The sequence below is a fragment of the Pleionea sp. WD8-19 genome (genome assembly GCF_055326765.1).
The window spans coordinates 1-57,671 of the sequence record NZ_JBUZOU010000017.1 but is presented as its reverse complement, the minus strand read 5'-3'; the positions used below and the strand labels follow the sequence as shown (position 1 = coordinate 57,671).

Genomic DNA, 57,671 nt, shown 5'->3' with positions numbered 1-57,671 from the left:
GTCAATGGGGAGATTGTGGCGTTCCTCCGAAGCAAAGCAGTTTTTTGATTCATTGCTTAATTGCAAGGCACTATTTAAATGGCGGTTATTATCCCATCGGAGGTGCTTCGAAAATTGCAGAAACCATCATACCCCAAATTCAATCAACCGGGGGCGAAGTATTTACCTATGCAGAAGTTATAAAAATTCTTATCGAAAATGATCAAGCGGTAGGCGCTCTAATGGCCGACGGTACAGAAATTCGTTCGCCAATTGTGATCAGTAGTGCCGGAGTAATGAACACGTTCACAAAACTCATTCCAGAAGAAACGGTTCAACAATACGGGTATCACCATGATATTGAATCCGTTAAACCGTCTTATGCCAATATAGGCCTCTTTATTGGTTTGAAAAAAGATGCGAAAACATTAAACTTGCCAAAAACGAATTACTGGATTTATTTAGATCAAGAACACGATAAAAATATCGAAACGTTTTTAAACGATCCAACTTCACCGCTACCCGTCGTTTATATTTCTTTTCCTTCAGCAAAAGATCCAACATTTAACGAACGTTATCCTGGGCGAGCTACCGTAGAAATAGTCGCACCCGCCAATTACAACGCATTCCAACCCTGGAAGAACACAACATGGGGCAAGCGTGGAGAAGATTACGAGAAGCTCAGTGATGATTTCGCCAATAAAATGCTTGAGGTCCTTTTTAATAAGTTACCTCATTTACGTGATGAAATTGACTACTACGAAGTTTCAACACCCTTATCAACTGAGTTTTTTTGCTTTTACAACCACGGTGAAATATACGGCATTGAACATGATACCAAACGCTTTGAACAAAACTGGTTAACGCCTAAAACGCGAATTCCAGGGTTATGGCTGACAGGACAAGATATTATTTCATGCGGCGTTGCGGGCGCCATGATCGCCGGTTTCATTACGTCTATCCAAATCTTAGGAATTAAAAATGGTTTCAAATTGGGAAGAAAAGCCTTCGGAAAAAAAGCCGTACCAACCTACCGCAGTACGGAATTATCCTGATTCGACTTGCTAACCCTAAGCACCGGACAAACGTAGGTTTCCTTTAACTGTTTGAGTGATTAGGGGCAATTTTAGCGTTTTTTATACGTTTATTCGTGAAACCCAAGAGAAAACTGGTCCAAACACTTAAAATAGCACTGACGCGATATTTTTTATAGTTCTTACATTTCAATAGGTTACAAAAATAGAGAGCCACTAAGCTAATTATAATTGAAAAAAATCGGAAAATTGATAACTCCTACCAATTTTCCGGCCCTCATTCCAGTTAAGATTGATATCGAATCGTTCATATTAATGCATTCTGAAATCTGCCCGATTTGCAGTACGGGAACCTTATGATGAATCAATTGATTACTCTGTATCCACTAATGAGTATATTAACAGCGGCATTACTCAGTTCATTATTGACTGGCTTAATGCTCTATTGGCTGCTTATTAAACCACGTAACCGACGACTTTTAGATTTCGAAAAAGAAGCGTTTACGTTAAGAAAAAAGCTCTTAAAGTTGGCCAGAAAATACCGGCAGCAACAAGAAGAGCTGAAAGAAATAGAAAGTTCAACGCAAACACCTACCGTCGAATTTGAGCCGATCGAAGCATTTGATTCTTATGAACAGCCGCTAAACGAATTGGATGTCGATCAGATCATATTGGACGATTTGCAGCTGCTTTTGGACTTATGGAATAACAAAGAACTAACAGAGCTTCAAAAAAAGCAAGTAGAGGAAAATCATATTAATCAAAAAGTGACTTGGGAAGTCAAAGTCATTTCCATTGGCGACATACAAGATGGAAAAATTTACGTGAGCATCGCTCCTCTTGAGTCGAACCTGCAAATTGATACGGCTATTGCCTATTTTCACGAAAAACAATTAAGTACTTTAATGAATATCAAAAAAAATGAGCGTGTTGTTATAACCGGTAAAATTGATCGATTTTTCTTAGCGCCCATTCTTAAAAACTGCAGAATTAAAGAACAAGAAAAGCACCGATCACTTACACTAGATGCTGTTGCCAGCATATAACGTGACATAACGAAAATCTTATAGAGAATATTCGTCACTCGTCAGCCTTTGGTAAAACGCCCTAACGCTTGGCGTTAATAGCCCATATTCACCAAAGATTCAGGATACGGACATAATTCATTTTCTAAATCTAGTGCTACTTGTACACTTTCCACAACAATTATGCTCGGAAAACTAATTTCCGAATAACCAGAAGGCTTTGCGTAGTCTAACTTGCCCTTTAGTTCGTAGTATATTGGCTTTGTCTCACCATGTGTTAATGCTGAATATTTCTCCATTAATTTTTGTTTGGATAAACTATTCGCAATGCTATAAGCCCCTGACCAACTTACCGAATCATCACATACATAAAAGTGGCTATTTTCTTTACTCGATAAATAATCCCCCTTTATCAATTCATACTTTTCAAAATGTGTAGTAGTACCAAGATACATATAGCCTATTGTAAAAAGTATCAAAGCAGTTATTGCCAAACTTAAAATTGATGCAGAATGATTCATCGCTTTATTCAGCTGACGCGTTAGCAGTCGACTGAGTTGACTTGGTGGGTAGCTGAGCTTGGCTCTTAAGCAGAACAGGCAATATATGATTCCTACTTAATGCATGATGTGTCGCAGCTTCATACTTGCTACCATAAGCATTTAGCAACAGAACAATTCCAAGATCATGATTGCAGAAAGTCTATTAGCGTAACCATAAGCACTTTTATAAAAAGCGGTCTCGCCTTTTGAAATAAGTACCAATCCATTAAAAGTTCCACGATGGTGTTCTCGTTGCAGTTCATCAGTTAATTCGACACTGACTTGGCTTTCAACGGGCTCAATCAGTGATGAAACGACACGCTTCTCAGGGATACTATTACAACCTGAAAGAATCAAAATAAGTAAAAGCGAACTAATTTTATGCACAATAACTCCTGGTTATTTAATGTTCTATACGCGGTTGCATGGTTGTTAGCGAGTTCCCGAGTGAACTATCTCGAAGCCTCCGCTTGTTAAGTAGGGTCACTTACATTCAAATCCATCAGAAGTAACCTTCTTAACGTTTTCTTTGCCACCACACTTATCAATAGCTATTCCTTCAACTTTATTGGCAAAATAGTCATCAATTTCAAGTTTTACAAAGTATGCCGATACTAAAAGCACAGCGATTACCGTTAATACTCCGCTAAATAGCTTATTTTTAAACAAATCTATTTCCATCAAAACATCTCCCATATTATTTTTTAGGCATAAAACTTAATCTAGCGAGTGATTAGCAGCAACATTCTCCTTATGCATAATGCTTTACTAATTTTCACTGACAAGCGTCAATCTGATTGATATGTTTGTCATTTTGACGCTACTTCTTTTCCAACTCAACTTTTTTAAGAAGGCCAGTAAGACCCGTATTAAAACCTGACAAATAAGCTCGTAAGCAAACCGCTGCGATTGAGACACATAGTATTAGTAACGTCCATTCATTCTGCTTATTTTATTTCTCGGTATAACCATCTAACATTTTATAGAAGTTTTCTGAGTACTTATAAAACTCTGAATCTAGTTCATCGAGCTTATCCATTTTTGAGTCTTCATCTACTTCTAAAAGGGCTTGCCGCTCCAAACGAGTTTTGGGAAGCCTTCCATCGAAACAAACGTCTATAGCTCGTTGAAGTATTGATGCAGTTTTGATTGCGCCTATATCTTTTAGCGATTTAAGTGCTATAGCTGCATCATCGCCTGCGGAATTGTAAAAGTACTGGTGAAAACCACCGTTATTCACTTCTGCTTCCAGCCACCAGATGGAGTATATTGCTTTTTCTTTTTCAGTTAAGCTTTCAAAACCAACAGTCTGAAGCCTATCTGATACTTTTTCAAAGGAATCTGGATATTCCGTAGCCATTACTACTCCTGTATAAAATATAAATAAGAAAATAAGGTTTTTCATAGTTCCTCAAAAAACATAACACTCAAAGCTGCGGCTTAAAACAGACGGTTCTAATTTCGCTGACTTTCATTGTTATGTAAATTTTAGTTGTATATTTGATATGAGTGCTTCGCCGTTTGAAAGCATGAAATGGACGCTAAGTCTGACCTTGTCATTAAATAGCACTGCATCCATTAACAGGGTACAAACATTATACCTTCATAATCTTCGGTTACAGTATCTGTATCAAATTTGACGAATTTCATAATCTTTACATTTGCCTCAAGGCTTATGCCCTCAAACAAATCAGATTTTGAACTCAACCATAATTCATTAGCTTTATTTACTTTATCTGAAGTTACTAACTTATGGTACTCATTAAAACGATCCAAAGATTTAATTCTTTAGAACATGCTGAGAGTTTAAATCTCCAAAAAACTTTAGCAGTTAAACATTTCATCTCTTTCGTTATTAAATAACATTAATGAAGTGCTGCCCTAAGAACCACAGGATCCACTATCTCAATTACGTAATTCTCCCATTTTTTTAAATAAAAACATACCATTAAGATTACCGCGTTTGCATTATAAAATTGGAAAATGCTACCGAGGTTCGGAACAACGCCCCTGAACATTATTAAAACATCCATTTATTAATGAAAAACAACAGGTTACAAACAGTAAAGAGTCTAGATCGGAAAAGTACGGACCAAGTTGAAACTTGCTGAACGCAATCAATAAGGCGAGCAAAGGGGTTGGTGGGCATATCAGGAGTTAAAGGCCACAGCGTACTAATGCCCTGCTTCCAATTTTGAAACTCAGTTCTGCAAAAACTGACTCACTAAACGACTTTTGCCCACACATTCTTTACATTAATATTCTTGAAATTGGATGGCTCAATCCGGAGCTAACACACTGGATCGTGCTTCAATTTGAGCATTGATCAACAATCCGAGCTGGCGCCCTATGCAGTAAGCCAGCGCGTACTGATGTGTTTTTTTCCAGTTATCTCGAGCGGCCCACTCAAGGTGAATGTCCGTAAGGGTCATTGCTCTTGCATCCACCATCACTCGCCCAACAATACGGCCTTTATCATCAAATACATAAGGTTCGGATTTTATCGCATGGTCTTTCAAGTCTTGGATATTGAGTCGGAAATGTCCTATTGCTTTTGAAGGTGTCGAAAGCTTACCTTGCACATTGATCATTTCACTGGCAGTCAACCGTCCTAAATCAACCATATGATCCAAATTTACTTTCCAAGTTGGCATTTGCTCAGGCGTTACAGAAATCTCTTTTGGGTTTTCGCTTAAAGACGTTTGCAATGTCACCGTTAAGGTTTCATCGACTGCACTCTGAGGGCCCATAAGTTCAATATCGTATAAGCCGAAACATAAGCGATCACCATTTCGATGAGTGCCATCGCTAATACGCCAACCGTTGTTAAGCTGTGCTTGTATCCATCGTCCGTAATGACGTACCAAATAATACTCAAGGGCCGAAGCGTGTGCATCCCACTCACCGTTATGCTGATAAAAGTCGGGTTTAGGTATGTTTAATTTATTCAATGGCTTTCCACCTAAATACGGTCGAACGGCTTTTCGTGCACGTTGCTCAACTTCTTGAACATCAATATGTTGAAGTACGCGCTCCAACTCTACTTGAGGATCACCAAAATGCAATCGACTTGCGTGTACAATACTTTCCATGGCAGTTACTATCGCAAATGTAATCGCACGATTGTAGGTTGGATCAACCGTTTCCGACTCTACAGCCAAAAACGTATCGGGCCCTCCGACATAATAGCAAGGCCGATCACGTTCCCAGTTTTCCAAAAGAATATCGAAAACAAATTCATCAGCCGTATGCTCGTTACCGGGCTCTTGGTTAATTTCGTTAACGCTCATAGCCGCAGGTTCGCCTTGATGGATTGCTGATATATTCATTGAAACGTCGAGTTTACCCACGCCTTTATGCGTAAGCGTTGGAAAACCATCGATGAGTGTCCATGGCTCAAACGCTAGGTACTCAACGCTGTCGCTTTCCGCTTTACGAAATGGATGTGCCGCTGTAGAGCGGAGCTTCAATCCATTAATGGAATACAAGTCGCGATCCATTCGACGTGGTTTTTCGACCAACACAACTTTCCTTGGACCAAGTTGAGTTAACACCTCATCACCGATGTTGACGGTTTCAATGGGCTTTGTGGTTCTGTCCGCCATTAAAACACCGGTTCCTGCGCCAAAGCAGCTGCTGCTTTTCGGTTTGTATCGGCTCAAAGATCCCCAAGAACAAAAACTGAGGCTGTAACCATTCTTAGTTTTTTCGTGAGTAGTCGATGGGTAAGTGCTGCCGGTATAGGTAGTTATCACTGTTTCCGGCATGGTGTCGGTAATTGTTGGCTTTGCCATCGACAACACATCGGTTCCGCTTAAAGGACTGTACCAACTTGAATACCCCCCATTCCACCAATTGTTTTCTGCCACTTCAACGGGTACGTTTAAACCGCTTTTTTTGTAACGTGTTATCGCACTGTTAACGTCAGAAAAATTTAAAGCTTTTAGTGAAATCCAGAGGTTAAATAAAAACCAAGTTGCTGCATTACTGCTGTCGCCTCCCATCGCAATAGACTGATTAATATTTGCAGTAAACTCACCTTGCGCAATAGAGCTATCTAATATTTCTGCAGCCTGCCCCGAAAGTTGCGCACCGGTAATGGCTTGTAAGGCATTAGCGGTGGGAGCAAAGCCACTTTCAAATACAGCTAAATAACTTGCACTTAAAGCATTACGAAAACTGTCATTATAAGCACTTAAATCATGTGTGAGCTTTGAGCTGTCGATACCGACCGATATCGTTTGTCGAATCGCATCGGTAAGCACTGCAACACTGTAATTAGCCCACCAATCGCCATTCAAACTTGAGTTAGCTGAGCTAACGAGTTGAGACACTTTATTACCCGCAGCGTTACTGCCTACACCATGATAAAAAGCATCTTTGTAGCCGGAGTACGACCCATTGTAACTGTACGATGATAGATAATAAGCGTACCAAGGTCCGCTTTCATTAGGGTGAGGTGCAATTTTATTGTTTGGCAAGTGTGTTGCTAATACGTTACTTAACGCGCCTTTGTGCGCACTGTGCCAAGCGTTGTCCCCAAAATAAGGAAGCGCATCAATTAGCGCATCAACTTTTGCTTTCGTCGTGCCGTCATCGGCACTCAGTGACTTTTTAGTATTATTCGTAGACTGATATTGTTGCAACGTACTGCTTACTGCACTTTTCAGATCTTGAGCAAACTTTTCTGCAAGTTCAGCATAAGTGGCCATGATTACTCCTTAAAGTATTATTCGAGTAAAGACACTATTCGTGACATGGTTCAATCACGAATAGTGTGTTAATGGAATTAAGCGAGTAAAAAGCAGTCAGGCGGTAACAACCTTAATCGTAAATTCTGCCTTTGCTTCACCTAATACACTTTTTGCTGTTATCGAATGATTCTCAGTAATCTGTTGATCGGCTTCTTTACCATTTGGATTAAAGACACCGGTTTTGTCATCAAAGTCTAAGAAATCCGGCAAACCTTGTGTCACACTGTATGAAAGTGGTGTGCTTGGCATGGTACCAAAACTGGGCCCAAACGTTTGAAACTGAGACGGTGTGGAGTTTAACAAGAACTGTAAATCAACCATACTCATAAAGTTTGGTGCAATACCCGACATTGTGAGCTTAAACGTTGTTCCTGCACTGGCATTATACGTAACGCTGTTATTGGATTTCGATAACCAGCCTTTTGCTTGTGACGGTGAGTAATTGCCATTTTCATCGGGAAAAACAGGTTGAAACGCTAAGTCTATTGAAGACAATGCCGTATTATTGTTCGTTGTTGTTGCGTGACTTTTAGGTTTACTGTACCACGTTTGAGTTACAACGGTAGGCTCATTACTTTCCTCCGGTTGCGACTCTGTACTCGACATTTTAGGTTTAAAAGCAATGCTGTTATCACTCATTAAACTCAGTAGTAAACCAACCGGCCCTTTGTCGGGATTAGGCTGTGCTATTGTTACAATTTGACTCTGTCCCAACCCATCGGTTTGTACTTGCCATACTGTATCAGGCAACGATGTGCTGTTACCCAAAACAATAGAACCATCGGCTTTACACGTCAGCGTTTGTCCATTATCAGTCAAAGTAAAGCCAAGCATTAATAGGTCATCTTTATCGTTTGCTGCGTAAGGAACAACGTAATCGATACTGCTGCATTTTGATTCAACATAAAATCCAGCAGGCTTAACATAATCGTTAACAAACTCTTTGATTGGGTTCGGTGGCTTTTTGAACATTTCGTAAAGCATTAAACCAATCCCGACCATTGCAGCAACAATGGCTAACGGACCAGCAACTGCAATTATGGACGCCATCACACCCTCCGCAGCAATGATTCCACCTTCGATTAACCACCCTCCTACTAAAGAGAAAAGCGTGAGAGCACCACCAACGATATTAATAATATCGGAAGCCAGTGCAACACCGGTTTCTCCCGTCGAAATAAAATAAATGCTCAACCCAATACCTGCCAATATAAACAACGGGCCAACTCGGGTAGCTATAAATTCGTCGAGATTTTTACCAAATATTCTTGCTGTCCATGCGACTTCCTCGACATCGTTTTCACCGATATTCATCAGCGCTGCGATTTCTTCTCTTGTTTCAATAGAACCAGCCGTATCACCTAACCAACGTGCTGTACTATTGGAAACATCAACCAATCCCTGATTCAACTTTTCCGCTTCGCCTTCAACAAGAATACGACTCACTGCACCAATTCTTTGGGCGGTTGACATTCCGTCAACATTAAAAATTGCGTATATACGGACACCTCGCTTGACTACCGCAGAAGCCACCTGTAAACCCAATTGCACAGTACTGAGAATCACTTCTGTTTTTTCACCAGCATTCAATTGGTCCCAACTTTTATACGCTAAGAATAAATTGAATACGGCCAGTCCTGTTACACCAGCAATTAACACGCTTCCAAACAAGTTACCCGCTGCAGACCATTTCGGGTATTTTGCGGAAAACCAGCTCAACCATTCGTTCGCAACATAGGGCAAGGCCATCGTGTCTTGGATAGTCTCTGAAAAAGAACGTAACGCCTCTATCGAAGCTTTTAGCATTTCTTCGGAATCTTGATCATTCAGAATGTTTTGAATTTGCGCGGCGGCATCGGCAATTTGTTGATCTTCATTGTGAATATTTTGATCAACAAACGTTTGTAAGTACTCTTGAATGAGATCAAAACTATCAGCATCACCCGTAAAACCGTACATACTGGGTAAGATATTTGTGGCTAAAAACGTATTGATTGTTTTGTTGTATTGTTGTGCAAAATAGCCGGAAGGGTCGAGTGCCGTAAGTACGGTAATATTTTGTTGAAATAAGCGAGATAAACTGGTGCCATCGGTCGAGCCTGTGCTGATTCCCATTTGTATGGCAATGTTGGCAAGAATGGCAGGAGCCGTGTTATAGGTATAGTAGGCGAAAGCCCAAAACAGTTTGTTCGTTTTAGCGTATTGTCCGACTGAAGTCACTTCGGACTTTAAGTCTTCTTTAAGGTTGGGTGGTGATGATGAATCAACCACAATGTTTTCATCAATATCTTTCTTCGCACTTTCGACTTGGCTATCGATCGTACTTTCATAACTCGCAGCATTATTGATTTGATCCGAAATATATTCCGCCGTTTGAGGAAAGCGATTGCCCCATTCGTACTGAAACAATAACTGCGCGTGTGCGTGATACACTTTTGAGTTGACCACTTCATCTTTCAACCATGCACCTGCTCGTGGACCATTCATATTTTGGGTATTTGGATCCGAACCATTGGACATTCCCTGCGTCATTACAGCCGTTCCTAACGAGGTATACCACGCTTTTGGATCGTCAACGCCTTTAACCGGACTGTTGGCAACTTCTGCCAATTTTCCCGATAACGTGGGTTGTTTAACGGTAGGGAAGAGCAGCTTCCAGATGTCGGGCGATACAAATGAGTTCATAATTTCCGACATATCTTCTCTCACGGCTTCTTGAACAACATCACCCCAAGCGCCTTCGCTGTTTTGACCAAACGGAGACATCGCCAATAACCCAGAAATAGTAAGTCCACCATCAGCCAACGCAGACGATTGTAATTTCGAAAGTTGATGTAAGTCAGGGTGAACATCTTTATGGTCTGTTAAATTGGTTAACGATGCGTTGGTGCTCAATCGTTTTGCAGACAATGGCTTATTAAGTAACGTTGCCATACTTCCATTGCGAGTAAATCTCAAGCTTCCACTTTCTGGCAACCCGGTTCGTTCTTGATGTTCGCTGGCTAAGTTTGACCAATGTAGGGTATCGGGCGTCATTCTTGATTCCGCTACCGGCTTGCCATTAATATGCAACTTACCGTTGAAAATACCAAACGCAGACTTATTTTTGTCTGTTTGATAATAGCCCGTAGCCGTTGGCATAACTCTTTGTCCTTGAATGCCAACTAATGTGCCCTTCGGTGAGATGTCATCAATTTCCATTACGCCGTTAATCGACGACGCGGCACTGTCCTCTATCGCTTGTAACCAAAACGGATAAACACTGTCAGGTCCCGTACTGGGCTTTGGCCCCAGATCTTTACTGGGAGGAACACTGGACTTGAACACCAAGTCCCAAACCATTTGCTCGTCTTGCTCTCCCAATTGCAAGCTCGCATTAAAACTACCGGTTGTCGGTTGCCAAGGAATAGCACCCGTTTCGTGATCTTCAAAATTAAAGGTAAACGTGGGTGGCTCGATTGAACTGCCCTGTTTTACGGTATAGGTGAGTAACATCCTTTCCTGAACCCAATTCGCATTGCGCCATTTATCCGAATTGGTATCCCAAACAAAACCAACCACCGATGAACCTAATGTTTCGTACGTTGCTCCAGTATCAAGCGCCACTGCACAAGAAAACTGAGCTTCTGCACCAGCACTCACCGACACTGCTTCCGTGGCATTGCCTATCATTCCAAGCGCACCTCTTCCACGATGATCGATATGCAACTGACCTCCGCCGTACAACCCAGTCCACCGCAATACTTTGTCATGACTGTCATAGCTCCAGGCATCACGAGGAACAGGTACATGATCGATAAACAACTGATCTTCATGACCGCCTACCGGGTTTGGACGCACTAACGTAACGTATTTTGGTATATCGTTATTGGGGTTTCCGACTGCTTCGATTCGTTTAATGGCCAGGCAGTGGTATTCTGGCTGGCTCAAAGCACGAGCACTTTTTTTGGGTGTTTTCATTTTGAGATTGGAACGAACCGCAGATGCAATAGCTGAAGCTTTCATTTGAATAATCCTCTTTCGAAATGCTAAAAAATCTTCTTGAATGAACTGCAATATTTTCGAACTAAGTAGCTATAGTTGAGATGCTACAAAATGTAAATCACGAATTGGAGCTTATAAAATTAAATTCCATACCTTGGGCGACTTAAAATTAAATCCTAAAAAAAAAACTCAAATATCCCATATGAATTTATTTTCTCGATCACTGTATTCGGTTATCCACCACGTGACATTACATTTGATCCATCAACCCGCTAATCTTCCATTTCAATTATCAATATTATTAGAATCAAACGCGATAAACCTAGGCGACCATAAAAGGTTCTGCCGTCAGTCCACTTTCTGCACGAACTTTCATTGCGTCAAAAAATCCGCTTCTCAAATTAAGCGCCATTAACATACCATTGCGCATCGGTTGTCGATGCCGTTCATACCGTGCGTATTCTGCCGCAATTTCGTTGAGTACTTCGCCATGTTCGTCATCCAGCAAGGCATGCAAATCAAAAAACACCCGTTGCTGAGGTGTCACTGGTGCAAACTTTTTTATCGCTTGCAAAATTGGTTCGTAAACATATTTAACAATGTTTTCGGTACCCATTCCCATTGCGCCGAGTGCCTGAGCGGCACCTCCTCCGCTACAGGTGTTTAAAAACAAGCGGCTCCATATTTTCGCTTCGTCACAATAATCGTGCTGTCGCCGATACAACTCGTCGTACCCAATAGCATTAAGAAACCGTAAATACAACTCCGGATGAGGTATCCCTTGTACCCAGTTAATATTCACGCCGATCGCATTTAATGCCGTTGCATCTTTTTCGTCCACGCGCCCACTTTCTTCCATTAAATTAGCCACTAACGCTTCGCGATGCTTACGATCGGTCAGTTTAGAAATCGTTACTGTGAGATATCGCAAAAAGTCGACACTGTACGCCAAGTATTGAAACGTGAAATCCTTGATTGCTGTTTTGGGATCCGGAAAGTCACCTAAGGCAAGCAGTTTTAAATAAGGATGATTTACGGCTCTATGAGCTTTTGCTTCAAGATTTAATTGAGCGACAAACTCTCTCGCGCTAGATTCCGAATAGGTCGGCTTGGAGAAATAGGAATTCATAATAATACTCTCTTAAACGATACTGCTTTAAAGACTGCACAAAAATCAAGCAGCCCATTAACAGATTAGCCGCTGATCATTTATTACTCGAATCGGCTTTACAAAACTGTGATTCGATTCACCAAGCAACGCCTTGCTATTTCAATAGTCGGATAGTTTTCTTTTTGCTAACCAATTGACATCGACACTAACAAATTTATGTTCTAACACTTATAAAACGCAATCCGTATTTTAGGTGTACTACCATGAGTTACAGCTCCAAAGATTTCGCAAAAACCACCCAAAACTTACAAGTTCAACTGCCGGAAAAACTCATCCACAAAAACGTGTGTACCAATGGTGAAAACTCGAAATTCAGTGAACAACGAAAACACCCCGTTTTTATTGTTGATGTGGATTCAAAAACCATGAGCATGACCATTGGCGGATTAGCACCGAATCAAAAAACGAATAAACACCGCCATACTTATGAATCCATTATCTATATACAACAAGGAAAAGGTGTCACAGTCATTGAAGATAAAGAAGTCACTTGGGAAAAGGGCGATGCCATTTATATTCCCGTTTGGGCCTGGCATTCACATCACAACCTGAGTGAAGAAGACTGTATTTATATTGCCTGTGAAAACACTCCCTTACTTCAACATTTAGGCGTAGCGATAAGAGAGGAAAGCGAAGAATAACACTGACATCGCTATTTCATTTTTGAGTAAAATTACGATTTGCTATTAACCTGCATTTAAGTCAATAAAATTCTGAAATGACAGGTTAACTTAACTGTGACATATTTCTGAATAATGAATTAAGTACTCTAACTAACCTCCGTATCAACGCCTTTTTAACCAAACTTGCATCGTTACTTCACTCTTGTTATCCAATGGCTTATTCTCTACGCGAAGAGACCATTTACTATTGTTTTTAATGGAATACCAACTAAGCGACTCGTTGTGATCCGACTGCCATTCACTCAATTCCTTAAACTGTCGCATTAACTCCGCTCTTAAAGATTCAGAGGTTGGCGTTTTACTATCACTCGAAACCACCCGATAAACTTCATACCAAGAATTCTCATCGCCATAAGCATATTCACGGTTAAACGTCATCGTATCCGGTAAAGGTAATTTAAACCTGGGCATCATGCGATCCGCCATTTTTCCACGAACAAATCCATTATCGGGTTGCCAGTCGTACTCAATATGCATCGCGATTGTTCGTGCCGCTTCAACGCCACGGTACTTAGCCACCAAGTGTAAAGCGGCATCAATTCCTGAAGATAATCCTGCAGAAGTAATAATTTTTCCATTATCCACAAAACGTTGGTCACGAATCACTTGGGTATTCGGGTATTTGGCTTCGAAAGCGTTTAGAGCTTTAAAAAAAGTGGTTGCTTTTTGATCGTTTAACAGCCCGGCTTCAGCCAATATGAATGAGCCGGTACAAACCGATAATAACGACTTGGCCGACTTGTTTTGTAAAGCGATCCAATTCAATGTTTTCTTGTCGTAAGCATTGCTTTGATGACCGCCTGGCACTAAAAGCACATCAAACGGAGGAGAGTTATCGTACGAAAAATCGGGCGTTACCCTCATGTTCATCGCCGTCTTGATCGCCTGCCCCTTTGCCGATACGGTTTTTACATTAAATCTCGCTTGCCCAAACACTTCCCAAGGCCCGGTAAAGTCGATGATTTGTACACCGTCATAAAGCAAAATACCCACTTTGACTTCTTGCTCGGGTTTACCGGTTGCATGCAGCGCAATACTGATAATCACCGAAAAAGCTAATGCAAAAGATTGTAAGTACCTCATAAATTATTTCCTTGTATTGTTGAATACCAATGTAACGTATAAATCAGCTTGAAACGTTACGATCATTGAAAGCGATGGCGATATTCCTGTGGTGCTACGCCAAATCGTTTTTTAAATACTCGTCGAAAAATATCAGATTGACTAAAACCCAATTGCTCCGAAATTTGCTCGACTTGCATTTTGGTGCTATCGAGTAAATCTCGTGCGCGTTCCAGCTTAAGTTGCTCAAGGTAAACTTTGGGTGACAATTTAAACTGCTGTTGAAAGACACGTCGAAAATGCCGCTCACTCATAGCAACGTGTTCAGCCATTTCCACTACAGTGATTGGAAGATGTAAATTATCAAGCAACCACTCTTGCAACATTGCAAACCGTTTATCGGACGATTGAACCGTAAGTGGTGTTGCGTATTGCGACTGATCACCACTGCGTCTGAGATAAACCACCAAATCACGCGCAACCGCTTGTGCTGCCAACGTGCCCAGCTCCTGCTCAATTAACCAAAGCGACAAGTCAATGCCTGCCGTTAATCCACCGGAGCTGCAAAACTTGCCTTCAGAGACAAAGAGAGGGTTCGCGTCAAAAAGAACGTTTGGAAAGCGTTGTTTTAAATCATCGATAAATCGCCAATGTGAGCAACAACGCCTCCCATCAATTAAGCCCGTCGCAGCAAGCAGATAGGCTCCGGTACAAATCGAGATCACACGCTCAACATTGGCGATTGCTTCGCTGAGTTGCTTAAGAAAAGCCGGTCGCTCAATCAGCATACGTGAACCGGCTCCTCCAGGAATCACTAACCAATCCAAATGTTCGACTTCTTTTAAGGTTGAATCGGCAATCCAACGCATGCCAGACTCTGTCTGAAGCGACTTTTTGGCTGCGGATAGAGTGATCAATTCAAATGCCGGTTCACGCCCTTGCAACTTTAACCATTGATTCGAGGTGTCAAAGGCATCCATGGGTCCGGCAATGTCCAACGCTTGAACCTGTTCAAAAAGCAAAAATCCGATGCGTTTCATGACGTCTCCAACAAAATTTGATACAGAATAAAGGAATAAACCAATGTCCGATATGACATCAATACGACCTTTTCGGCCCTCGCTAAAAGAATACCCTAAAATTCAGTTGTAGGAAGGATTTTTCGAGTTGCCTTTAACCAGCAATACTTCGCTGTCATTTGAACGGACTCTTAAAAGTGGTAAGACATGTCGTTTTTAGGACAACAGGAGGACTATACAAGATTCACGATATCAATCGAACTCAATGCTAACTCGATTCTTTAACGACGAAACTTGGCCGTCTAGATTGGAAATTAATGCGTTAAACCGAAACCAGCAGCTAACAACTGTTACAAATGCAAATCTAGACAGGCATTTTGAGATGTCGTTTTTTGATGAAAACTTGATGCGCAGCAAAAACAAAATTTATTGATCAATTGTTAATCAAAGACCACGCTCATAAAGTCCTCGTATTGAGCGGTTGCGAAGATGTCGAAAATACATCAACAATGAGGAATGATCTCAATGAAAAAAATACTAACGCTTCTCTATCTAATTGGCTTTTCTCTACTCAGCTTTGCCAAAGTTAACGATGGATTCGAAGTCAAACTCAGTGTCGACAAATCTCAATCCACAAACGCGGAAGACATTTTTGTCAAAGTCGTTGTACATAACCGCAGTAACGAAGCTCAAAAAATATTGAAATGGTATTTACCCGATGCCAATGGCAATATTGAGGAAGGTATTTTCACCATTAACCGTGATGGTGAGCCCGTGCATTACCTCGGCGCTCATTACAAACGTCCGGCAGCAACCGATACCGACTATATTACTTTCCGGAAAAATGAACGCAGAGCGTATCGTGTTGAACTTACCCGCGTTTATGATTTTTCAGAAGCCGGAAATTACCAAATTGATTTTAACGCCGAAAACTTCGAGCTATTCGGAATATCATCGGCTCCAGGACAATCAAAAGGGGGTAAGGGTAAACCACACTTTACCGAGCTAAAAAGCCCATCGTCTGTCTTTATTTATTTAAAGTCCAGTCGAAAAGGAAAACCTTGTAACCCACGCAAAGAAGATTGCAGTGGCGGTGGTGGAGATGAAGACGTCAGTTTTACTGGCGGATGCTCTAACTCAGAGCAAAACTCCGTGATGTCGGCGCTGAGTGCGGCAAAAAATATGGCTAATGATTCCGTAAGCTATTTGAACGGCTCAGCCGGTGAGCGTTATACCACTTGGTTTGGTAGCTATTCTTCCAGCCGTTGGAATACTGTCGCTAATAACTTTGATGCAATAAAAGATGCGCTCGACAATAAGCCAAAAGTTTTCGACTGCAGCTGCAATCAAAACTATTACGCTTACGTGTATCCATCACAGCCCTATAAAATTTACTTATGCCGCGTTTTCTGGCAAACCAGTACGACAGGAACTGACTCAAAAGCGGGAACGATTATTCATGAAATGAGTCATTTTAATGTTGTCGCAGGTACCGACGACTATGTTTACGGTCAAACGGGTGCTAAAAATCTGGCGCTTTCGGACCCAGGTAAAGCCATTAGAAATGCCGATAATCATGAGTATTTTGCTGAGAACACACCCAGTTTAGACTGACAAATTGACAGACTTTTTAGCCGATGGTAAATAATCCATCGGCTATCCGTTTAGAACATGAAAATTTAGAGAACAAAATAATCCTGCCGAGCATCAAGTTCAATCTATCGGTTTTCATATAAATATTCGGCCGCAGCCCGGCCCATTTTCCGATAATCATGTCCAATGCCTTTTACAACTTCCATTCGCCAATTAAGTGGAACACCTAATTGCTTCGCTGTTGCTTCTGCAGCACGATAAAAATATTGACCACGAGCAATTCGACTCATCCCTTGTTTATTAATGGTTGAGTTTTTAACTAGATGCCCTCGTGTTTCAAACTCGTTGTCCAGTTCACCTAAAAACAATATTAGATTTGAAGACAAACTGTCTTTAATTGCAGGCCTGGTAAGCTCTATATTCTTTAGGCCGTAAGGAAAAGGTTCATCAAAGTCAGGTACGGTATACCATCCGGCATTAGCCGCCAGTATTCGATCTGCTTTATTATTAGGGGAAAATAACGCAAACCGATGTAGAATCTGTCCACCAGCTGAATGGCCGAATAGATCATACTTTTTAGCCGAGATTCCAAATGAACGTACCACTGTATCAAAAAGTCGATCAAAATCACTAAAAATCCATTCATTGGGATCCTTTACTATTGTAAAGCTTTCTATAGCGGATTTTTCGGCGTTGATTTTTACATGACTTATCATTCGTGCGAGATTGTAATTCCAAAACCGCGGATATGTTTTTTCAGAATAGCTAGGAGATAAAATTAATACATTGTAAGTTTCGGCTGCGGTTATCCAGGAATCTCGATAATTCCAAGCATTGCGTCCAGCGCCGGGAATAACGATAAGTACACGAGTATCCTTTGTGATACGCTCTGGTTTGTAAAAGTAGACTTCAATTTCAGATCGTTGATTTCCACCTTCAAACACAAAACTTCCAACTTCACCGCCGCTCGATAAATCTCGCGCTACAGTGGCAAACGACATCAAAATAAACACTAAAATTACGGTAAACTTCACTTTAATTCCTAAGCCATCAACTTATTGAGTTCTTTCAATATACTGGAAACGCGCTTAGTCCGGTATGACATACACACCTCTTTTTCGGACCAAAACAGTGTCAGACTCCATCGACGCACAAAGCACTTGTAAAACAAAGTCAGTTATTTCAAAAAGTGAGTAATTGAGAGCTCTACGTCTAAACAGCGCTCAACGATAATCATTCAAACTTATTACATTGGTATTCGCATCGGCATGTTTAGCCGAGGCTACATCGAGTAATCCTATCATGGCTTTAATTGGCCAAATACAATCCTTTTGCCCTTTTATGGTACACGAGCGTTTTGAAAGCCAGGCGGAAGTGCTGTAGCTTCCCAGCTCGGAGACTTTTGTATAGTCGTACTGCAACATGCATTCTAGATCACGCTTCATTTGATTCATGGTGCCTTGCACGGATCGGTCGCATTGACTGTCAAACTGTAACGGTTGCAGGTGTCTCACTGCTGTATCAAGCTCAGTTTGATTAGCCTCGACTTTAAGCAGCGTATTGATTAACGCATCCTGAAAGTAAAAATTTAATCGGGCTAATTCGGGTTGCGTTAAACAAGGAAGAAACAGTGCAAAACGCGTTTTATCGTGAACAAAAATTAAACATTGGCGACGTTGAATCGTCCAGATATTGGCATGCCAATGATCAAGCAAGCTCGACTCGCCTTCCTCCAGAGGTTCCACCAACGCGCCGGGGGTCTTTTCTCTTGGTAATAACCCGTCATTATCGACGGGCAGTTTGGCTAACAGTTTTTGAGTTGCATGTACTAAAATCACACAAATCCTGCTTTTGAATGGTGTATGATTTATTAAATCTATCTTATCCAATGAGATCACACAAGCCAGTCGAAATAAAAAGGGAAGCCGAATGAAACTTCTTATTTACCTCGTCGCGACAATTTTCATCGCATCGGGCACCGCTAAATTGTTCGGCATGAATTTTGAGGTACAAGCTTTTGAACGTTGGGGTTATTCTCTAACCTTTATGTATTTTACGGGTATTGTCGAAGTATTGGGAGGCTTGGCAATCGCAATAAATTTTTTGAGAAAGTATGCAGCTGTTGGTGTTTCATTACTCATGGTGGGGGCCATAGCTACCCACGCTCGCTTTGGCGAGTGGCCGATGTTGATTGTTGCAACCATCATATTCTTATTATGTGTTACTGCAACGATTTACTTATGGCGAACCGAAACTAAAAGCCAATAGCACGCGTAGGAAAGGTTGTACCCCATTTTTTGAAAGCAACCAAAGATGGGGTGCGCACAACTTCACCCATCCGACACAATTTAATCTCGCTTACTCACAATAAATGCTCGAAACGAAACTCGAATTCGTACGCTCGAATGAATCCAATTTCATTGCTCTGCAAATTTAAACCAACAAATAGTTTTGGCTTCGATTATTCTTACGCACAATCAACTGCGCCACCATTAATGGTTTATCACCCCCAATAATATCGGCAATGATCCTGAGAAACGCCAGAGTACGCCAGGTTAACGACTCATCAAATAATCCCGCTATCGGCCCTTTTACCGATACCATGGAATCTATATGATCGTTTAAGTCATCACACAAACTTTCCAGTTGAGTAATTAATGGATTATTGTCTAACGAATCCAGCGAAGCTTGTTTTAAGGTGAGCGCTAATTGCCCAATCTGACTCAATTCGTGCGCTAATTGCCTGAAAGCATCAGCGCATCGGTACACATTGAGAGTCAACTTCATGACGCGGGCCACATCAGAAGAGGCAATCATACTGCTGTTGCTTACCGGAATCACAATGTTTTGATTATTGTGATTACTGAACTCCAGTAAAGCATCTTTTAATCGTCGCTCCTTACCCATTAATTCTATAAATTGAACCTTATCATTTGTTTTGGTATAGGCATTCACCATGCCTAAAAACAGTTGTCGTTGCGCCGATCGATAAAAAGCGGTATCGAAAAAACTGTCGCATGCCAAGGCAAAAGCTTGCGGTTGTGTCAACGTTGATAATGTCGTATAAAAACTGGACGGAATTATAAGGTTGGCCTGTAATACAGCAGAACCACTGCCACCGCTTTTCTCGCTGTACAAAGCCAGCGCCCGCTCCGTTGTTCCCGCAGCAAGTAAACGCCCGTTTCCACCTTGTTCCAAGCTGAGTAAAAACTCTTTGAGTTCTTCCTTTTTTAGGTTGTTATCGTCCAAAGAAATTGCCGCACCGCCATGAGTTGGCAAACCGCCTTGAACGGTGGCTTTTAAAATATTGGCCGAATTGAAAATACTGATTTTGCGAACTTCACCTAAAGCACCGGTTTCCTCTTCTTGCGTTGCTGTCATTTTTGCAAATGTAAGTCGACCGCTGTCGTCCATAGAGACATCCACTTCCGCAATGCTGCGATTGATACGGTAAAGTTCAAACTTCGGTAAACTGATCCCCAGCTTAAATTGAGTCACTTGCTTACTCCAGCGTTCAAACTCTCCCTCTAATGAAACCAAAACAGGAGAAGATTGTTCTCTCAATTCTTTAGCTAACGCAAAGGCTTGACCTACTTGCCCCAACATTATGCATTGATAGATTTTTGCCGCTTGGGCATTGTTTTCGTCTGCGTTAAGTCGAACCGTAAGCAAAGAGGACTGCTTTTGATTACGTTGCTTACTGTAGCTGAACTGCATCGCCAACTGAAACTCCGCAGCCTGCTCTGCACCTTTAATCAATTTTTGACGCAACGACTGGTACTCGGACAATAACTCTTCGACCTTATCAACGATCACTTGTTGCTTTTGATTGATATTATTCACCAGCTCGTCGACTTTGGCGCCAACAAAAGCTAAGGGTTGCAGCCATTGCGAAATCGCTTCCTCGGTTCGACTACTCAGTGCACTCACTTTGGCTTCAATCGTCTGCGTTAAAGATTGGCGTTTACTCTCAACAAGCTCATTGGCAGCGCGTTTCAACCTGGGTAACAAAAAGCTTTCTATTGCAGGAGGCAAGGAAAGTTGCGTTAATGTTTCTTCTAACGCTTGGTCCACATCTGTTGCACTGTCGTCAACCCAGGCAATCGCTTTGCTTTGCCACTCAGTGAATGACTGCTCGATTTTACCGGTCATTAATTGCGTAAAATCTTCCGCACTTTCATTGCCCACGGTAACTTGAATGAGTTGCTTCCAGGCGTCATTGTCATCGTTAAATTCATTGAGTGCTTCCATGAGTTTTTCTCGCAAATCACTGCCAATATCACTCCATTGACTCAAATCATCCAACCAGGATTGCTCAAAGGGTAAGTAATGTTCAACAAGACTTTTACCAATGGCATCTAAACCTTTCACTTTAACGGTAGCACCAAGAGCTAGCGCCTTAAGCTGCTGTTGGTCGGAGGCTGACTGAACACCGATTTCAATCACTTGCTCGCTTTTTCTTTCAACATAAGCCGTAAAATTGCCATTCGAGAGCAGTTGATACTCTGCTGATGCGCCTAACGATACATTCGCATTAACGCTAAAGTTTTGATCGCTGACATTCACATTGGTGATCGATGAAACATCAGTTCCCGTTCCCAACTTACCGGAAAATATCACGCCATTTTGGCGGTGCGAAACCACTCGGCGTAATCCAGCGTAGTCATTATTGCTGTTACTTAAAGGTGAGGCTAAAGTCGAAAGCGTGTGTGACCAGCTGTAAAACTGACACTGATTGTCGCGTAAATTTTTCAAGCTCTGAGCGGTCGCAGACAACATGGAATAACTGCCGTCATACTGAAATATATAATTCACTTCAGTTTGAATTGATCGAGATGCGCTCACATCGACGGTCAATGCTGAAACCGCTCCGCTGACATTACCGCCTATGTTGGTGTCCACTTCAAACCCATACGCCAGGCTATAGTCCATTTCTGGCATGGTGGTTTTAAACGCCATTAAAGTGTCAGCGCTGTTTTGAACATTGACGGTGAGCTCTGCCGACGCACCAGCATTCAAGTGAACGGGTAATCCTTCAATAACGTACGAACGATTGATTGACTTATCCAACGACCAACTGCGTTTTTGCAAATGTGTGCTGGCGTATCGCTTTAAATCCGGCACACTAAATTGCCCGTTTTGATACCCAATTCCCCAGGATTCCAATCGTTTCAATTGAGTTTGGAATTTCCGTTTTATTGCAGAATCGATCAACATGGTCGAAAGTTCCTGAAAGAGCTCCGTGTACCCATCAATTTCGCTGCGATCACCGCGAATCACCGGCGCTATTAAAGACAACACTTTACTGGGTTCCAAATCGTACTTTTTACACTGCTCGTTAATAAAATCTAACAAGTGGAATTCGGGTAAAAGACTGAAGTTATTGAGTGACATAAAAAAGGCTCCATTTAAAAAACATTTGAAAGCACGTAACGCTACTCTCGACCTAGAAAAACGAAAAACATTCGAGTAAAACGCTTATGATTACGACAACCATAAAGCTAACCTTTCTGTAACAACGAAAGGTTATTTGCGTTTTACATAGGGTTTAACTGTATTTGCGCTCTTGTTAACTTAAGTTCATGGTGAGCACACTCCTTCTGACTCGGCGGCCAAAACTCGGTAAGTAATACCTGTTTACCGCCAGCGCTAAGAAACAACCGGTGACTGTTTTTCAACACCAGCTCATTCGGCAAAAAGTGAGCTTTACCATCAACAGGAATTTTACCTTGTTCAATGGTCTGCTGATTCGTTCCTTGTAATATCAATTGCGCATAGGGTTCATCGGCCACCCAAAAAACAAACGTTGGCTGTTTTTGTACATATTCGCAAGCCGACACTTTTTCGGTGTTAACCGGTTGCATTTGACCTGGCAGTATTTTTAAGTTTTTGATTAATTCAATATTGGTTTGTGCCAGTCTGCTTGAGTACTTTTCACTGGCTTCTCGTAATACAGGCAACGCTTTCTCATAGTTGCCACTCGCCATGTAGAGAGAGCCTAGATTATTGAGAACCTTAATATAGCTGCTGTTTGGAAGTTGCTCTTTATGTGATAGAGCCAGTACAAAATTTTGTTCTGCTTCCTTATAGTTGCCATTTTTTAATTGCACGTATCCTAAAGCATTAAACAAAGTCGCATCGTTTATAGAGCCATCTTGCTCACGAATTTTAGCCGCCTGCTCTAATTCTTTAATGGCTTCGGGGTATTTCTGTTGTTGATAATACGCCAACCCTTTCTGATAATAAGCCCGATAATAATCCGGTCGCTGTTGCGTTATGTTATTCAGTTCTTCAATTGCCGTATTAAAGTCGCTGGACTGCTTCATGTCCTTCTTTACATCTTCTAGCTTTGTGCTCAATTCTTCCGGAATATCTTTCTGAAATTTATCCGTTGCGCAGACGGAGTTCACACTCATTAATAAAAGCAGAATACAAAGTGGATACAGGTTATACATCGTCAATACCTCCTTCATTGGGTGCGGTTTCCTTTTCTATAACAGTTTGCATACCCAAAATCATTTGTTGCTGCGCAACGATTTCTTTTACTAATGGTGAAACAATGAGTCGAAACGCTTCCGGGTGTTTGGCTGTCGTCGAAACTTCTCCCCTGTCATCAAATGCCAGTTCCGCTTTTTCCGTTAAGCTTTTACGAATTGTCGGACGCTCAATACCATCCGGCATAATGCTAGGATCCAATAAAAAAGTGACTTGGTGCGGGTGTTCTTCATGAGAACTTTGCATGGACAAACGCACAATTTCCAAGCTTCCTCCCACCAATAGAAAACCAATCGCCATGTATACAAACTTTTCAGCAGACTGCAATTTCAGCTTCAAAGCATTAAACATGACTTCGGTAAAGTGTTCATCCACCTGTGTTTCAACCAAAGGTTTGCGCAGTTTGTAACCCATATAGAGAAATGCAGCGGCAACGCCATGAAAGCCAAGTTGAATAAGGCGGATAAAGAGTTCGTCCATTGTTGTTCCATCTAACATATTAAACCTCCAATGATTTTTCCGTACTGGTATTGCAAGATGTTTATCGCTTGTCTTTTTATCTTGAAAACACCTGGTTAACGATCACAAATATTGCTCTTTACTCACTTAAAACGCACAAACACTAATGCAATTGCAACTCGAGATTATTGTGAATAATAGAGCAACAAATCCCCTACTTGTATTCAAGCAAGCATTTGATCAAAGTCAATAAGTAAAATGCCTTTTCTGTTTTAAGCCATTCGACTTATCATTGCAAATGTACTCATTTGAGATATCGGCTAATCAAGTCAGTGAAATACTCGCCTAATAGGAGTTCGATTATCCCCAGTTTCCGTGAGTAAGCTTGTGGATAAAAGGATCAAGGCCGTTAATGAAGCCGCGTTGAGAAAATCGGTGAAAAACTGTCTAGACAATTTTTATTCATTCAATCGCTATTGACGTTAAGTGTTGACCAAATGGTTTTCCAACGAGCGACTTTGTCTTCTCCAGACAATAATTTTGGTGACACAATTTCAGCATCTGAAAATTTGGCATAGTCCGATAATAAAGTCGCGTTAACCGCTCCAATTGTTTCATTGTTAAGCGCGACGGATACAGCGACCACTTGTTTACACTGAGAGCAAGTCAGAAACTCCGCCTGATTTGATCCCTGCCGTTGCTTTTGCAACGGTGTAGCACTTGTGATTTTAATGACTCCATCGGGATGAGAAAGGTATTGAATGTTTCGTGAGGTACAAAAGTCGCAGTCGCAAGCTCTGGGTACGCAGAACTTGGGCGACAGTGGCAGACTTATTTGGAGTTGTACTTTTCCGCAAAAGCAACTCCCCGTATAAACCCAATGTTTGGAAGAAGAGCTGCTCATGTTTCCCACTCATCCGACTGGTTTTGTCGCAATTAAATTGATTAACGTTTCTTCGCGATCTTCGGGTGGTTTAATTCCGAACCAATTTTCCATGATGCCCAAATCTTCCCGGCTCCACCATAAAAAAGGGTAAGAAACCTGTTCATCGGGTACGTGAAAGCCCGCGTTTCGAATCAGTGCTAAATACTCTTCTGCTGTTTTTTGCACTTTCATGGGGTGGCGAAAAAACAGGCGAATGATCCACGAGTGAATGTATCGTTTTGTCGACTCTGCAAAAAGTAGAACGCCTCCCGGCTTAAGCACACGAAAGTACTCTTGAATGGCTTCTTCCTGATAAATAAGGTGATGAAACGTTTGATGGCAAAATAGCATGTCGACCGACTCATCCGGCAAGGTTAAGCTCGAATTTGAACAACGAATAAACTCCACATGATTGAATCCTTCTCGCTTAGCTTCTTGAGCACTGTGATCAAGCATTTCCTGCTCAATATCGATAGCGATCAGTTTAGTGGGTGTAAACCGGTCATTCAGCTTTTTAAGCGAACGACCGAAACCACACCCTACGTCAGCAACCACGGGGTAATGCTTGGAATCCTCGGGCAATAACCGGCTTAAATCATTCAACGCCACCTCGAGCACAAAATGAGTCCAGGTTTTGCTGCGTAAAAACCACTTTCCAATTAAGGTTTCCGGTACATGCGCTTCTGTTAATGCCGAACTCATCGCCTGCTTCGGTTTTCCATTGCTGTTCATAAACGAGGGGGGTCCTCAATGACCGTATGAGAGTTTAGGTAGTCCGTGATTTTAACGCCTACTTCGGTACCAGCAAAGTAAGTAATGCTCAGTTTTCATTGTCTCTGGGTGGTTGTCGATAAACGATATGAAGAAAGGCACAAATGGATAAAAGCAGGCCCGGTATTCACCGGGCCAATAGGGAAGGTTTCAAGTACACTAATCGGCGAGGTTGTTCCAGTCTGCAATCCGCGCCAATACCAATTTCATCAGTCAGTCCCACAAACAAAATCGGCAAGTGATTGTTATTATTTTCCTGCCCGGTAGCCTATCAAAAACCGGACGCCAAAACTTTATCCCTGTTGAGTATTTGTGAATAGTATAAATGCGACGTCCTTTCTTCAGAAACCGACAATTTCAACCTTCTAAAAGCGACTGAGCGAAACTGGCGATTTTTACATCAAGAACTTTCCCCAGATTCCCTGAATAATCCTGTGGATAAATGGCGCAACCGCAATGGACAGTAGGGTTCTCGGAATGAGTTATTTTTTAGCTAGCTAAATTTTGCGCTGCGCGATTACCGTCCAACACCTTCCGTTGCTTTGGGTATTTTTCAGTATGCTAAAATGCCGAACTCATCAATCATCAGTTAGGAATTGTAATGTCGCCGTTAGCGTCTATTCGAATCGTATTATTACAAACCTACCATCCCGGAAATATTGGAGCCGTTGCACGCGCAATGAAAACCATGGGACTCAATGAACTCTATTTGGTAAACCCAAGACAATTCCCCGACGACGAAGCCACCAGCCGAGCCGCTGGAGCCGTTGATGTGCTGGATCACGCGAAAGTAGTGAGCTCGATGGAACAAGCCATTGCAGACTGCACACAAGTCTTTGCAACCACGGCGCGCCAGCAACGCGCCTATGGTCGTCCTAAAAACACCTGCGAACAGGCTGCAAGTTGGATTAAAAATCACCCCAATGAAAAAGTCGCGCTGGTGTTCGGTAGGGAGCGCATGGGTATGACAACCGAAGATATCAACCTCTGCCAGCAGATCCTTTATATACCCGGCAACCCGGAATACGATGTGCTCAATATGGCCTCTGCGGTACAAATTGTGTGCTATGAGCTGTTTAAGCAAATGGGTTCGCATCGACTTGAGTCATCATCCATGGATGAAAGTGAGTTTGCCTCACAGGAAGATATTAACCGCTTTTACAAACATTTGCAGTCGTCACTCGAAGCCTCAGGCTTTATTCAAACCCAATACCCAAGCGAAACTATGCTGCGATTAAGGCACTTATTCAGTCGCGCGAAGCCTACTGCCAAAGAAATCAGCATGTTGCGTGGGGTGTTAAACTCCTTGACGAAACATAAAAACAAAAACGCCTGATAACTGGCGTTTCATCAACCGAAGCGCATCCACCGACTCACCCGACGGAGGTTGCGACAACGCTTGCCAAAATACCAAATAAAAATATGACACCTAACAAAATCATATAGATCAACGTCACTATGCCAACAAACCGCCAAAAAGACTTTTGATAGCGCAAAGCCTCTGCAATATCGACGCTTTGGCGCGACTTGTTCGCACGAGCAATAGCGCTAGCGTATTTGTGTAAAAACAAGCTCGGAAAAAACATAAGCAACGCAATCAGCAAATACGCGACTCCCATTCCCACCGCAAAACCAGCTCCATAAGCGGAATCTGGTATGCCCGCTAAGGCCAACATCGATGAAAAGCCGATTATCATGGCAATGGCAAACAACGCAGTGAAGCCGGTCATTATAAATCCCATAATAGAGCAAATACGAACCCAGAGTTTACTCGCGACCAGAGGCTCCAAGAGTGCGCTTATATCGGATTCCGATGGATCAAGATTTGAGTTAGGTGGTGAGTAGTGCTCCTCAGACATAGGTAACTCCTGTTTAGTGATTCATTGCTTCAATCAAGCAATGAGCCTTTAAGAATAATGTTTGGCCACTGCTGGTACTTGCATAATCCGCTGACAATGTTCGTTCAGCTTAGGAGCAATTTCAGCCACCAGGTTGGTAGGAATATGATCGAGCACTCCGGAGTTTAACCCCATAACCCACACAAATACTTTTAAATCAGCAATGGTCAATCGGTTTTCAACAAAAAATTCGCCGCCCTGTTTTTCCAGTTTCGATTGAGCCCACTGCAAATTATGGGTGATGTAATCGTGTATCAGTTTTTCTCGAGCGGTCTTTAACTCTTCACCTTCTAAACCAAAGGTTGACACCAACCGAAATGTTAAATCTTCAACCGCTTCTAAAATTTCATCACACAATAAAGCGTGATAGTTATCGGTTGGATACAGCCCTGCCAGCTTTGCAACGTATCGGTTAATCGCATTGCATTGGGTGATTTGCTGTCCATCTATTTCCAAAACAGGCACTTGCTTTAATGGCGTTCGCTTACGAACTTCTGCAAATTGGTTTAAAGGAAATCGATCATCTTCGTACTCAATTCCGGCGATTTCCAATGCCAATCGAGCCGGTTCGGCTCGACCACCTTTAAAATCGAAATAAGTGAGTTTCAGCTTTGCCATGATTGTTCCTTGTTAGTACTGAACTCCCTAAAAAGTAGAACAATGTACAATCTAATACAATAATTAAAACTCTCCATTCATCAAGTTATCATTTGTATACTTTAGTTTTTTATGCTGAAAATTTAAGCTTATTTTAATTAAGCAGCCTAATCACTGCTCTTCATTAGTATTTATTTTGTTAGATAACATCATGCCACTGAGCTGCCAGGTCGAATCATTTTACTCAATATGAAACATGGCCAACATTCAAAATTCAAACCTTACATGGTATTCTTGCTCCATCATCTCAAACCGGACATTTGCCATGAAACAACGCTGCACAGGGTGTAAACGAGACATTTCTTGGGGAGAAAAAGATTGTCCATTCTGCGGCTCTTCGCAGAGTATTGTTCGCCGCTACTTGTCAACAGTATTTTCCATGTTATTGCTCACGGGAGTAGCAGCTTGGGGCGCTCACTTCTACTCAAACAATGCCATTGAGCAAGCACAACAAGCCTTCACTGAACAAAATCAGGAACAAATAAACCAAGCCAATCAACGTATTGCAGTATTATCGTCACAATTGCAAGAGCTTCAGCAACAACTAAAAACAGCAGAAAATCAAATCCAACAAGCGGAGCAGCAAAGCTCTTCAGCCTCTTCGAAAGCCGAATCCCAAGTCCTCGAACTCAAACAAAAATTATCGGCAGCGGAAGCAGAAGCTCAAAAACAAGAAGGCCGAGCAAGCTGGTTGGGGCGAGAAAATGTTCGGCTTAAAAACGAACTCAATACACTTCAGCAAAAAGTCACTCAACTCGAAACCATCCAAACGCCCACAACGCCTACCGAAGAGACCGTTGTTACTCCACCCGCCGATACGGCTCAATCGGAAACAGACGGCAACCAGGACGATTGATACCGCATTTCCCTGAACATCAAAGGCTGATAAAATAGCGCACTGCAATTCATTGATCCCTTGATCGAAGGACTTAGACTGTGAAAAAGAAACTTTTACTATTAACCGTTATTACCAGCGCTCTGCTTACGGGATGCAGCACTCACCAAACACAAGCAACCCAGACCAAACTGGAGTACCTAACGTACGTAAAAGCCGGGCAAGTGATGCCACTGACACAGGTGACAACCATAGAAGGTAACGAGCTGGACCTGACGGTACCGAGCAAACGCAAACTGGTGATTTTATTTGCTACCTGGTGTTCGGATTCACAACGTGCTATGGACGCCCTCCATGCTTCCGATATTATCAACGAAGACGATCTTGAAATTGTGGGTATCGCTCGCGAAGAAGACATCGAAACCGTCGAGAAGTTCAAGCAAGAACGTGACATTAAAATTAAGTTGGTTGCTGACAGCGATCGCAGTATTTACAAACAATTCGCCAATGCCGGCATTCCACGCTTTATTATGGTCGGAAAAGACAACAAAATCATCAACGCGGTTATAGCCGAAGGTGAAAACCAATTGGATCTGATTCACTGGCAATAAACGTTTAACTTATCTTACAATTTAATCGCTCTTCAACCTCGCCGTACTTTTCTTCATGTATAGCGCGAGCTGATCACTGGGGAGCGATGACTCCAGCCTGAATACCCATTGATAGATTTACAAAGTTGCCAACCATTCCGACGTTGAATATAAAGTAGCTTCCGCGACAAAAGCATCGTCTTGCGTTGCTTTCTTGTAACCATTAACCAATTCTCGAGCTTGCATTTTATTTTCGGCGCTTCCAACAACCACTGAATAATGCGTCAAACGATTGTTATCAACCTTAGGCATAATGGTATATACAAACTGGTTGTCTTTGGATCGAGTCCATGTTGCAGCTCTATCGAAAGTACTGAATGATGCGACTTGAACCCAAAATCGTTTATCGCCTTTACCATGATTTGTGAGTACAACCTCACTGTGTTTTGAATCACTTTCAGCGTTAGAGTGTTGCACAGTGAAGTCCGTTGTAGAGTTATCGGTAACTTCTGAAGTGATACTCGCTTGCGGATCAAGATCCGTCATATCATCCAACGGTTTTGTTTTTTGTCGTTCATTTATTTTTCGCGCACTTTTCAGCTGTGCTACTTGACGATTTTCTACCTTACATTTTTCAGAATGGATATTATCATTTCGCTTGTCAGTCAAAAAAGCTTCTGATGATGGATTAGTGGAACTCACTTGCGTGATCTTTGATATTCTTTCGAGAGAAGAAACCAGTGTCATGTGCTGTTCCATTTGAGATTGACCAATAAAATAACCAATCAAAAGACACAAGCCCGAAAGAACTAACCCAGTGAGAATCAGTGTATAAAGTTCTTTTTTGGTTAAAAAGAGCGGAGTATTCTGAGAATGTTTTCCTTTCTCAAAATACGATCGTTGATATTGGTTGATATGCCTGGCCATGACGGTCTCCTGGCTTTAAACATGAGTGCCTGAATCACCTAGCTAATAATCAATAATCGGGCCAAATTATATTACTTCTTGTTTTTCAATAAGTTAGGAACCAACAACGTTCCGAAGTTGCCACGGCCGTATTGGCCGCCAAGAGATTGACGGTGCTGATTCGTATCCAACAAGTTGTATTCCATCGTCAAACTTGCTTTGCAAGCGTTATCTCTCAAGGCAATACTTGATCGGTGTCACACTTTTAAATTTTCGCCTTTAAATTTTTCTTCGCAGAAAAAATTCTCACCGATTTTTCACCGGCGTTTCGCATACTGACTCCATCAAAAATTTACCACTCGATTTGGAGGTGGACTATGTCAAACGAACTTATCTACTTATGGTCAGAAAACTTGACGTTATCGGTAGTTGCCTGGTTTTTTCTGAGTGTTCTGGTGCTTTATCTGGGACGAAAACAGGCACACCAAGTATTTCAAAGCTCGGGGCGCGCCGTTTTCAGCAGCTTACGTTTGTGGGCATTTACGTTGCAAAAACTCGAAAGTAAATTGGCAAAGCGCAATCGTGAAATTTTACTGGCAGAGGGCGCTCGCGCGACCGAAAAAGCCATTGAACGAGAATTCGAAAGAGTCAACAACCTAGTACAACGCGATTTAAGCCAATACCCGAGTTTGCATCGCGAAATTGTTGAAACCATCGAAAAAATAGAAACCGATTATCAAAATTCATCGGACGTGACACCGTTACCACCAGCGTGGGGAGAGGTAGTGGAAACCATTTCCAATTTGCCAAATAACGGTGACTCTACAGTAAATAAAATTCTTCAGAACATTAAAAAGGCCGTAGAAGACTCACACCAACAAACGTTGAAAGCCTACAAAAAGGCAGCGGCTGATCGACACGGCTTATTGGCAGCGATGCAACCTGACTGGCGCAAGCTGAATAACAAAATGGAAGCGGTAAACGAAAAAATCACTGGGCTTGATGAGCGAACCAAAACCATTGATAGCCAAATGCAACGTTATCAGGATATTCGTAACGAAACCGATTCTGCTGTCAGCTCTTTGGGTTCCTCAGCATTAACGCAATTTTTCATCTCAGGACTTGTACTCGTTGTCGCGATTATGGGTGGACTGATCAATTTCCAGTTAATCGCTATGCCCATGTCCGAAATGGTGGGAGGAACCAGTTACATTGGCGAAATGAAAACATCGGATATCGCAGCGCTGGTGATCATTTTAATTGAAATAGCAATGGGTGTGTTTTTACTGGAATCGCTGCGAATTACGCACCTTTTTCCGATGATTGGCAGCATGGATGATCGCATGCGTCGCCGCATGATGCTCATCAGTTTCACCATCCTGTTTATTTTGGCGGGTATTGAAGCATCGTTAGCTTACATGCGTGATTTGTTGGCATTGGATCGAGAAGCTTTGCAACAATCATTAACAGGCATAGGCACCACAACAACCAACGCAGAATTTCGCTGGATACCTTCAATTGGCCAAATGACCATGGGATTTCTTCTACCCTTTGCGTTAGCGTTTATTGCGATACCTTTGGAGTCGTTCATCCACTCTTTCAGAACGGTATTGGGTGTTTTGGCGATCGGTTTACTGCGTGCAACTCGTGTTGTATTACGCATGACGGGAGGCGTATTCAATCACCTGTGTAAGGTACTTGTCAGTATTTATGACCTGATCATTATGCTTCCGTTACGTATTGAAGCGTTGGTTCAAGCTCAATGGGTAAATAAAAACGACGCTCACTCAAGCATGGAAAGCGCCAAAGCTCGAACGTCTAAGTCCATTAAAACACCAGAAGGTCGCAAGTCACGGCGTAAAAAAAGCGAGTATCTGGAAGAGACTTATTTAATGGACAACACTTTGGCCGATTAACCGAAACAACTTAATTCGACTCGCCAAACGGTGAGTCAGGAGGTACACAGTATGAATCGAATTCAATTTCTAATCACCGTTTTTCTAACTCTTTGTGTGGCTTTGTTACTCTCGGGTTGTGGTAAAGCACAACCTAAAAATCGCGCGGTGTATTTTTTAATAGATACATCGGGCACCTACACCGAAGAAATAAATAAAGCTCAAGCCATCATGAACTATTTACTGGCTACGCTTGACAGCGGAGACTCCATAGCGATGGCGCAAATCGATAGCGGCAGCTTCAGTGAGAAAGATATCATTGCGAAAATGACTTTTGACAGTCGACCCAGCACCGCGAACGATCAAAAGCGTTTATTTAAGCACCATGTGGATAGTTTCGTAAATAACTTGCAACGCGGTAGTGCTAACACCGATATCACAGGAGGTGTTTTACAAGCCGCCGATTATGTCAACGAAACCGGAGCCGGAGAAAAATACATTTTAATTTTTTCCGACCTGGAAGAAGACTTACAAAAGGGGCATATTCGTGACTTTCCGATTGATGTCAGCAACATCGATGTTGTGGCGCTTAATGTCACCAAATTACGCCGTGACAATATTGATCCACGCGATTACAAGCAACGCCTCGATAACTGGCAAGAAAGAATTGAAAACGGTGGCGGCCATTGGCGAGTTTTAAACGATCTTGAGCGACTCGACAAACTCATCACCAAACGTTAGGGGTAACGTTCCTTTTAAACGAGCAGAGTGATATATCCCACTTAGGCAATATATCACTCTTTTTTTATGAGATATTCACCTTTTCACAACGTGACATCACAAAATACTCCTTTTCTCATTGAAGACCGCCCATTAACGATTATGCTTTTTAGGGATGTTTTTTTCTTAGGGTTATATCAAAGTGAGGGCAGATTATGAGCGAGTCAAAAATTGCTGTTGCCGCATCAAGTGTCGCACAATCCATGGTTTCAGAAGTACTGGTGGGTCAAGACTACGAAGCACTACCTCTGGAAGACTTAGTAATGAAAGCTTGTGAAATGGATGAAACCAAGTCGTACTTCAAAAAGCAAGGTATTGATCTTGATGATGACAATATTCAACTCGAAGTATTATGTGAATTTCAAAAAGCTTTAACCGAAGAAGTCATCAAACAAGCGAGTTAGTATCGATTCTACCTCATTAATATAAAATAAATACAATTGTTAAGAATTGTAAGTACCAACATTCGTGCCTAAACCGGTACGTTTGTTTTGGTATGGTTTTGCCATGTTGGCATAAAATCACATTCCGTTGACGACATAAAATCACTTCGTATTAAAATGAAAGTCACACACGCAAACGGATTATGCTCGATTATCAACGATGCAAAAGTCACATCCCTTCAGCCATAAATTTCTGCTTGACTATAATGCAGCTCCAATTGCATTCGTACATTTTTCTTAAGCCCTTTCACCACGAGTGCATAGGAGTTATCGATCATTCTTGTTATTTCTTTTTTCGGCAAGCTGCCATTCAATATAATGGTATTCCAATGTTTTTTATTCATATGATACCCAGGAATCACGGCTTCAAATAAGTGCCGAAGCATTAAAGCCTCTTCTGGATCACACTTTAAGTTCATTCGACCTTCGCCATCTTCAGTGGCTAATGTTGCAAACATTTTGTCTTTCACTTTAAAGACAGAAACATCCGGACCAAATGGAAAATCTTCTATCGCTCCGGGTTTAGACAATAAATACTGTTTGGTTTGCTGGTAATTCATAAGTAATTTTCAACTCAAAATTTCCATTGATCTCAAGGTTAACAAAGGGCAAACTGAAACGAAAGGAGATTCTATGACCAATCAGAATAAAAACAAAGCGTTGTTTGGTTTGCCGATTACCACATCGCTGGTTGTCGGCACCATGATTGGCTCCGGTATTTTCTTATTGCCTGCTTCACTTGCTCGTTTTGGTTCGGTTGGCCTTCTTGGCTGGTTATTTTCCGCAATCGGTGCGTTGGCCTTGGCGTGGGTATTCGCGAAGCTAAGTCAATGGCGTCCAGGTCTTGGCGGACCTTACCACTATACGAGAGTTGGCGTCGGAGAGTTTCCTGCATTTCTCGTTGCCTGGGGCTATTGGATCTCGATTTGGACAGGAAACGCAGCCATAGCCGTTGCAGCGGTTTCCTACAGCCATCAATTTTTTCCACAGCTCGCCGAAACCGATGGCGCCTCTTTAATGCTTGCGTTATTTTTTGTTGCCTTGTTTGCAGCCATAAACATACGCGGTGTACGTGAGGCCGGCGTTGTTCAATTGATTACCACTTTATTAAAAGCGGTGCCTTTAATTTTATTTGGGATTTGTGGTTTATTTTTTGTCGAATGGCAACACTTCACCTTTTCAGCACCTGAAAATCAAAACGACTTTCCTGTCATGGCAGCAGCCGCTCTTTGGCTATGGGCTTTTTTAGGCATTGAGTCAGCGAGCATTCCAAGCGATAACATTAGACAACCCTCAATCACAATCCCACGAGCCACTTTATTAGGTGTCGGTATTGTCGCGATCATTTATTTGTTAGGTTTTATTGTGGTTTACGGTGTGATTGCTCCTGAACAGCTAGCCCAGTCGAATGCTCCATTTGCTGATGCGGCCACACACATGTGGGGAAGTTGGTCTGGAAATATGATGGCTTTCGTGGCACTCATTAGTACGCTTGGCGCTTTAAATGGGTTAACCTTACTGGGCGGGCAAATGCCAATGGCTGCGGCACGCGACAAGCTCTTTCCCTCTCTTTTTGCCAAACAAAATAAACAACTATCACCTGCCTGGGGAATCAGCGTTTCTGCATTACTCACATCGATACTTGTATACTCTAATTTTAGTGAAAACCTTTTACACGTATTTAACTTTTCTATTTTATTGTCTACCACAGCAATTCTAGTCGCTTATCTCTTTTGTTCTGCAGCCGCGTTTCGCATGCAAACAACTCGAAAAGAACGCGCAAAACAATTTTCACTGTTCATTTTTACACTCGCATTTTTATTTTCCATTTGGGCAGTAGCCGGCGCAGGAAAAGATGCCGTATACTGGGGTTTTATTCTTATGATGTCCGGTTTACCCATTTACACTTTTTTAAAAATTAAACAGGATCAACAAACAACATGAACACAACATTTCAGTCCGATGTCGGCAAGATCAAACGAATATTAATCAAACATGCAAAAGATGCATTTCGCGATGACAGCCAAATTATTCACGAGTGGAAAACCTTAAATTTTCTTGACAAGCCTAATCGTGAAAATGCCATTCGCGAATACGACGCCTTTGTTGAACTGTTAGCAAGCTTTGGTATGGATATTGAATTTCTCCCAGCTGAAGAATCAACCACGCTAGATTCACTCTATCCTCGAGATAACGCGTTAGCCACAGACAATGGCATGATACTTTGCACTATGGGTAAGGAAAATCGATTGATGGAACCGGCATTCCACAAACCTGTGTACGAGGCATTAAATATCCCCATTGCCGCAGAAATTACGGCACCTGGCTCTGTTGAAGGGGGAGACGTTACCTGGCTAAAAAATAACACATTGGCGGTTGCTAATGGATACCGTACGAATCCACAAGGAATTGCACAACTGCGTGAAATCACTCGTGATATCGTTGATAACTTCATCGAAGTGCCATTGCCCCACTTTAGAGGACCGAGTGACGTATTCCATCTTATGTCAATCATTAGTCCAATCGCCGACGATATCGCAGCGGTTTATTCACCATTAATGCCTGTACCCTTTCGTAATTATTTGCTCGATGCTGGGTATCGATTGATTGAAGTACCCGAAGAAGAGTACGACAGCCAAGGTGTGAATATTTTAGCCGTAGCGCCCGGTGTTTGTGTTGCGGTAGAAGGTAACAAAATAACGCATAAGCGATTATTGGATGCGGGCGTTGAAGTTCATACATTCAGTGGCAAAGACATTTGCGAAAAAGGATGTGGAGGCCCAACCTGTTTAACACGTCCTTTGGAAAGAGAGCGTCATTAATCCCCTTAAACTCATCATTTAAATGACAAACGTAAAATGCAAGAAGATACAAAAGATTTTTTTGAGTCGGTGAAGGCAACTCAACTGGAAGATGCCCTCACCTTACCGGCCCGTTTTTACTATGGCGATACGATGCATCAATTGGATAGAGATTATTTATTCAATAAAAACTGGCAATACGTTGGACACCTTTCACAATTACAACAACCTGGAGACTTAACAGTCGCCAACATTGCCAATAAGCCTATATTGGTGGTACGAGATCACGACAATCAGTTACGTGCATTTTTTAATGTTTGCAAACACCGTGCTGGTCCTCTCGCAATTGAAAATGGCAACGCCAAAGTTTTGAGTTGCAAATACCATGGGTGGTCTTACAAACTCGACGGTCAACTACGAACCGCCCCAGAAATGAGTGACACACCAAACTTTAAACTGTGTGATATTCATTTAGATGCCATCAATGTATCCGTTTGGCAAGGAATGGTATTTGTAGCGATTGAAAAACCCGAGCTTTCTTTAGAAACACAGTTTCGCAATGTGAGTGAGCTTATTCATCCCATTAACCTCCATGATCTGACGTTTCATCACCGAGAGGAATACCTTGTTGAATGCAACTGGAAAGTTTACATGGACAACTACCTCGAAGGTTATCACTTACCGCATGTACACCCAGGATTGAACCAATTATTGGATTATAAGAACTATCAAACACAGCTGTTCGATTGGTTTTCTTATCAATTCAGCCCGCTGGATAACGCACAGAACTTCTATGGCCAGGGCAAAGCACACTATATTTGCGCATACCCCAATATGATGTTTAATATTTTGCCGGGCCGATGCCAAGTGAATTTAATTTTGCCGGAATCACATAATCGGTGTCGGGTTCTATTCGATTATTACTATACAGACTTGGAAAGCAGCGCAACAAAAAAATTGATCAACGAAGATCTTTCATTCAGCGACGAAGTGCAAGAAGAAGATATTCGAATTTGCGAACAGGTACAAAAAGGACTGGAGTCTGGCGCTTATCATCAAGGCCGTTTATGTGTAAAAAGAGAACAAGCCGTATGGCATTTCCAAGAATTGCTTCGAAGCGCTTATCGAAAAATTCCTAATCACGCAATATAAAAAAGGCTGAGCGTTGTTACCACTCAGCCAAAGCTTACCTCACTCTTTAAAATGATTTATTATTTTAATACGCACCGGTTAATGTTACGTTCGAAAAACTGCGATAGGCTCGCACCATTACATACCAGTAGCCCGTATTGGGTGCTGATATTTCCACAGTTTCATTATTACCATTTAAATAAGGACGATAATCATACGCTGTCGTCGTTGGCTTTTGACCAAATCGAACGTAAATATCAGCATCGCCTGTTCCACCTTGTATCGAAAACGTTAGGTTCGAAGAATTCGCTGGAACGTACAAAGCGTAGTGCAACTCATTGCTGGACGTTGCCGATAAACCAGTCACAGGTTCACCATTGATAAGCGGAGTCGTTTGATCATTTACAACCTGGACAGTTTTACTGATCAAGTCAGTCGCATCGTTGTCATCGGTTACGGCTAACGTAATCGTATAGGTACCCTCAGAATCATAACGATGGTGTGGGTTAAGAGCTGACGACTCATTGCCATCACCAAAAGTCCATAACCGAGAGAGGATATTTCCGTCAACATCTTCACTCGCATCAACGAATGAAACAGAAAGCCCCAATGTGCTGAACTCAAAGTCGGCAATCGGCGGCTGGTTTTCACCGGGTTCATGATAGGAAGCGGTCAAAGTGACATCAGAAAAAGCGCGATAGGCCCGAATCATAAGATACCACTGCCCACTTTGTGGAGAGGCAATGTTAACGACTTCATCATTACCGCTTAAATAAGGACGGTGATCGTATTGGCTGGTCGTAGGTTTTGCCCCATACCGAACATAAATATCCGCATCACCCGAGCCACCAGCAATAGCAAATTGCAGCTGACTCGCTCCACCGGGAACCGACATCGTATAATGCAACTCTTGCCCTTGGTTCGCAGACAATCCCGAAATCGATGTCGGGTTTTCTAAACCTCCGCCACTGGAAACCTGAATCGATTTTGTTTCGCTATCGGTGTGTCCATCATTATCGGTTACCACTAACGTAACCGTATAACGACCTGCTTCGTGGTAGGTGTGGATGGGATTAACTTCCGACGAAGAAGCGCCATCACCAAATTGCCAATCCCACGCAACAATGGATCCATTTGCGTCGGAGCTGGCATCCTCAAATTGAACTTCGAGGTTGCTAGCACGATAAGAAAATTGTGCGTTCGGTGGTGACTGATTTGATTCTACCGTCACCAACTTACTCACACTACCAGTTTCTCCATCGTCATCGGTAACGGTCAATTGAACCGTATAAGTACCAGCGGAACTGTAAGTATAAACAGGATTGACTTCCGAAGAAGAATGCCCATCCCCAAACGACCAATGGTGTGACACGATGCTTCCATCCGAATCCGTACTTTGATTGTCAAATTGAACCTGTAAATTCGTTGCAGAAAATGAAAAATCAGCTGTTGGAGGTAGTGGGTTAATTAATTCTTTTATGAGTACAGCGTCATTGAGATCCAATAACTCTTGAAGTTTACTACCGCCAGGGTAGTAAGCAGCGGTAAAGCTATCTGTGGCTAAGTCAAGAGCCCAGTTTAACGCAAACTCCTGCAAGTAAGCGATATTATGCGCTTTCGGTGTGCCGCAAAGCCAAGTAATAATCCCGCCGGTAGAACTCCCTTCAGCATCCGTATGCTTTGAATTATCCGTTAATTTAATTCCGACATATTCACTTGATAACGCCCTCAGTGGTTGAAGAGCATTATTACTGGAATTGCACGAACTCGAATTAGCGAGAATGGCCAAAACCGATAAATTCTGAAGTTCCATTGCTTGCATTGAAGAATGTAACCCTGAATTCGCATCAACAGGATCAAGCAGTATGGCACCAACTAAATTGGAATAACCGCGCTCCACCAACCGTTTTCCGATATGAGAAACCATCAGTCCTCCCGCCGAGTGCCCCGATAAAATTAAACGAGAGGGTAATGCGTGATTATTCGGAGGCAAAGGCATCGCGTCGACAATATCATCCGCGATTTGAACAGCCAAACTAGGGTTACCACCTTGTGTGTTACTGTTTATCGTTAACACCATTAACCCATTATTCATAAAGTGCATTGCTAAGTGATCTAAATTATTTTTATTGCGTTGAAATCCATGTTGAAGCAACACTAAAGCATCTGCGGAGGAGTCTGGCAAATACCAAGTGCCTTGGCGGCTTCCTCCCAAATCAACCGACTGCTCAACCTTTTCACCGGCATGCCCTATCGCGCAAATGAAAATCCAAAATATGGTTATACCCCATAATCGATTACACATAACAAGCCCTCTTAGGTAGTTTGCTACTTTAATAATTTGAAAACTCAGGAATCCATATAAAACAGCTATGGTTCAACCGACTGAGCCTCGTGACTATAGGGTATTGAAATTACGATCCATTTGTTTGTTTTAAAGTCGCAATTTACTGATGAAAAGTTTCTGACAAATAAAATGTATTGGGCGCCACTGCGATCGCTAAAAGCGTGGATTAAGTTCGGTTAATCCATCACAACCTTAAAACGTTCACTTAATATGAAACTTATGAACAATTTTTTGACACTTGGGGAAAAGACAACCAATGCACAAAACGTAAATTATGGTGTATTAAAGTTGGCAACGTATTGCATAACTGTCTATACAACTGTTCGGAGCAATGCATTGCTCAATGATTTATCGCAAACATCAATCAACCACTCAATTTTCAGTATTAATTTATAAACAACTCGTTTATTAATATGATGGCTAAAAAAAACAAGAGAACAATCGTGATGACCAAAGTGTTAATATCGCTCTGTGCAATTGTATTTACCCATTTCGTGACACTTTCATCCAGTTTTGCGTCTCTATCGCGTATAACCGCTAACGACACTCAGCATACGAACCCCAATAACACCATTAAAACATTAACGACTATTAGCAAGGATCTAATCAATACGAGTAATGAAGACCGGTTTAAAGCAAATTTCAAGCTTATTCAGTTGTACTTAAAAATAGGGCAGCTGAATCAAGCAGAAAAAATATTCAAACGCATGCAAGAACACAGAAGTTTCAACAAGACATTTAGCCCATGGCTAGCGCTACTTGATGCTCAGTTAAAATTGGAAGTACAAAATACCGAAGGCATTGAGGACACCTTACACTCCAACATCATGCATTATAGAGATAAAAGTTCTCAAGATTTACGTTTATGGTATCTCTATATTTCAGGAACTTTAACTGTTCAAAACAATGAGTTCGCGCAAGCGCTTCAAATTTTAGAACCATTGAAAGCAGAGTTAACCATAGAAAAACATCCAGAATTGTATTTCGGCACTCTAAACCTGATCATTAAAATCCAATATTATATGAAGAACTTTGAAAAGGCGTTGCTACAGAATGAAAAACTGATCGAAAGCGCTCTGTCAGTCAATGACTCATTCCAATATGTATCGGCACTTGCAAATAAGATGAACATATTTTTAATGTTGTCTCGAGTTCATTGGTCGAAAGCGTCATCGAGTGTCGAACCCAGTGAAAAAAGCACACATTTATCGCTCTATAATGACTATAAAAACAAAGGCATTGCATTGCAGGAGAATGTCGAAAAGCTATCCCGCTCTATCGGTGCGTTTAAAGCCAATGCTTGGTCACAAATAGCCTTACAAAACAATTACATTCACACAGAAAATTTTTCACAAGTAATTCAGATAAGCGAAAAAACCATTGAGTTTTGCTCTCGTCATCATTTATTGCATGAAAAGGCAGTTGCTTACAACAACTTAGCCATTGCACTTCGTTACTCCGGCCAACACGATAAAGGTATTGAAGCCCTCAAGCAAGCCGAACGTTATTATAGAAAAGTGAATAATGAACAGTCCATACTTTGGATATTGGAAGACTATTCCATTGCGTATGAACTAAAAGGTGATTTTCAACAAGCGTTATATTACCGAAAAAAACTGTACGACAGTGCCATTGCTTTACTCAGAAAAACCAACAATAAAACAGTACTTAGGCTGCAAGAAGAGTACGAATCAAAAGAAAAAGCACAGAAAATTGAGTCGCTTCATCAACAGCGACATCTAGACTTAAAACAACTGCAAACCGAACGATTGCGATTGGGATTATTGCTTGTCATTGTGATTGCATTAAGCCTAATCACTTATCAACAAGTACTCAAACGTAAAAAGCTTAAAGCGCTACTCGCTTCAGAAGCCGATCTTCGACTGAAATTAAATGAAGCCAATAAAGCAAAAGAGCGCTTTTTATCCAACATTTCGCACGAATTTAGAACAGCACTGACTTTATCTATTGCACCTTTAAAACGAACCATACGAGAACAACAGCATTTGCCCACACAGACAATGGAAGCTATCGACTCAGCGCTGGAAAACAACCTTCATATGATGACACTGCTCGGAGAACTCTTCCAATTGGAGCGCATAAAAGACAACAATTTTCCTACGAATAAAGTTACGATTAACTTACCTGAATTTCTTTATGCGAGTTTACGTCGCTTTAACCTTCAATTGAAAGACAAAGCAATCGAATTAAACTTAAGCGGATTTTCTCAAAAGTCAGAAGTTTTTATCGATCCTGAACACCTTGAAAAGGTCATCGCTAATTTACTATCAAATGCCATTAAGTTCAGTCCTTCAAACTCGCACATCGACGTAAAAATTGAACAAACGCACTGCTTTATTAAATTGTATGTTATCGATCAAGGTAGTGGTATTCCTGAAAGTGAAATCGCTTATATTTTCGACCGATTTTATCAAGGTAAAGACTCATCCCAAATGAGTAAGCCAGGTACCGGTATAGGTCTTTCCATCGTAAAAGAACTCGTTGATATTAACCAAGGCAAAGTAGAAGTCGAAAGTTGCTATGGCAAAGGAACTGCATTTTGTATCACTTTGCCTTCAAGGGCTACGCCTCAAACCGAAAATAGAGGTCATCTAAAGGACATAAAAGAAAACGAACAAAGTATTCAGCTGTCTAGAAACAATCATCGATCACTGAGTATTGAAAACCCTACGACTCCCCGTTCAAGCGATTTAATACGCATTAATGGTCATTCATTCAACATCGCTCAACGCAAAATGATTTTGGTAGTCGATGACAATGAAAGCATTCGAAAGCTCATTCGCTCTTCATTGCAATCGAGTTATCACATTGTAGAAGCCGACAACGGTCTAATAGCGTTACAAATGGCGGTAAAACTTCAGCCCGATCTCATTTTAGCGGATGTAATGATGCCTAAAATGGACGGCGTTGAGTTAGTTAAGGCCATTCGCGCTGATATCGGAACCGCCCATTTATCACTTATCTTGCTAACAGCACGAACCGAGAAAGAAGACACGTTACTGGGGCTTAATTCAGGCGCGGATGATTACCTAACTAAGCCCTTCGATTGCGATGAACTGAACGCTAAAATAAAGAGTCACTTAGATCATAAACAAAGAATATCCGACAAGCTCTTTCGTAAATTTCAAAGTCGGTTAAATTCAACGCCCTTGTCTGAAGCAGCTGAGATCAACCCACCTCAACAGTGTGAAAAGCTGGAGAAAGTGATTGCTCATCATTTAGGGCACTGGGAGTTTGACGTGGAACAAATGTTCTTAGCACTCAATATGACGCGAAGTACGCTATTTCGATATACAAAGAAAATCTACGGATGCACACCCAAAGTGCTTTTAAAACAACGCCGACTTGAAGCCGCCTATCGCATGCTTGAGCAAAACAATGGCACTGTCAGTGAAGTGGCTTATGCAGTAGGGTTTCAAAGTTTATCAACCTTTTGCAGAGCATTTCGACAACACTATCAGTGTTCACCTAGCCAAATTCAAAAATAATCAACGTCTAACACATAGTAAATAGGCACTTTAACCTGAACGAATTCTAACGACTTAATCGCTACACATTGATTTTTAGTCCAATTTGATATTTACTAAGGTAGTATTATCTCGTTTTACAATGAGCCATCTGACGTTCCTAGTTCTCTAATCTTCGGTGAGGCATATGCTTGACTCGAGCCTCTCTTACGCACTTCGCATCTGGCTTAGGTGGGGCGTGCTAGTGCTTTCTTTTTACTCTTTGAGTACCATCGCTATTAACCCTCAGCAAATTCGATTCGATAAACTTTCTGTCGAACAGGGGCTTTCACAACTCTCCATCACCTGTATTTTGCAAGATCAATACGGCTTTATGTGGTTCGGAACGCAAAATGGCCTCAACCGTTACAATGGATATGAGTTTGAAGTGTTCCGACGTGACCGAGAAAGGCCCAATGAAACATTACCCAGCAACTTTATCCGCAGCATAACGGAAGACCCCGTTGACGGTTCCATTTGGGTAGGCACCACGCCGGGTGGTATCAGCCGATTCAACCCCAAAACGGAAACCTTTGATCGATTCGAGCTGGTTGTGAAACCTGAAGTGCCTGCCATTGGTAATACCGTCAGAAGCTTATTTATCGATTCGCAAAACCAACTTTGGGCCGGTACTCGTGCAGGACTGCTGCGATTTGATCGAACAACACAAACTTTTATACCGATTCCATTGGTTTCCGAAAGTAAGCAAGCTTCCGTTCAAATTCGGGCTATAGCAGAAAGTGAAGAGGGAACGCTTTGGGTTGGAACAAATCAGGGACTCTATTTTAAACCACACAATAGCCTTGGGTTTGTAAAAGACACGCATTTTGCTGCGTTTCGTGACTTAGAAATATCCAGCTTATTGATAGACAATAACGGGGGACTGTGGGTCGGTACTTTGCATTTAGGGCTGGCCCATCGAAACTCACAAAATGGGAAGATAACCTACTTTCAACAGCAGCCAGACGACCCGAACAGTTTAACGCATAATGCAGTACTCACAATGATTCAAACGCAAGATGGACACTTGTGGATAGGGACTTCTCGAGGGCTCAATATTTTAAAGAATGGAAGCCACCCCCAATTTATGCACTTTCAAGCAGACCCTGCATTGAGCACCAACTTATCGTCCAGCTATATTGCATCATTGTATCAAGATCAGGCCGGAGTCATTTGGATTGGGACCTGGACCGCAGGACTCAATAAAGTCGATCCTGATGCGATTCAGTTTTTTACGATAAATGCTGGGGGCAAACGTGGCTCAACCGGATTAACGCTTAGCCGCAATGGAAAAGTTTGGTTCGGAACATTTAACGGACTTCACTACATTGATGAACAAGGGAAAATATCGGAAGCCATTCTTCACCATCCGGACACACCAAATGCAATGGTACGCAATGAGGTTACCGGCATTCGATACTCTGAAAAAAGTCATACGTTATGGGTCGGCAGTCGCTTAGGATTGAGTCGTTATGACATTGGTCAAGAATATATGACGCCCGTTGCATTGGATGGCACCTTAATATATAGCATTTTGGAGGATCAAGACGGAAGCCTTTGGGTAGGCAGTTACAATGATGGCTTGATTCACTTACAAAAAGAAACCTTTAAAGTCTTAGATCGATTTCCTTTAGCATCCGTGCTTTACCTTATGCAAGAGCAAAGTGGCGACTTATGGGTCGCAACCGCGGAAGGCCTCTATTGGTTTCGCAATACTGGCGAAGCCCCAATTAAAATTTCGCATCAGCCACAAGATCCGTTAAGCCTGAGTCATGATACAACGACATGGGTTTCTAAAGACAGTCGTGGTCGCTATTGGGTGGGCACTCAAGGAGGCGGATTAAACCTGATGGTCATCAATGATGAAAATCCGGACCATCCACGATTTATCGCATACACAACAAAAGATGGGCTCGCTTCTGATGCCATAGGAGCGGCAATTGAAGATGACAACGGCAACCTATGGATCAGCACGACCAGCGGCATTAGTCAGCTCTCCCCCGAAAAGAAAAGCATTATGAATTTCAGTACCACAGAAGGTGCCAACAATGGTGGCTACTATATTGGCTCTGCCATTCGAGCGAATAACGGCCAAATATATTTTGGAGGCCCACATGGCGTAACCGCTTTTAACCCGAGTGAAATTAGATTAAGTCGTTACCAGCCTCCGGTTTATATCTCTCGCCTTCATCTATTTAATCGTCCAGTTGATTTACGTATTCGCGATTCTCATTCGCCACTTACAATGCCTATTTATATGGAAAAACAACTTGAGCTCACATTTGATCAATCGATAATTTCCTTTGACTTTACTTCGCTACACTACTCTGCACCGGAAAAAAATCAATACGCCTATCGCCTTTTAGGATTTAATGATCGATGGAATTATGTCAACTCCGAACGTCGATTCGCCAGTTACACAAACCTGGCTCCAGGCGAATATCAACTGCAAGTTCGAGGCAGCAATAAAGATGGCATTTGGAATGAACAAATAACGGAATTGAAGTTGACTATACATCCTCCCTGGTGGAAAACCTGGTGGAGCAAATTGGGAATGTTATTGCTCGTTTTGGCTTTACTCTCAACAATCTATCAATGGCGAGTACGAATGCTTGAAGTGAGATCGAAACTGTTACGCAATATGGTCAATGAGCGCACCCGAGAATTAATCTCAGCCAATCAAGAACTGGAAAGGCTCTCTCGTATCGACCATTTGACTCAGTTGAGTAATCGACGCGATTTTCTTGAACAAGCAAATAAAGAAATGAATCGTTATTTACGCCATCGTCGAGTTTTTTGCTTGCTACTGATTGATATCGATCATTTTAAAAAAGTGAATGATAATTTTGGTCACGACTGCGGCGACCAAGCGCTCCAGTTTATAGCGAATCAACTTAAAATAACCTTAAGAAAAGAAGATTTAAGTGCTCGTTGGGGTGGAGAGGAATTTATTGCCCTGTTACCAGAAACCGCTTTAACAGGAGTCATGCAAGCCGCAGAAAATTTCAAACGCTCTCTTATTGCTCAACCCTTTGAGTATTTGGGAGAGCGGATCGAGCTGTTTGCAACTGTCGGTGTTGCAGAAATTGAAACTGGGGAAAGTTTAAATCAATGCATCCAACGAGCTGATGCTGCACTTTATAGAGGTAAAAAAAGTGGCAGAAATTGCGTTGTATCTGCCACTATGACACTTTAGAAAATATAGTTTTTAAAATAATTTCGTCAAATCGTGAACTTAAGCTTCGGCAAGCTTTCGTCGTTTTACAACGGGAATCAATAGCAAAGCCCCTAAAATCAATAACCCGGTAGCCAGTATCGGTCTTACGGCGATCCACGCTATGGCAATGGTCACCAACGCTAATACGAGACCAATCAGAAAAGCAATAATACCAACACCAACCCCAACGATATGACCAATTAACGGCACAACATCTGCGAAAGTCGTGAGCGGACTTAAGATCAATCCAATACCAATCATAAAGGCCAATGCGCCTGCAATTCGAAGTCCCCAAGTCCACAATGTGTTTTCGAATTTCTCTTGCTTAAACATTTTCTGAGGCGGCACCTTACCAGCAGATACGATTTCTATTTCTCGACCATTAGACGTTATGAAAGGTGTTAATCCATCGGAAAATTGCTGACTGATCACGCTTATGATTTGAGGTTTTACGACGGTATAGTCGATTTTAACATCCCCAACTTTTGGGTTACTTGGATCACTCCCAATATACAATCCACCGTTGTAAAGCTTTATTTCACCATAAGATGAGTTGTCTTGGGTTTTAAACTTATTCACAATATGTTGGGTTGAGTTATTGATCTGATTAATAATTCCTTTACTTAAACGGTAATCACCCAGCGTCGCCTGTGTCGATTGAAATTCATTTTTGCTAATCGGTAATTTTGGATTATCATAACCTGGCTTATGAAACGACGAAGAGTCGATTGAATTTGAACTCCATTTTTTATCATAGCTGTAGGTTTTAACCACTTTTTCGCCACCGCCCATCTGCTTTTCTTTATCTTCTGAGACGGTTTCTTCCCATTGATACATCTGAACGTTACGTTTTAACTTTAACGCATTGGCCGATATACCAAAGTCCGTATCACTTAACGTTTCCGTTGTATCGGCTTTGCCGGTCAAATAAACCAGCTTTCCTTCGTTTGTATCCAGACGGTTGCTTGCGTCCGCTCGTACAAAAATGGACTCAGCCTCTTCAATAGACTCTAAAGTTGTTAACGCCCGACTTTCATTCCAAATAATTAAAGGAAAAGCACCTATAAAAAGTATAAGTCCAAATAACACGCCCCCGATTGCATTTTTTAATCGAGTTCCCCAAGAAACATAGGTCACCTCTGTGTACCGATCAACCATATAACAGCCTCCAAGTTCTAATTATTTCGACACCTATAGTCGCAAATCGTTATGAAATATTACAATAATGTTACACGGTAATATTTACACTAAGTAATTACTCTATAGCCTCAATACAGCGTACTGAAAACGTGTAACTCAAACGATTCAAAACAACGCTTCATCATTGCGACTTTTGCCAATAAACCGTTTGTATCGGCGTTGGAATGTCAATACCAGCTTCTCGTAATGCCGACTCTAATTGCCAAAGATAATGTGCTTCTACGCCATCATTATCATTCAGTTTATTCGCGTTTACCCATACAATAAGTTCGAATTCAAGGCTGTACTCACCAATTCGCTTTAACCATAAATCCGGTGCATGTTGTTTGTCTTTTTGGGTAAAACTAACTTCCTCTGCCGCTTTTAGCACAACCTCTTTTACATATTCTTTGTCACTATCGAGTGACGTTCTAAACGGCACATGCACTCGACGTAAGGGATCCGAAAACGTATAGTTAATCACTCGAAAGTTAACAAACTCAGAATTCGGAACGAGTAGATCGATATTATCTCTCGTCTTTAACTGCGTGGAGCGCACATTTATCGCCTTAATTCGTCCTCGTACGCCAGACTCTAATTCAACCAAGTCACCTACTTTCAAAGGGCGTTCAAACAACAAAATTAATCCGGAAACAAAGTTGTTGAAAATGGATTGCAATCCAAAACCAATACCAACAGAAAGCGCACCGGCTACCAAAGCGATTTTTGAAGAGTCGATACCCAAGATAGAGAGTGCTATCAAAGCCGCAGTGAAAATAATGATATAGTGTAAAACTCGTGCAACAATATAGATTGTCGACTCGCTAATTGAGCGCTTCCTCCCCAGTTTTCTTAGTACTTTTTTTAATAGGGAAGAAATTAAAATACTGACAAAAATAACAATCAAAGCGCTGAGTAGGTTAGAAACCGTGACAGGGTATTCATTAACTGTGAATAAAGTAAAATTGACAACTGACTTCCACCCACTTTCTGCTGTCGAACGCCAAGAGCTCCAATTTAAATCGAAGTGTGAGGCCCAGCCTTTCTGCAAGGCAACGAATTGCTTGTACGATTGAGAGTAAAAGTCGGCTTCTTTAAGCTTACTTTTCAGTTCACTCATCAATTTTTGATTCGTTTCTAAATACTGCCATACGCTCCGTTTTGTTTTTTCATAAATCATGTCATTAGCCGCCTCGCCACTTGCTAACACCTGCTCCCTGTACGCCGCTAACTGTGAACCTAACTGGTCAGTTTCAACGTGTATTTTTGAAAGTGAGTCAACCCACGAAAGCTCGGACTCAACTTCCTCGCCTTGCAAAATTTGGCTAATTCTCAATAATATTGCGTTTGAAATTAATTGGGCATTGATTTGAGCTTGTTTTAACTTTTCTTCCTGATAAGATAACTGATAAACGATTTCATCTTCACCTTTCATCGAAGAGAGCGCCCTCCTCTGCAATGCACTCATTACTTGCTCTAGCCTTTCCATTTTCTGCTTTAGCTTTTCCCTTTGACGCTTCAGTGTTAAGTCAAATTGTTGGTCGCTGGTAATTTTACTCGCCGTTTTTTCCAAAGCAAATCGAGCACTTTCTTCTTGTGTTTTCATGTTTTTCAATCGAACTTTGGACAGCAAGTGCCGCTCAATGGCGTACAAAAGATTAACTTGCGCGGCATAAACATCTAATCCATTCAAAAGCTTGGAACTTGAATTTTTCTCGAAGCTTCTATGAAGCACATTTAATTCATGAAGTTGCTCTTTAATACTTTCTACATTTTCAGCTCGTTGTTTAATTTCTGCAGAAAGTCGTTGAGTTTGATGATTAAAACGTGTCATTCGGTGATATAGTGCAATCCATGATTCCAAATTCAACACTATTTGCCCATTGTTACCTGGCACATCTTCTTGATACTGTGTGAGTTTACGCAAAGACTGAATTAAATTTATTGTAAACTCTACTCGCTCATTAACATCTTTTGTTTCGAGCAAGTGAGAGGTTGCTTGACGATAATTATCGAGAATGATTTCAGCCCATCGTATTTTTTGCTCACTCCTTAGATTCTCCCAAGGAACCCACCAGTCGTTATCAACCGTTTCAAAGTCGGGCTTATTTGGAGTTTCAATTTTTGCACTGTTTGAAAAAACATTGAGCTCAGCACCAATTAATGACTGTGAGACAGCAAATAATATTAAAACAATCAGCATTCGAAATGATTTATTCTGCATAGATATCGACTCACTATTGGTCATACAAAGTATAAAGGCCAGGAAAGTTCCCAACACAGATTGAAACTAACTTATACGAGAAATTTGGGCGTATTGTCTTTCAAATAAACTAATTATTTGCACTTACCCAATTTAATATAATAATCAAGTAATGCTCTAAACTGCACATCGAATAAAATCTTCCCACAGTTCGGGAATAGCATCTCACGGATGCCAAAACGAAACATGCTTGATTTTCGCAAAATCAAAGGCGATTTAGGACGTTTCGCGAGGAAACCGCTTCAAAGGAAGCTAAAAATAAGCATTTATCAGCTTTAGACTTCAAGATACCCTATGCCAGCCCACCTAAACGTATAAATTCCTTGATTTTAACGCCAAACCATCAATTCAAAATGCCAACAAATTCACACTTGCGCTACCAATATCGTGATTTCGAGTTTTAGCAAACAACACTTTCCAAGCGGCCGGGACGGCTTATAAATCACCATTCTTCCCAATCAATATAGTCGAGAACCCAACTTTTCCTTACGCATATGCATACTGGTCGGTTATTAGCCAGGTTGATAAAATTAGCTAAAAACTCGCTCTTTGCATTGTTCAAAATACAATCGAAACTGTTGATTCAAAGCCCTGTATAAGTTTCGGCATCGTTAATAGCAGGTGGAATTTCAATAAAAATGTGGCATAATATTTCGCGATAAATATTTAAAGTACTTAACGTAAACAAGGACAAAAAATGAAAAACTTTTTAATGATACTTTCTGTTTTGATCGTAACAGCATGCGCTAATCAACCAACCTACGAGTACAGACCTATACCCGACGTCAAATCGCTCAATAGCGCAACTGCTGAGCCTATAAAAATAGTCAATCCCAAATACCCTCTAAAAGCCGCACGCGGGGACGTTGAAGGTTGGGTACACTTTGAGTTCAACATTAACGAGCAAGGACAACCGGAGAACATAAAAGTTCTCGATTCTCACCCTCAAGATGTATTTGTCCTTTCAGCCACCAAGTCAATAAAGAAATGGAAATTTAAACCTGACCCACAGGCTAATGTTTACAATTTCGTATTAGAATTTAAAGTGGCAAAATAAACATCACAGAAAAGCTGCAATCATTAACGCCAAGTTAACTTGATCTGTGGTTGCAGCCTTTGGCATTCCATTTTTGGCTATATTTTTGAAAATATAGTCAGGACTGATGATCGGGTAAGTTGCCCGCAAGGAATACAGAAAAAGATTCAGTTAAACGATTTTTGGAGAGATCAGTTAACCCCTAATTTCTATATGCTCAGGGAGAGCTTAACCTCTCCCAAGTTTTCTATTTTCGTTATTCTACATTAGCAAAAAGCTCCAAGCCCCTGCTGACCAAAGATCTAGTGACATTGAAAAACCTTCATCACTTTTTTTAATAACATGAATCCCTGAATGTGCATAACCATGATCATATAGAACATAGATTTCATCTTTGCCATTACCATCTCGATCGAGAGTCAATATGCGTCCCATCAATCGACGAGGGTCATAACTAGTCGTGGTCCAAGATTGCTCTTTTAATGTAAAGCCGCTTGTATTTTCCCAATAGTAAAGGGTAGAGAAGCCTAAGCCATAATGATAAAAACCGACGATTTCATCTTTACCATCACCATTCAGATCCGCTGCAGCTAATGAACCATGCATCGCATTAGCATTCCAGTCTGATGAAGCCCAGCGATTGGGGTAGAGGTTAAAAACTTTTTCTACTTTATCATAGTCCCATAAGTGAAACCGTGTTTCACCAGGAGCAACATCGTAGACACCAACAATCTCTTCGTCACCATCACCGTCAAAATCCCCGACGATGGTTTTAAATGCTGCTTTTTGACTACTCCAGTTAGATGAATGCCAAACAGGTCCCTTGAGATAAAAATGGCTATTTGCATAATTCCATTGGTAAAGCGAAGTATTTCCGTTTTGATAATCATAGAAAGCAACTAATTCATCAACACTATCACCATCAAAATCCCCAGAAAGCACTGTGCCTTTCATATTTTGAGCTCCCCAAGCTGTACTACCCCAGCGATCAACGCTAAGAACAAACCATGAAGCAGAGCCATTGTAAGGTTGCCAGTGATGTATACTGGTTCTATTCTCCCCATAATCATAAAATGAAACTATTTCATCCACGCCGTTACCGTTAAAATCTCCACTTGTCCCTAAGCCATCCATTGCCTTTGCAAGCCAAGCAGAGGAAGACCATGTACTGTTGTAAAGTTGAAAAGATCTCACCGCAGATCCACCAAAATGATGAAGGCTTGTTTTGGTTTCACCGTAATCATAAAAACCGACAATCGAAGGAAGCTGGGTGTTTGTTGAAAAATGACCTGCATAGACTCGCGCATTTGGGCTCAGCCTGGTAGTATTTGTAACCGCGCCAAAAGTTAGCCAAGTGGTGAAACCCAATTGATAGGGGCTGTCGTAAGGCTCTTCTGAAAAGAGTAATCCTTCACACAGGTCAAAAATATTTGAGTTTACTATAATCGCTAAAGAACACCATTGGGTGATACTATTAGTATAATTGCGATTAGGTTCCAGTGGGTTACCATGGTTATCTTCACCGTTGCTGCCATCCACTAAATTTGAAGGGATACCATCCAATCCAAGAATGTCATTTTCAAAAGTATTGATAAATTTTATTAAATCATTTTCATCAAAAACACCAAGTCTTTCTTTTACCATCATGACCGCAAAGTCAACATCGATTGCGGCGTGAGAAATATCACTGATATCGGACTTTTCGTAATATTTGTAAGCTGGCCAATACCCCCAGTGATAAGCATTTCCAACAGTAATCAGATTTGATTTAAAATATCTGGCCATTTTGACCACTTTGTTTTTGTAATTATTGGCCTTGTCATAGTCTCCAACTTTTTTTAATGTAGGTAACATCTCGATCATCACTCTGCCTGCAGCGAGAAACTGATTTTGCGGCATGATTTCATTAGCATGAGAGTCTAATTTATCACAAGGCTTTTCATTCAACTCAGCAGGAAATCGATAATATCCATAGTCCTCCAAACTATTTTCTTCATATTGCGACTCATGCTCATCAAGTGTATCGATAACGGCCTGATAATATTCAAGGGCTTTTTGTTCTGTTGCCAAGGATGAACGGGCTCCATCTAACAGAATCATCCGCACAAATTTAGATACGGGATGAACAATCATCGAGTTGGAAACTAGATAGTTAACATTTTGATAAGCACCTTCTTCCGATTGGCAATTATAATGCCGCTCATGCCATCCCTTCACTTTTCGTTGCTTAAAGCTATCGATTATACCAATTTGGTCATCTCGTTTTGTTAGCAGGTAATCAAAGTGAGTGACAAACGTATCGAGATAAGCTTTATCACGAGTCACTGTGTACATATTCAGCAAGCTATGGAGTATGGCACTTTCTCCCCAAGAATAATTACCGCTTATATTCATATTGCTGTGGGTATAAATCCACTCTGTGGCGATAAAGCCTTCATCGTACCTGTCCTGATAAATATCCAATAGGCCATTGGACAAAGGATCATTGGCTGAAACAAACGTGGAACAAAGAAGATACAAATAAAGGAAAATCAAAAAAATAAATCTTCGACAATTGAACATTATGTTCTCTCTGGATTGCAAAAAAAGAAAATCATTATAGAGGTTTCTCTTAAAAAATATCCGAAATTTTATAAGCCTTTAACGGACCCTTCACGGACACCCACGACTCAAAGCCAATAATCACAGACTTCAACTTGACCAACAAGTGCAAATTGATTAAGTTCTATCAGTATGACTTTGTACCGGCCTCGAAACAAAGCGCCGTCGGTACGTTTTCGTTGATTGTATTTTTGAGTATAAACACCGTTGATATGACGCATTGCACGCCCCAAATTACCTCTCGGTGTTTTCACCAGTAAGTGATAATGATTTCCCATCAGGCAATAAGTGTGTATCTCAATGCCAAATCGTTGGTGGGCTTGGTCAATACAAGTTAAAAAGTCTTCATAGTATTTTTTACCATGAAAGATAGTCTGACGTCCCCTACCTCGGTTCATCACGTGATAGTAAGCGCCTTCGTATTCTACTCGGAGAGGTCTGGTCATGCATTGAGGGTAGTTGATTTAATAGCTAATATCAAGACTTGACCCCCATGACTCCTGGGTTAGAACCCACGTTACGCTGGCTGTCCCGAACGACGATGCGGTTACATTGGTTTCGAATTGCGTTTAAATAAACAGTAAATCCTCAGAAACAAGTACAAACCAAGAGAGTATATAAACGAAAATAACAATCCTGTTAACGGTGCAAAACTTCTTCCTGAATCGCTGGTAGCTAAATTCATATACTTAGCCTGCTCCAATGTATTTTCATCTCCAGTAAACATTCCATCCCCATTTAAATCAAAAGATGAGAGTTTATAGTCAATATACCAATCATATATAAATACGGAGCAGACAATTACAAGATACAAAACTATTAAGTTAATTAGTGCTACTCTTAACGGTTGTTTTTTATTTTTAAAAAAACCAGCAAAGTAAATTATTAACAAAGAGATAAAAATACTTGCTAAAAACAATGTTATTTTACCACCAGGAAATATCCACATCGTCGTCACCTACTCTTCTTTTCTATATGGATTTGAGAAAGTTTCTTGCCAGCTATAAGGAGAATATGGATAGGGAGTACCGCCATCAAACTCACCATTTGGACCATTGGCATCATTGCCAGAAACAATATCCCAGAAACCATCCGCGCCAAATGAGCCATCGTTAAGTTTTCTGACAAAGCCAGTAAAGGTAGTTGTACAGGTATTAGTGCCACAAACAGTTTCGTATCTTACAATCGTGTCTCCTACATGAAATACATCCCAAGTAAGATCAACTCCATAATTTCCAGTTAAACTAGACGTTTTCCCTGTTCGAATTCTTTCTAGTTTTTCCTGCTGAGTCTTATGATTTCTTAAAGCTTCCTTCGTTTTTGGACCTAGCTCTACAGGATCACCATTATTATCATAATAGTGATCAACTGCATCTGATGTACTATCTATAACTGTTTTTTTCTTGACAGGCAGGGTGTACTTTTCACCTTTGACTTTCGCTAAAAGCTCGTCATGATTTCTTGCCGATGAAAAATCGGGCTTATCTTTACCATCCCCACTGGTGGATCTTTCATCAGCTTTTTTATCGGTTCCACCCTTATCCTTCTTTTTCTTACTCCTCTTCTTTTTATTGATATGGGAAATATTATTACTGGTATAAGCTGCAACTATTTCACCAACAGAGCCTGCCTCAGCAGTTTCTGTTTGTTGCTTATCTGCAGCATTATCATCTTCTTTAGACAAGCTTTTGAGAAACGCTTCACAAGCAGATTGATCCGCCTCACAGTCGATACTTGAAAATTCGTCAACTTTTTGTGAAGTATACCCACTCGGATCTGTCCCTGACAATGGATTATTCATAATGTACGAATAAGGATTCATACTTTGTGAATTACCCGGACTTTGTATGACCGGATCTACAGAAAGAAATCTTCCGAGATTGTAGTCGTACGCCCGCCCATTCATATGAATTAACTGACTGTCATCCAGGTGCTCATGGTCGGTGAATCCACGTGTGTTAGAAAGGTAAGCTATTTTTTAAAGAACGAAGCCGATGGTTTGCATCGGCTTTGGAACTAAGTGGTGGCCGTCCTGTCTTGGTCCTCTTTTGGTTATCCTGCCGCTTCGATACTATTGTCTTAAAGTTCTTTGATACCAAACAGCATGCTTCATTTCTTGACGAGAAAATTGATGCCTAATTTCAAATTATAAGTCCCTTATAATTCCTGTTTCTTTGTTAACTACGAGAACAACGGGCCCATCAATCAACTGATCATCTGAATTATAGACATTAAAGATAACGTCAAATTCATTTGGCCTTTTACTTGTACTCATAATCTTTAGAAACTTATAGGAATATTCAGCTGATGGCTCTTCCTGCAAATAAGATTCTGCCAACTCTATCGCTTTACTTTCATCTATCATTATCTAAACCCACCCACGTCTTCAATATAATTAATTGCATGTTGCTGCTCGTCAAAATTTAGCGAGTTCCAACGTTTTTTTGAGTTCTCTAACATATCAAATACAAATTGTTCAGGCGCATTAAAAGCCTTACTTCTCGGTAGTTTTGAATACGCCTCTTTACCAATCTTATTGTATTGAATAAAGTGTGATAGCTCGTGCCATACCTCATAGTTGGTTGGGTTATCTCTTAAAGAAAGAACTCCTTTACCATAATCGAATGCTCCATTTGCATTTCTTGGTACGAACTCATCTCCAACTCGAAGCTCAACTTTTCTTTTATGTAAATACTTTTTAAGCTGAGCTAGCTTCTTAGAGTCATAAAGCTTCCCACCTAAACGACCGGCTCCTTCAACTAAATCAGTCCCACCAGTAACAACTTCCTTCAGTCTTCTGACAGCTTTAGAAGCTTTGTAAGCCTTAAAAACTCCGTAGCCCGCTCCAAAAGTAACGGCTCCAACAGCCATCATGCCAAGTTCTGTTCCGGCCGAGGCTAGGGCACCACTCCAATCGCCATTGGCTGCGGCCATTATAGATTCACCAAAAGGTAACATTGAACCTACTACTGAACCAGCAGATCTTAAAAAGTTCTCAATATTTTCTCGGCTTTTAATTCTTTTTAAGGAAGGCTCAGCTATCGGAAAAACCGGGCTTTCTGTGTTATCTAACTTTCCTATGTCCTCTGGTAAATCACCTTTTTCGTCATCATTTTTACCATTATTCTCATCTCCGCCGCCTGAGTCTGAATGTTTAACTATTCCATTTTCATCTTTTGGTAAACCACAACTCCTCGTTATACATCCATTTTCATCAATTATTGGGTCACCGCTACATCCGGTAATTATAATACAAATATCATATCCACTTGGGTCCGTCCCACTGAGCGGATTATTCATGATGTAACTGTACGGATTAATACCTTGAGAGTTGCCTACAAACTGGATGTAAGGATCTACAGAAAGAAATCTTCCGAGATTGTAGTCGTACGCCCGCCCATTCATATGAATTAACTGACTGTCATCCAAGTGCTCGTGGTCGGTGAATCCACGTGTGGTGACACTGGAGCCCAAAATAGTCAAGGCACTGTCTGCCATGTTTTGTTGCCTTGGGCGACCAAAGGCATCGAAGCTGTGGCCTTCAATAACAGTACCCTGTTCGTTGACGATAGCGGTCATGGATCCCAAACGGTCACGATGGAAATAACCTATGGAATAATCGGTATCGTTACTGATGGTGTTTTTTTCCGTCACAACAGCGATATCACCGATGTAATGCTTTTTCTCAACTTCGGTACCGCTGGTGGATTGCTTGGTAATGCGCTCAAACACTTTATCAATGTACACCGTGGTGGTGGTTTCACCGTTTTTGGTTTTCACCTGCTTGTAACGCATTTGGTCGGCGCCGTAGTAAAAGTAGACATCGTTTGCCGCAGTGGTTTGACTGTCGAGTTTCGGGTTGATTGTTCCACTGCTGGTACCAATGTGCACCGGTTTATTAAACGCGTTGTACGAGATACTGCGCAACCCATCGTTGGTGAGGTTACCGCTTTCATCGTAGCTGTAGGTGCGGGTACTGCCGTTGGCGAGCTGTACACTGCGCACGGCATTCGGGCCCGCCCAGCCGTTGCTTGCACTGCGTGTGGTGCCCACCGCCAGGTAGCTGTAG

At 41.5% G+C, this 57,671-nt stretch carries 46 protein-coding genes (1 of these 46 running past the window's edge); 17 read left to right on the top strand and 29 right to left on the bottom strand.

Features of this window, described 5'->3' with window-relative positions; all coding sequences use genetic code 11:
* Together ACTUJY_RS17125 and ACTUJY_RS17120 are read left to right on the top strand one after the other, a co-directional pair.
* On the top strand, positions 1–1,034 hold the 3' portion of the coding sequence (locus ACTUJY_RS17125) for a phytoene desaturase family protein (RefSeq protein WP_463617346.1). It extends 685 nt beyond the left edge of the window; the window shows 1,034 of its 1,719 coding nt (coding positions 686–1,719); its start codon lies beyond the left edge, outside the window; its stop codon occupies positions 1,032–1,034.
* 338 nt (positions 1,035–1,372) lie between these two features.
* Complete coding sequence (locus ACTUJY_RS17120) at positions 1,373–2,059, top strand: hypothetical protein (RefSeq protein ID WP_463617345.1); 687 nt, start codon at positions 1,373–1,375, stop codon at positions 2,057–2,059.
* 74 nt (positions 2,060–2,133) lie between these two features.
* On the opposite strand, the gene ACTUJY_RS17115 is transcribed toward ACTUJY_RS17120, so the two are convergent.
* The 7 genes from ACTUJY_RS17115 to ACTUJY_RS17085 form a co-directional block, all read right to left on the bottom strand.
* Positions 2,134–2,559, bottom strand: a complete 426-nt coding sequence (locus ACTUJY_RS17115; protein ID WP_463617344.1) for a hypothetical protein — start codon at positions 2,557–2,559, stop codon at positions 2,134–2,136.
* A 141-nt stretch (positions 2,560–2,700) separates the two neighbouring features.
* Complete coding sequence (locus ACTUJY_RS17110) at positions 2,701–2,967, bottom strand: hypothetical protein (RefSeq protein ID WP_463617343.1); 267 nt, start codon at positions 2,965–2,967, stop codon at positions 2,701–2,703.
* Positions 2,968–3,063: 96 nt separating this feature from the next.
* Positions 3,064–3,261, bottom strand: coding sequence for a hypothetical protein (locus ACTUJY_RS17105; RefSeq protein ID WP_463617342.1), 198 nt, complete (start codon positions 3,259–3,261; stop codon positions 3,064–3,066).
* Between the two features lie 271 nt (positions 3,262–3,532).
* The gene (locus ACTUJY_RS17100) at positions 3,533–3,940 is read right to left on the bottom strand and encodes a DMP19 family protein (protein ID WP_463617341.1); all 408 of its coding nucleotides are present in this window, start codon (positions 3,938–3,940) and stop codon (positions 3,533–3,535) included.
* Positions 3,941–4,859: 919 nt separating this feature from the next.
* A complete protein-coding gene (locus tag ACTUJY_RS17095) occupies positions 4,860–7,292 on the bottom strand; it encodes a Hint domain-containing protein (protein ID WP_463617340.1) in 2,433 nt (810 codons plus the stop codon).
* Positions 7,293–7,388: 96 nt separating this feature from the next.
* Complete coding sequence (locus tag ACTUJY_RS17090) at positions 7,389–11,339, bottom strand: hypothetical protein (RefSeq protein WP_463617339.1); 3,951 nt, start codon at positions 11,337–11,339, stop codon at positions 7,389–7,391.
* A gap of 301 nt (positions 11,340–11,640) precedes the next feature.
* Positions 11,641–12,447 carry a TenA family transcriptional regulator gene (locus ACTUJY_RS17085; protein ID WP_463617338.1) on the bottom strand — a complete coding sequence of 269 codons (807 nt, stop codon included), beginning with the start codon at positions 12,445–12,447 and terminating at the stop codon, positions 11,641–11,643.
* Between the two features lie 245 nt (positions 12,448–12,692).
* Between ACTUJY_RS17085 and ACTUJY_RS17080 the strand changes: the two genes are divergently transcribed.
* Positions 12,693–13,130, top strand: a complete 438-nt coding sequence (locus ACTUJY_RS17080; protein ID WP_463617337.1) for a cupin domain-containing protein — start codon at positions 12,693–12,695, stop codon at positions 13,128–13,130.
* Positions 13,131–13,274: 144 nt separating this feature from the next.
* Here ACTUJY_RS17080 and ACTUJY_RS17075 read toward each other — a convergent pair whose 3' ends face one another.
* On the bottom strand, positions 13,275–14,255 hold the full coding sequence (locus ACTUJY_RS17075; RefSeq protein WP_463617336.1) for a DJ-1/PfpI family protein: 981 nt from the start codon (positions 14,253–14,255) through the stop codon (positions 13,275–13,277).
* A 62-nt stretch (positions 14,256–14,317) separates the two neighbouring features.
* Positions 14,318–15,274 (bottom strand): GlxA family transcriptional regulator, encoded by a 957-nt coding sequence (locus ACTUJY_RS17070; protein ID WP_463617335.1) that lies wholly within the window; start codon positions 15,272–15,274, stop codon positions 14,318–14,320.
* A gap of 504 nt (positions 15,275–15,778) precedes the next feature.
* On the opposite strand from ACTUJY_RS17070, the gene ACTUJY_RS17065 reads away from it, so the two are divergent.
* The gene (locus tag ACTUJY_RS17065) at positions 15,779–16,867 is read left to right on the top strand and encodes a M35 family metalloendopeptidase (protein ID WP_463617334.1); all 1,089 of its coding nucleotides are present in this window, start codon (positions 15,779–15,781) and stop codon (positions 16,865–16,867) included.
* A 104-nt stretch (positions 16,868–16,971) separates the two neighbouring features.
* Here ACTUJY_RS17065 and ACTUJY_RS17060 read toward each other — a convergent pair whose 3' ends face one another.
* A complete protein-coding gene (locus ACTUJY_RS17060; protein WP_463617333.1) occupies positions 16,972–17,880 on the bottom strand; it encodes a hypothetical protein in 909 nt (302 codons plus the stop codon).
* A gap of 189 nt (positions 17,881–18,069) precedes the next feature.
* On the bottom strand, positions 18,070–18,684 hold the full coding sequence (locus ACTUJY_RS17055; RefSeq protein WP_463617332.1) for a DUF6933 domain-containing protein: 615 nt from the start codon (positions 18,682–18,684) through the stop codon (positions 18,070–18,072).
* Between the two features lie 91 nt (positions 18,685–18,775).
* On the opposite strand from ACTUJY_RS17055, the gene ACTUJY_RS17050 reads away from it, so the two are divergent.
* Positions 18,776–19,114, top strand: a complete 339-nt coding sequence (locus ACTUJY_RS17050) for a DoxX family protein (RefSeq protein ID WP_463617331.1) — start codon at positions 18,776–18,778, stop codon at positions 19,112–19,114.
* Positions 19,115–19,279: 165 nt separating this feature from the next.
* Here the strand turns inward: ACTUJY_RS17050 and ACTUJY_RS17045 are convergent, their stop codons facing one another.
* The 5 genes from ACTUJY_RS17045 to ACTUJY_RS17025 all read right to left on the bottom strand — a co-directional run bounded on the left by ACTUJY_RS17045 (position 19,280) and on the right by ACTUJY_RS17025 (position 25,457).
* Positions 19,280–22,240, bottom strand: coding sequence for a hypothetical protein (locus tag ACTUJY_RS17045; RefSeq protein ID WP_463617330.1), 2,961 nt, complete (start codon positions 22,238–22,240; stop codon positions 19,280–19,282).
* 143 nt (positions 22,241–22,383) lie between these two features.
* Complete coding sequence (locus tag ACTUJY_RS17040; RefSeq protein ID WP_463617329.1) at positions 22,384–23,301, bottom strand: tetratricopeptide repeat protein; 918 nt, start codon at positions 23,299–23,301, stop codon at positions 22,384–22,386.
* Entirely contained in the window at positions 23,294–23,839 is a 546-nt protein-coding gene (locus ACTUJY_RS17035; protein WP_463617328.1) for a hypothetical protein, read from the bottom strand. The genes ACTUJY_RS17040 and ACTUJY_RS17035 overlap by 8 nt, the downstream gene beginning before the upstream one ends.
* Before the next feature lie 427 nt (positions 23,840–24,266).
* Positions 24,267–24,704: a GFA family protein gene (locus ACTUJY_RS17030; RefSeq protein ID WP_463617327.1), complete on the bottom strand. Its 438-nt coding sequence runs from the start codon at positions 24,702–24,704 to the stop codon at positions 24,267–24,269.
* A 9-nt stretch (positions 24,705–24,713) separates the two neighbouring features.
* On the bottom strand, positions 24,714–25,457 hold the full coding sequence (locus ACTUJY_RS17025) for a class I SAM-dependent methyltransferase (protein WP_463617326.1): 744 nt from the start codon (positions 25,455–25,457) through the stop codon (positions 24,714–24,716).
* Between the two features lie 640 nt (positions 25,458–26,097).
* On the opposite strand from ACTUJY_RS17025, the gene ACTUJY_RS17020 reads away from it, so the two are divergent.
* On the top strand, positions 26,098–26,832 hold the full coding sequence (locus ACTUJY_RS17020) for an RNA methyltransferase (RefSeq protein ID WP_463617325.1): 735 nt from the start codon (positions 26,098–26,100) through the stop codon (positions 26,830–26,832).
* A 37-nt stretch (positions 26,833–26,869) separates the two neighbouring features.
* Here the strand turns inward: ACTUJY_RS17020 and ACTUJY_RS17015 are convergent, their stop codons facing one another.
* Both ACTUJY_RS17015 and ACTUJY_RS17010 read right to left on the bottom strand, forming a co-directional pair.
* Positions 26,870–27,355: a hypothetical protein gene (locus ACTUJY_RS17015; protein WP_463617324.1), complete on the bottom strand. Its 486-nt coding sequence runs from the start codon at positions 27,353–27,355 to the stop codon at positions 26,870–26,872.
* Positions 27,356–27,403: 48 nt separating this feature from the next.
* Entirely contained in the window at positions 27,404–28,012 is a 609-nt protein-coding gene (locus ACTUJY_RS17010) for a glutathione S-transferase (RefSeq protein WP_463617323.1), read from the bottom strand.
* 304 nt (positions 28,013–28,316) lie between these two features.
* Here ACTUJY_RS17010 and ACTUJY_RS17005 point away from each other — a divergent pair, with 304 nt between their 5' ends.
* Both ACTUJY_RS17005 and ACTUJY_RS17000 read left to right on the top strand, forming a co-directional pair.
* A complete protein-coding gene (locus ACTUJY_RS17005; protein WP_463617322.1) occupies positions 28,317–28,907 on the top strand; it encodes a hypothetical protein in 591 nt (196 codons plus the stop codon).
* 80 nt (positions 28,908–28,987) lie between these two features.
* Positions 28,988–29,497, top strand: a complete 510-nt coding sequence (locus ACTUJY_RS17000; protein ID WP_463617321.1) for a TlpA family protein disulfide reductase — start codon at positions 28,988–28,990, stop codon at positions 29,495–29,497.
* Positions 29,498–29,614: 117 nt separating this feature from the next.
* On the opposite strand, the gene ACTUJY_RS16995 is transcribed toward ACTUJY_RS17000, so the two are convergent.
* Positions 29,615–30,403 carry an SPOR domain-containing protein gene (locus ACTUJY_RS16995; protein ID WP_463617320.1) on the bottom strand — a complete coding sequence of 263 codons (789 nt, stop codon included), beginning with the start codon at positions 30,401–30,403 and terminating at the stop codon, positions 29,615–29,617.
* Between the two features lie 356 nt (positions 30,404–30,759).
* Here ACTUJY_RS16995 and ACTUJY_RS16990 point away from each other — a divergent pair, with 356 nt between their 5' ends.
* The 3 genes from ACTUJY_RS16990 (at position 30,760) to ACTUJY_RS16980 (ending at position 33,461) form a co-directional block, all read left to right on the top strand.
* A complete protein-coding gene (locus ACTUJY_RS16990; protein ID WP_463617319.1) occupies positions 30,760–32,298 on the top strand; it encodes a hypothetical protein in 1,539 nt (512 codons plus the stop codon).
* Positions 32,299–32,349: 51 nt separating this feature from the next.
* Positions 32,350–33,018: a VWA domain-containing protein gene (locus ACTUJY_RS16985; protein ID WP_463617318.1), complete on the top strand. Its 669-nt coding sequence runs from the start codon at positions 32,350–32,352 to the stop codon at positions 33,016–33,018.
* Positions 33,019–33,212: 194 nt separating this feature from the next.
* The gene (locus ACTUJY_RS16980; protein ID WP_463617317.1) at positions 33,213–33,461 is read left to right on the top strand and encodes a hypothetical protein; all 249 of its coding nucleotides are present in this window, start codon (positions 33,213–33,215) and stop codon (positions 33,459–33,461) included.
* 218 nt (positions 33,462–33,679) lie between these two features.
* On the opposite strand, the gene ACTUJY_RS16975 is transcribed toward ACTUJY_RS16980, so the two are convergent.
* Positions 33,680–34,060: an MmcQ/YjbR family DNA-binding protein gene (locus ACTUJY_RS16975; RefSeq protein ID WP_463617316.1), complete on the bottom strand. Its 381-nt coding sequence runs from the start codon at positions 34,058–34,060 to the stop codon at positions 33,680–33,682.
* Between the two features lie 73 nt (positions 34,061–34,133).
* Between ACTUJY_RS16975 and ACTUJY_RS16970 the strand changes: the two genes are divergently transcribed.
* From ACTUJY_RS16970 to ACTUJY_RS16960, 3 genes are read left to right on the top strand one after another with little or no spacing between them, the layout of a single operon-like run.
* Positions 34,134–35,444: an amino acid permease gene (locus ACTUJY_RS16970; RefSeq protein WP_463617315.1), complete on the top strand. Its 1,311-nt coding sequence runs from the start codon at positions 34,134–34,136 to the stop codon at positions 35,442–35,444.
* Positions 35,441–36,322, top strand: a complete 882-nt coding sequence (locus tag ACTUJY_RS16965; protein ID WP_463617314.1) for a dimethylarginine dimethylaminohydrolase family protein — start codon at positions 35,441–35,443, stop codon at positions 36,320–36,322. Before ACTUJY_RS16970 ends, ACTUJY_RS16965 begins: the two co-directional genes overlap by 4 nt.
* Before the next feature lie 36 nt (positions 36,323–36,358).
* Positions 36,359–37,453 (top strand): aromatic ring-hydroxylating oxygenase subunit alpha, encoded by a 1,095-nt coding sequence (locus ACTUJY_RS16960; RefSeq protein ID WP_463617313.1) that lies wholly within the window; start codon positions 36,359–36,361, stop codon positions 37,451–37,453.
* Between the two features lie 64 nt (positions 37,454–37,517).
* Here the strand turns inward: ACTUJY_RS16960 and ACTUJY_RS16955 are convergent, their stop codons facing one another.
* On the bottom strand, positions 37,518–39,737 hold the full coding sequence (locus tag ACTUJY_RS16955; RefSeq protein WP_463617312.1) for a PKD domain-containing protein: 2,220 nt from the start codon (positions 39,735–39,737) through the stop codon (positions 37,518–37,520).
* 488 nt (positions 39,738–40,225) lie between these two features.
* Between ACTUJY_RS16955 and ACTUJY_RS16950 the strand changes: the two genes are divergently transcribed.
* Positions 40,226–43,288 carry an ATP-binding protein gene (locus ACTUJY_RS16950; RefSeq protein ID WP_463617311.1) on the top strand — a complete coding sequence of 1,021 codons (3,063 nt, stop codon included), beginning with the start codon at positions 40,226–40,228 and terminating at the stop codon, positions 43,286–43,288.
* A 166-nt stretch (positions 43,289–43,454) separates the two neighbouring features.
* On the top strand, positions 43,455–46,502 hold the full coding sequence (locus ACTUJY_RS16945) for a ligand-binding sensor domain-containing protein (RefSeq protein WP_463617310.1): 3,048 nt from the start codon (positions 43,455–43,457) through the stop codon (positions 46,500–46,502).
* Positions 46,503–46,541: 39 nt separating this feature from the next.
* On the opposite strand, the gene ACTUJY_RS16940 is transcribed toward ACTUJY_RS16945, so the two are convergent.
* A complete protein-coding gene (locus ACTUJY_RS16940) occupies positions 46,542–47,681 on the bottom strand; it encodes a TMEM43 family protein (RefSeq protein WP_463617309.1) in 1,140 nt (379 codons plus the stop codon).
* Positions 47,682–47,844: 163 nt separating this feature from the next.
* Positions 47,845–49,926, bottom strand: coding sequence for a mechanosensitive ion channel family protein (locus ACTUJY_RS16935; protein ID WP_463617308.1), 2,082 nt, complete (start codon positions 49,924–49,926; stop codon positions 47,845–47,847).
* Between the two features lie 736 nt (positions 49,927–50,662).
* On the opposite strand from ACTUJY_RS16935, the gene ACTUJY_RS16930 reads away from it, so the two are divergent.
* Positions 50,663–51,022 carry an energy transducer TonB gene (locus ACTUJY_RS16930; protein ID WP_463617307.1) on the top strand — a complete coding sequence of 120 codons (360 nt, stop codon included), beginning with the start codon at positions 50,663–50,665 and terminating at the stop codon, positions 51,020–51,022.
* Positions 51,023–51,262: 240 nt separating this feature from the next.
* Here the strand turns inward: ACTUJY_RS16930 and ACTUJY_RS16925 are convergent, their stop codons facing one another.
* From ACTUJY_RS16925 to ACTUJY_RS16900, 6 genes are all read right to left on the bottom strand, one after another.
* Positions 51,263–53,563 (bottom strand): FG-GAP repeat domain-containing protein, encoded by a 2,301-nt coding sequence (locus ACTUJY_RS16925; protein ID WP_463617306.1) that lies wholly within the window; start codon positions 53,561–53,563, stop codon positions 51,263–51,265.
* A 107-nt stretch (positions 53,564–53,670) separates the two neighbouring features.
* The gene (locus ACTUJY_RS16920; protein ID WP_463617305.1) at positions 53,671–54,048 is read right to left on the bottom strand and encodes a transposase; all 378 of its coding nucleotides are present in this window, start codon (positions 54,046–54,048) and stop codon (positions 53,671–53,673) included.
* A gap of 101 nt (positions 54,049–54,149) precedes the next feature.
* A complete protein-coding gene (locus tag ACTUJY_RS16915) occupies positions 54,150–54,551 on the bottom strand; it encodes a hypothetical protein (protein WP_463617304.1) in 402 nt (133 codons plus the stop codon).
* Between the two features lie 9 nt (positions 54,552–54,560).
* Positions 54,561–55,577 (bottom strand): RHS repeat-associated core domain-containing protein, encoded by a 1,017-nt coding sequence (locus tag ACTUJY_RS16910; RefSeq protein WP_463617395.1) that lies wholly within the window; start codon positions 55,575–55,577, stop codon positions 54,561–54,563.
* A 171-nt stretch (positions 55,578–55,748) separates the two neighbouring features.
* A complete protein-coding gene (locus tag ACTUJY_RS16905; protein ID WP_463617303.1) occupies positions 55,749–55,967 on the bottom strand; it encodes a hypothetical protein in 219 nt (72 codons plus the stop codon).
* A partial coding sequence (locus tag ACTUJY_RS16900) for an RHS repeat-associated core domain-containing protein (protein ID WP_463617302.1) occupies positions 55,967–57,671 on the bottom strand: 1,705 nt, incomplete at its 5' end. The genes ACTUJY_RS16905 and ACTUJY_RS16900, both read right to left, overlap by 1 nt.

Bases quoted from the DNA above. Each gene is read 5' to 3' on its own strand.
- ACTUJY_RS17120 (WP_463617345.1), top strand. From the start codon at position 1,373: ATGAATCAATTGATTACTCTGTATCCACTAATGAGTATATTAACAGCG.
- ACTUJY_RS17115 (WP_463617344.1), bottom strand. From the start codon at position 2,559: ATGAATCATTCTGCATCAATTTTAAGTTTGGCAATAACTGCTTTGATA.
- ACTUJY_RS17105 (WP_463617342.1), bottom strand. From the start codon at position 3,261: ATGGAAATAGATTTGTTTAAAAATAAGCTATTTAGCGGAGTATTAACG.
- ACTUJY_RS17100 (WP_463617341.1), bottom strand. From the start codon at position 3,940: ATGGCTACGGAATATCCAGATTCCTTTGAAAAAGTATCAGATAGGCTT.
- ACTUJY_RS17095 (WP_463617340.1), bottom strand. From the start codon at position 7,292: ATGGCCACTTATGCTGAACTTGCAGAAAAGTTTGCTCAAGATCTGAAA.
- ACTUJY_RS17090 (WP_463617339.1), bottom strand. From the start codon at position 11,339: ATGAAAGCTTCAGCTATTGCATCTGCGGTTCGTTCCAATCTCAAAATG.
- ACTUJY_RS17085 (WP_463617338.1), bottom strand. From the start codon at position 12,447: ATGAATTCCTATTTCTCCAAGCCGACCTATTCGGAATCTAGCGCGAGA.
- ACTUJY_RS17080 (WP_463617337.1), top strand. From the start codon at position 12,693: ATGAGTTACAGCTCCAAAGATTTCGCAAAAACCACCCAAAACTTACAA.
- ACTUJY_RS17075 (WP_463617336.1), bottom strand. From the start codon at position 14,255: ATGAGGTACTTACAATCTTTTGCATTAGCTTTTTCGGTGATTATCAGT.
- ACTUJY_RS17070 (WP_463617335.1), bottom strand. From the start codon at position 15,274: ATGAAACGCATCGGATTTTTGCTTTTTGAACAGGTTCAAGCGTTGGAC.
- ACTUJY_RS17065 (WP_463617334.1), top strand. From the start codon at position 15,779: ATGAAAAAAATACTAACGCTTCTCTATCTAATTGGCTTTTCTCTACTC.
- ACTUJY_RS17050 (WP_463617331.1), top strand. From the start codon at position 18,776: ATGAAACTTCTTATTTACCTCGTCGCGACAATTTTCATCGCATCGGGC.
- ACTUJY_RS17045 (WP_463617330.1), bottom strand. From the start codon at position 22,240: ATGTCACTCAATAACTTCAGTCTTTTACCCGAATTCCACTTGTTAGAT.
- ACTUJY_RS17040 (WP_463617329.1), bottom strand. From the start codon at position 23,301: ATGTATAACCTGTATCCACTTTGTATTCTGCTTTTATTAATGAGTGTG.
- ACTUJY_RS17035 (WP_463617328.1), bottom strand. From the start codon at position 23,839: ATGTTAGATGGAACAACAATGGACGAACTCTTTATCCGCCTTATTCAA.
- ACTUJY_RS17030 (WP_463617327.1), bottom strand. From the start codon at position 24,704: ATGAGCAGCTCTTCTTCCAAACATTGGGTTTATACGGGGAGTTGCTTT.
- ACTUJY_RS17025 (WP_463617326.1), bottom strand. From the start codon at position 25,457: ATGAACAGCAATGGAAAACCGAAGCAGGCGATGAGTTCGGCATTAACA.
- ACTUJY_RS17020 (WP_463617325.1), top strand. From the start codon at position 26,098: ATGTCGCCGTTAGCGTCTATTCGAATCGTATTATTACAAACCTACCAT.
- ACTUJY_RS17015 (WP_463617324.1), bottom strand. From the start codon at position 27,355: ATGTCTGAGGAGCACTACTCACCACCTAACTCAAATCTTGATCCATCG.
- ACTUJY_RS17010 (WP_463617323.1), bottom strand. From the start codon at position 28,012: ATGGCAAAGCTGAAACTCACTTATTTCGATTTTAAAGGTGGTCGAGCC.
- ACTUJY_RS17005 (WP_463617322.1), top strand. From the start codon at position 28,317: ATGAAACAACGCTGCACAGGGTGTAAACGAGACATTTCTTGGGGAGAA.
- ACTUJY_RS16995 (WP_463617320.1), bottom strand. From the start codon at position 30,403: ATGGCCAGGCATATCAACCAATATCAACGATCGTATTTTGAGAAAGGA.
- ACTUJY_RS16990 (WP_463617319.1), top strand. From the start codon at position 30,760: ATGTCAAACGAACTTATCTACTTATGGTCAGAAAACTTGACGTTATCG.
- ACTUJY_RS16985 (WP_463617318.1), top strand. From the start codon at position 32,350: ATGAATCGAATTCAATTTCTAATCACCGTTTTTCTAACTCTTTGTGTG.
- ACTUJY_RS16980 (WP_463617317.1), top strand. From the start codon at position 33,213: ATGAGCGAGTCAAAAATTGCTGTTGCCGCATCAAGTGTCGCACAATCC.
- ACTUJY_RS16975 (WP_463617316.1), bottom strand. From the start codon at position 34,060: ATGAATTACCAGCAAACCAAACAGTATTTATTGTCTAAACCCGGAGCG.
- ACTUJY_RS16970 (WP_463617315.1), top strand. From the start codon at position 34,134: ATGACCAATCAGAATAAAAACAAAGCGTTGTTTGGTTTGCCGATTACC.
- ACTUJY_RS16965 (WP_463617314.1), top strand. From the start codon at position 35,441: ATGAACACAACATTTCAGTCCGATGTCGGCAAGATCAAACGAATATTA.
- ACTUJY_RS16960 (WP_463617313.1), top strand. From the start codon at position 36,359: ATGCAAGAAGATACAAAAGATTTTTTTGAGTCGGTGAAGGCAACTCAA.
- ACTUJY_RS16955 (WP_463617312.1), bottom strand. From the start codon at position 39,737: ATGTGTAATCGATTATGGGGTATAACCATATTTTGGATTTTCATTTGC.
- ACTUJY_RS16950 (WP_463617311.1), top strand. From the start codon at position 40,226: ATGACCAAAGTGTTAATATCGCTCTGTGCAATTGTATTTACCCATTTC.
- ACTUJY_RS16945 (WP_463617310.1), top strand. From the start codon at position 43,455: ATGCTTGACTCGAGCCTCTCTTACGCACTTCGCATCTGGCTTAGGTGG.
- ACTUJY_RS16940 (WP_463617309.1), bottom strand. From the start codon at position 47,681: ATGGTTGATCGGTACACAGAGGTGACCTATGTTTCTTGGGGAACTCGA.
- ACTUJY_RS16935 (WP_463617308.1), bottom strand. From the start codon at position 49,926: ATGCAGAATAAATCATTTCGAATGCTGATTGTTTTAATATTATTTGCT.
- ACTUJY_RS16930 (WP_463617307.1), top strand. From the start codon at position 50,663: ATGAAAAACTTTTTAATGATACTTTCTGTTTTGATCGTAACAGCATGC.
- ACTUJY_RS16925 (WP_463617306.1), bottom strand. From the start codon at position 53,563: ATGTTCAATTGTCGAAGATTTATTTTTTTGATTTTCCTTTATTTGTAT.
- ACTUJY_RS16920 (WP_463617305.1), bottom strand. From the start codon at position 54,048: ATGACCAGACCTCTCCGAGTAGAATACGAAGGCGCTTACTATCACGTG.
- ACTUJY_RS16915 (WP_463617304.1), bottom strand. From the start codon at position 54,551: ATGTGGATATTTCCTGGTGGTAAAATAACATTGTTTTTAGCAAGTATT.
- ACTUJY_RS16905 (WP_463617303.1), bottom strand. From the start codon at position 55,967: ATGATAGATGAAAGTAAAGCGATAGAGTTGGCAGAATCTTATTTGCAG.